The organism is Frigoribacterium sp. ACAM 257 (assembly GCF_007954365.1).
GTDB lineage: Bacteria > Actinomycetota > Actinomycetes > Actinomycetales > Microbacteriaceae > Frigoribacterium.
Map to the genome: position 1 here is coordinate 1,087,811 of NZ_VOLO01000001.1, position 55,443 is coordinate 1,143,253.

Below are 55,443 nucleotides of genomic sequence, written 5' to 3' on the forward strand. Positions count from 1 at the left end.
CATCTCGGCGATGACGCTGCTGCTGGCGTCGACGACGCCCGACCGCCGGGCGCGGTCGATCGGCTTCTACCAGGGCGGGTTCCTCGTCGGCGGCATGGCCGGGCCGGCGCTCGGCGGACTGCTCGCCACGATCTCGCTGACCGCGCCGTTCTTCTTCTACGCGGGCACGCTCGCGGTCGCGGGCGTCGTCGGCATCCTGCTGCTCAGCCCCCCGCGACGAGGCGACGCGGCGGCCGCCGCCGCGGCCGCCGAGCCCGCGCGCCCTCTCGCCGACGTGCTCCGCGACGTGCGGTTCAGGGCCGCGTGCGTGGCGAGCTTCGCGCAGGGCTGGTCGTCCCTCGGCGTCCGCAGTGCGCTGGTGCCGGTGCTGGTCGTCGAGGTGCTGCTGCAGCCCACCTCATGGACAGGCGTCCTCTTCGCGGTCGCCGCCGTGGCGCAGACGATTGCGCTCGCGCCCGCGTCCCGCTTCGTCGACACCGTGGGTCGGCGACCCGCTGTGATCGGCTCGTTCGCAGTGGCCGCGGTCTCGCTCGCCGCCGTCCCGTTCGCCCCAGGGCTCGTGACCCTAGGCGCGCTGCTGGCCGTCTACGGCGTCGCGACGGCCTTCATGGGCACGGCCCCGGCCGCTCTCGTCGGCGACGCGGCGGGTGCCCGGGGCGGTCGTCCGGTGGCGATCTTCTCGATGTGCTCGGACGTCGGCGCGATCGCGGGCCCCCTGGTCGCGGGGCTGCTCGTGGACGTGGCGTCGTTCGAGGTCGCCTTCGGAACGGCGGCGGCACTGCTCGCGCTCAGCGCGATCGTCGCGATCCGGCTGCCGCGCGGCATCCCCGTTCCGCAGCCGTAGCGGGGGCTCGCGGTCGACCCACTGCCTGTCCCATCAGGTCCCACCGTCGTGTCCGACACCTCCCGGATACGGTTCGACAGGCGTTCTCGCCCGCGGGTGGTTCATCGGGACACCTACTGGGGCCCGTCTTGACCGGCTGAGGTCAAGTGGCGCCTGGCCTGCGGATTCGCGTATGCCTGTCCCGCAAAAATGCCCGGTGAAGGGGGTTTGAACGCTACAGTCATCGGATGCTCACCGGATACGCCCGCGTCTCGACCTCAGGACAGGATCTCGCTGCCCAGCGCGACGGTCTCGCAGCACTCGGTGTTGACGATCAACACGTGCATGTTGACCACGGGCTCTCGGGCACGACTCGAGCCCGTCCCGGGCTCCAAGAAGCTCTTGCGGCGTGCCGTGCCGGTGACGTTCTGGTCGTCACGAAGCTCGACCGCCTCGCCCGTTCACTCCGGGACGCGACGGATATTGCGGACGAGCTGACGAAGAAGGGCGTGGCCCTGAACCTCGGGGGAGCGGTCTACGACCCCACCGACCCTGTGGGCCGGCTCCTGTTCAACGTCCTCGGCATGGTGGCCGAGTTCGAGGCCGACCTGATTCGGGCCCGCACCCGGGAGGGCATGGCGATCGCGAAGGCCGCCGGCAAGCTCCGCGGCCGCAAGCCCAAGCTCACCGCCTCGCAGGAAAAGCACCTCGTACAGCTGCACCGCACCGGGGCCCACACCACCAGCGAGATCGCTGAGCTTTTCGGTGTCGCGCGATCGACCGTCTACCGCGCCATTCATCGGGCCGCGTAATGGTCTCTTCAGCGTAAACAATCGGGGGGCACGTCAGCATTTCCCCGGGCATGGGCAACGGTGGTAAGCCCAATGCATCACCATGGGGCCATGGACGAGCAACTTTGGGCCGGTGTGTGGTGGATACCCGGTGAGACCGGCGAGCACACCGGGATACTTCGGCTCCAGCGTGATGGCTCAACGAGCCTCGAGCTTGTGGGCGGCTTTGATCCAATGGACACTTTTCAAAGTGAGACAGGAACTGAGATCGTCGGTTCGAGGCTGTTTCCTCTCATCCACGGCATAGCCGAGGGCAAGAAAATAACTCTTCTCGGTTCCATCCCGGTGATGTCTCGTGGTGGTTTCATGTCCCCGCGATTCCAACGCGTGCAACCTAACCAAGCCTTGGTAGGCGTGCACCTGGAAAGCCGAGAAGAGACGGTTTTCGAATCTGCTTATCTGTGGGTCGAGAACATGACCGCGTGGATGCAGCAGCCCAACCTCATTCGGCCATTCGAGTACCCCTCCACGGATATCTACGCAGCGCAACTGGCGAAGACTGAGCCTCAGTCCATCACCGTCGACGGCTGGACATACGTAGTGGAGATGGTCCGTCGGGACTTCCGGCATAGCCAAACCCGCGGAGGGGAAGCGCTTGAAGGTGGAGTGGAGGCCGTCATCCATGTCACAGCGCCTGAACCGGCCGGCCTCCAAGCTTTCAATTCTGTGACCTTGGAATTCATGGATTTTCTCACTCTTGCCAGCGGGGAAGCGAGTGGCCTGTACAAGGCCGAGTACGTGCTCGCCGAACGAGAAACTTGGACAGATCCTCGTGTCGACCCGCCGGTCGAAAACGAACGCTCTACCTACGTCGAAAACTACGGCCGCCGGGTCTTCTCGGCCCGTCCAGACGAAAAAGCTCCTGACCTGCATTACTACCGCTTCACGGCACGCGACCTTTCCTTCGTCGAGGCCTATCCGGCCTGGCTTCGCATTAGACGTCAGGCTTCAGACGCCTGCAATGTCTACTTCGGACTTGATTACTCACCTCCAGGATTCACCGAGACAAGGCTCTTCAGCGTTGCGACGGTTGTCGAGTCACTCCATGCGTCCCTTTTTGGTGACGCAGGAGCCCCCCATGACAGCACGACAGTGCAGGAGCTCCGCAACAAGGTGAAGGCCGCACTCGCGGACGAGGATGCGGACTTACGCGACCTTGCGCTCCGAGGGTTGAAGCCTGGCCCGACCTACGCCGAGCGGGCAAGGTATCTAGCGTCAAGGCCGGCTAGCGAGGCCCTGGCTCTCCTCATCCCCGACATTTCGACCTGGGCAAAGCGACTAACCCGAGCGAGAAACGGACTTGCTCACGAAGCAGGTAAGGGCATCACAGAAGACGCGTTCGAGCTCGAATGGGACAGCCGAGCCGTTGTAGCTCTCGCCCTCATGGCTGAGCTTGGTCTAGGCGACGGTGTTCAGTTGAAGGCGGCGCAAGACTCGCTAGCTCGCCCCCGGTGATCTTGACATGACGCTCGGCTTGGTCCGTGCTTCAGTAGCCGCCTTAAGTGCACGGAGTTCGCGAGAGCCCCCTGTAGCGTGCGCGGTAGGGGAGCGCTCAGCGGCCAATAGGTCCACCGGGGATCACGCTGGGTAGAGAGCTCATTCTTCAGGGGCCCGCTATGAGGGTGACGAGCACGAAGAGTGCCGGCACGCAGACGAGCCCGAAGAGGGCTGAGCCCACAGCCCACACGCCCTTGCTGTTCACGCCGATCTTTCGGTCGAGAAGTGCTGCGAGTGTGCCCCCGAAAGCCAGGAGGGGAGGGAGGGGCAGGAGGAACAACGCGAGTCGCGCGCCGCCCGAGACGTAGGGACTAGGCAGCAGAGGGAGCAAGACGAGGAGTACGACAGCTGCTGCGAGAAGCACAGCAGCGATGCGAGGTGCCCGCCGCTGCTGAGGGCGAGACTGGGTGCCGTCGTCGTAGGGCATGACCCATCATCTCTCTGACTCGGTGACAGCTAGGTCGCAAGACTTGGCCTGCCCGATTGAGGATCGGTCACCGGTCGAGGCGGCCCAGGCATCATTGGGGCATGAGAGCGGGGACAGTCACCTACAGGCAGACCCTTGCTGGCGTCTTGGCTGTTCTCAGCGATGTCGACCCGTATGGTCTCGAGCCTGGTTCGCCGGAGGGCGCTCCGCCGGATGAGTACGAGATGGAGGCAATCGACCTAGTTCGCATTCTTCTTAAGGCCGGCGCCGTCACGATCCATGATGTCGAGGCGGTTTGGATGCGCTGGTTCTCTGAGTCGCTCGTCCTTCGACTCGGACCGTCCCGAATGGCACAACTGGTCGATCGACTTAACCGACTCGTGGACGGCGCCCGGTAGGGGATCGGCCACCGGCCGCGCCCTGATCTAAACGAACCAGCTCGTGGCGTATAGAACGACTCCGACGGCCAGAGCAATGGCCCCGACCAACAGCACACGACGCTGCTTGCGTCGTGTCAGTTGCTTTCCCTGGCTGTACTTCACGCCGACGTAAGCGAGCATGCTCAGAGCGACGAATAGACAGGGGAAGTACGCGAGTTGGAGCCACTCGGAAGTAGTCATCCTGCATGTTCTCGCGAGGTGGTCATTGCACGGTGGCTCCGCGGCAACGTCGCAATAGCCGATCGGCATTCGGCGCGCAGGAAAAGCCTGTGGCTACTTCTGCATCTTGTGACCTGGGACAGGGTCGAGCACCCTTCTCCGGAACGGGTGACCAGGGGAGGGTGCTCGCTCGAGAAGGGTTTGGTCTACCTCGAGAGTCCCTGAGCATGTGTTCGGGCACACGCCTTACGAACTCTCAAGAACGTACCTCAATCATGAGGAGAAGTCAGTTTGATTGTGGATTTTGAGCCGTTGCGGGCACAGGCGGTGCGCCGCAAGTGCCCGATAGGGGATCGGCTAACGGCCTGCCACCAAGCTGACTCGGCGCAAGCCGCAGCGGTCTACGTGAAAAGCGCCAGGGGAAGCGACACCACGAAACATACGGGCGGCACGATCGCGATGCCACCACAGACGCCGGCCCATCGGCCAGCGCGGCCGCCTAGCGCTCCGGCGATGAGTGCGAGCACAATCGAGGCGACCAGCAGGAATGGCACGGCGAACCAGACCATTGAGGTCCACTCTGCGGCGGAGAACCAGAGCCATGAACCCTCGGCGCAGGCCGTGACGAAGCAGACGATGAGGGTCAGCGGGGCGAGCAGCCGAGCCCGACCGGTCGGCTCGGTCTCGGGGGCGGGGCCGTCGCCCGAACGGGGTGACGGGTCGACGAGCGGGTCGCGGTGGGGCAGTGACGCCACTTCTGCCTCGGCCCGGCGGAGCAGTTCGCGGTCGGCCTCGTTCATGCCCTGACCCTAGCGCCGGCGTGGCCACCAACCGCGTTGGCACCCTTTAACTCGCCTCGCGCCCTCGACGACTCGAGTCCGGAGCGTGTCAGGTAGGCTATCGCTTACAGGCTTGGACTGAGAGTTGGTCGAATGCCTGCTCGATGACGATCTACGGTTTCCACGTCACCCCTCGGAGTCGCGTGTTCGGAAACGAGCCCGGTTAGGCTCTGGCTCACGAACGAGGAGGATGCGTGTCAAAGGCTCCGCAGGCGACGCCATATGAGGAAGCGATCATCGCCATCTGCTTGGGCGTTTTCTTCATCGGCATCGGCCTCGTCATGAAGTTCACGAGTCACGACCTTGGTGAGCCGAGGGGCCGGGTAGGACTTCCGGGCTGGGCTCTTGTCGGACTGCTGTGGATCAGCGGCGCCGGTGCAATCGGAGTGGGCATCATTCGGCTCCTTAGAGGCGCTCGTCCCTGAATCAGGTGCCCGGTAGGGGATCGGGCTACGGACGATCCTCTGCGTCTTTGATGCCTGCTGCCACGGCACGTCGAATCACCTAGTAGAGCGCGTAGAGAATTGCGCTCGTGATTGCAACGAAGAGGGCAGCGCTAGACAACGGGTCCATGACCCAACCGTACGAGGTGTCGTGGGCCGTAGTTCGGGAGTTGATCTCAGGAGCTGTCCCGATAGACGATCGTCGGGTGGGCTATGAGCGATATTGCCGTAACGGCAACCGGAGCAGAAGGGAGTCGCCGTGCACCGCGTCGTGCTCCTTCTCCCCTGTGATGACGAAACCGAGTTTGTCGAGCACGTTGAGTGACGCCGTGTTCCACTCACGGACCGTAGACGCCAAGCTGCCGTAGCCGACTGCTGATGCGCGGTCGACGATGACTCGGGATGCCTCCGTCGCGAAGCCTCGACCCCAGAACTTCCGCAAGAACTCGAACGCAAGCTCCGGCTCCTCCGGATGACCGACACTGTTCTCGACCAGGCCGCAGTATCCCACCGGTCCCGGAATGCCCAGCTGTGCCACGACGAACAAGCCCGGTGCCGGTGTCGGCTCGTATCTGCTCAGCCACCCCTGCATCTCAGCAACGGTGGGGCGACCGTCGGCAGAGAGGCGACGCTGTGCGGGCACCCGCTCGTCACGCTGTTCCCAGAGCTCGTGGTGGAATGCGGCGTCGGCAACCTCCCACGGGCGCAGTCTCAAGCGGTGGGAACGCAACTCGACCGGTTGCGCGTGCGCGTCGTGAAGCTCCATGGGAGCAGTCTGCCGTGCCTGATGGCTCAGCCGGAGACCGTCCCGATGAACCATCGTTCACCGAGATCAGTTTCGGACTGACCTATCGAGACAGCCGGTGCTCCGTAGGCGCGGGGGAGTGGCTAGCATCCGCCGGTGGTCGGTGACCGATCGTCTATCGAACGCCTCCCCAAACGGTGGAAGCACCTGCACGCTCCGGGTGCGAATGGTCAGACAGCAACCAGGGGTGGTGGAGTGGTGGACGACTCGATGATCGCGAATCCGCGACCGCGGAGCCGGCGCCGCTCGTCGGATAAGTAGCCCAGCAGGCGGTCGCGGGTTCCTCGGCTGTGGGAAACAACAAGCGCTACTGCCTTCTCGGAGTCCCTCGATCGGACGGCGGCGATGATCTCGAGATGTTCCGCGCGAGCGTGTGCACGGGACTCGGGAGTGCGCACCTCAAGCCACCGCGTCCGGCTGAGCCGGGTCAACGCACCACTCATCGCGTCGGCAAGGAACTTGTTGCGAGACAACCGGGCGAGAGCCACGTGGAAGTCCCCGCCGTCCCGAAGCCCGCTCTCTTCATCGTCCCCGTCGGGCATGTCGATGAGCGCCCGCAGAGCGGCCAGTTCGTCATCACCTGCACGCTCGACAGCAAGAGCAACAGCTGCGGTCTCAACCGCTTCCCGGTACTCCATCACGGCCCGAACCTCGGCCAGATCGATCGGAGTGACCTGCCACCCTCGACCCGATCGTTGAGTGAGCCCCTCGTTCTCCAACCGCATCAAAGCAGCTCGGATCGGAGTGCGTGACGCCCCGAGCAAGGACTCGAGCCCCCGCTCGCTCAACTTCTCTCCCGGCACCAGATCCAACGACAGGATCGCCGCCCGCAACCCCGGGTACACGCCGCTCTCGCTCGTACTCATCCTGACCCTCCTTCGGTATACCATCCGAGGATACCATTTCGGGTTACCACTTAGGCGAAGCCTGCGAAGTCCCTCACTCTCGGAGCACCCATGACCTCACTCAGATCGGCCTCGGACACGTCAGAGATCTGGCGTCGTAATCTCCTCGTGTGCGCGCTGGGCTCGTTCACGACCATCATCGGCATGACGCTTATCCTGCCGATCCTCCCCCTCTATGTCCGCGACCTCGGCGTCGAGGACCCGGCGGCGGTGACCCTCTGGTCGGGGATCGCCTACGCGGCCACGTTCCTGACCGCGGCCCTGACTGCCCCGTTGTGGGGATACCTCGGCGACCGGTTCGGCCGGAAGCCGATGCTGATCCGGGCGAGCCTTGGAATGGCGGTCGCGATGTCGCTCATCGGCCTGGCTCAAGACGTCACGCAGCTCGTGCTGCTGCGCCTGCTCGTCGGGCTCCTCGGCGGCTACGCCTCCGGATCCACCATCCTCGTCGCAGCGCAGACCCCGAAGGACCGCTCCGCCTGGGCTCTGGGCGTTCTCTCCTCCGCGATCATGGCCGGCACCATCGCGGGCCCTTTGATCGGCGGTACCCTCGCGCAGACCATCGGCGTGCAGGGCGCGTTCCTCGCAACCGGTGGACTGATCTTCCTCGCCTTCCTCGGCACCACCCTGTTCCTCAAAGAGATCCCGCGGCAAGGCTCGAAGTCTGCGAAGTCGAAGCGGTCGGGCTCCTGGGCCGCCGTCCCGCAGAAGCCTGCGGTCCTCGCCCTGCTCAGCCTGTCGACCCTGCTGATGTTCGCGACCATCTCCGTCGAGCCGATCATCGCCGAGCACGTCCGCACCCTCACCGGCACGACCGACAACACCGCCATCTACGCCGCGGTCGTGTTCTCCCTCACCGCGTTCGGCACGATCCTCTCCGGCCCGAACCTCGGCAGACTCGCCGACCGGATCGGACACCTGCAGGTCCTCACCATGAGCCTGATCGCCGCAACCCTCCTCCTCGCCGCCCAGTACTTCGCCGACGACCTGATCACCTTCGCGATCCTCCGCTTCCTCACCGGTATCGCTCTCGGCGGCATCACCCCCACCGTCGTCGCCACCATCCGCAGGCTCCTCCCTGACACGAGCGTCGGCCTGGTCCTCGGCTACAACGTGTCAGCGCAGTACATCGGCCAGGTCGCCGGCCCCATCCTCGCCGGATGGCTCGGCGGCACCACCGGCACCAACGCCGTCTTCCTCGCCACCGCCCTCGTGACCGCGCTGGGACTCATCACCGCAATAGCCATCCGACGCCACTTCACACACCAACTCGCCAAGTAGCCCCAGCCCGGTCCGGTAGCCGATCGGCTAGCGGACCGCCTCGTCGCCTGGAGAGCCCAAGGTCGTAGCGGTGTTCGCGGTCGCGTCACCTGTCCTCCCTCGATCTGCACGGGCCTGCCGACGCTCTCTCGCCTCAGCATCCTGGCGCTTCTGGGTAGGACTGGTTCTGGCAGTCCCGAGGATGGCCATCCCGAGCAGGGCCAGCACGATGATGAGGGCCACTGGGGCGATGACGATCGAGAGCACGGCGCCTCCGAGAAGTAGTGATGTCTGAAGTTAGCGAACTTCGACAGCGTGGTCGAGGCGGAAGGGCGGGGCCCGATAGGGGATCCGGTTGCGGGCATCAGGGCGGCCGCGACGGCGGGGTGTCAGGGCAGCAGCAACGACTCCAGTTCTTCGCGGTTGCCTCTGAAGGCGTTCATATCGATGAACTCTTCGTCGCCGTCGTACCCGTCGAGCTGCTCGCGTGCCGACCACTGCCAAAAGGCCCAGTCGCGGTCGTCGGTGAGATGCGGGGAGGTGGCGACCGAGCGGAACCAGATGGGGTTGTCGGGGTAGCTCCCGGCGAGGTATCGCTCGTACCAGTCGCGGGTCGCATACAGCACGGCCGGTCGGCCGTAGTGCTGTTCGATGGCAAGCAGGAGCGGGTCCAGCGCTTCCTTGACTGTGGCTGCCGGGGGAGGGGTGTCGCAGTACTCGCCGTAGCACTCGACGTCGACCACGACGGGCAGGTCGCCCCGGTTCCGGGAGACGGTGTCTATGACGTTGGCTGCTTGGTCCGTTCCCGGGCTGTCGACGCTGAGGAAGTGGTAAGCGCCGACGAGCAGGTCGGTGTCGTGGGCTTCGGCCCAGTTGTCGGCAAATCGGGGGTCTTGGTAGCTCGAGCCTTCTGTCGCTTTGATCCACGCGAAGTCGATGTCCTGCGACGCCAGGACGTCCCAGTTGATCGTGCCTTGGTACGCGGACACGTCGACGCCCTGCACCGGGTACCGGAGGGCCGTTGTGCGAGTGGGCCAGAGCGTGCCCGTGAAGAGAAGTGCGGCGATGACGAGCAACGTGAGGGCGACTGCGGCGGCCGAGATGGCGACTCGGCGCTGTCGGCGTCGTCGAGGAAGCGCGCCTGCTCGAGCTGAGGCGTCGTCTCTGTTCTCATGTTCGTTCACGTTGGGCTCCACAGGAGACGAGGCTACGAGGGCAGGGCGAGCGGGCACATTCTTGAACCCGCTACCGGTTCCGATAGACGATCCCAGTGCGTGCTGCAGCTCGCGGGGCGCCGAGCGAGTCGGTTTATCTCAGGGGTCGGTGCGCCTCCAGACCGCAACGACGTTCCGGCCGCCGACCTGTCCCTGGCCGTACTGCAGGTAGCCCGTCCTCTCCGAGGAAACGACGATCGAGTCGGCCCCGAGGTCCAGGAGCTCCTGCTCGACCATCGTGGAGTTCCCGGGGCTCTCCGGCAGCTGCTCGATGACCCAGCCGTCGGGCACCTCGACGGCGCCCTCGACGTACTCGATGCCCATGCCCAGCATCGAATGCTCCACGGCCTCCGAGGTGATGACCTCGGCCCCCTCGGGGAAGTCCACCCCTGTCACGGCGCTGATGGTCTCAAGCGGTACGTCGTGGCAGCGCGTGGAGAAGGGGTTGCAGACGCCGTACTCGCCCGGCTCGTTCAGCTTCGTGTTCACCGCGATGATCGGCGCCGCCACGACACCCGCGACGATGAGCACGATGACCAAGAACAAGCCGACGAGCAGAAGCAACTGCTGGCCGAGGCGGGGCGTGGCGTACTCGTCCATCTGCTCATCCTCGGCGACTGCGTCCACGGACGCGTCCGTCTGGCGCCCGAAAGGGGTGCGCCCTGCGGATGAGTGGTCAGCCGGCGGTGTCCCAGGTCAGGAAGACCACCCCGACGAGGACCGGCACCAGGGACAGCAGCGCGATGATGACGCCACCGACGACACTAGCTGCGCGCTTGTCCATCGCCAGCCAGATGCCCCCGACGACGCCGAGGGCGCCGACGATGATCAAGGTCAGGGAGAACGCCAAAGGGGTCCTTTCGAGAGCGTCGATGGCTGGCTACGAGATGGAGATGCCCGCGCCACCGTCACCAGCAGCACCACGGCACCGATCAACAGCGGTACCAGCGATCCGACGATGACCACGACGCCGGCCGCGACGCTGAACTTCGCACTGACGACCTCTCGATTCCGAATGAGGAACACGCCGGCACAAAGACCGATGAGGCCTGCAGTGAGGCACACGAGCGCGAGGGGCACGGTGCAGATCCTGTCATGAGATGGATCGTCGATCGATTCAGGAACTGTCCCAGATGGGGATCGTCCTGCGGCCGCAGCGGAGTGGACCCGCGGGCTCGTTCACGGCCAGGATGAGGCGATGACAGAGCTGCAGGGCGCCGCCGTGGTCTTCGCGCCCCTGTTCGCGATCTTCGGGGTCTGCTTCATCGTGTTCCACCAGCGCATCTCCGACGCCGCTCGCAGGGCCTACGAGGATCAGGGGCGCCGGATCGGCCCCCAGACCCAGTCGCCAGGCCTGATGATCGTCGGTGGGATCGGCATGCTCATCATCTCGACGGTCATCGTGCTCTACGCCTTCACCGACGTGTTCCCGCCGCCTCCTCCGCAGTAGCTTTCGTCGGGAGCGCTGTCCTGGAGACGATCGTTCATCGAGATCGATTCCGGTCTGACCTGTCGACACAGCAGGGGCCCCGTAGCTGCGGGGGAGCGGCCAGCGTCCGCCGGTGGTCGGTGGTCGCTGACCGATCGGGAGTCGAGACATCGAGAACCAGACGACATCCGACAGCCGACGCGGACTAAGGGAGCTGTGGGGGCGCGATCAGTTCGAGGAATCCACCGAGGGCACCTTCGAGGTAGATGATGCGTGTGCCGGCTCGGGCACCACCAGTCATCCGGTGAGGTGTCCCGACTGGTCTCCAGCCGTGTCCGGCGCAGAGCTCGAGCACACGATCGAGGTCTGAGACCGTGAGCGCGATGTGCACCACGCCGACCTGTGCGGGCGAGCTGGCAGACTCGCGCAGTCGGGACGGGTCGTACTGCAGCAGCTCTATCCGATGGGGGCCGAGTGTCACCGTCGCTGCGCGGATCACGGCTCCACGGACGCCGGTGGTCGCCGCCGTGACTTCCTCGTCGAGCGTGAAGGTGCGCTCGAGCACGAACCCGAGACCGGAGCACCACAGCACCAGCGCGTCGTCGAGGTCGGCCACAGTGAGACCGGAGTGAGCGATGTCAGAGATGAGCGGTGATGCCATGACCTCAGTATCGAGCTCCGACACGCCTGTCTGAGGGAAGAAGGGCCCGACACCGATGGTTCACCAGGACGTGACAGGCTGCGGCGATGACTGACTCACCTGTTGTTCGAATGACTCTCTTGGATCAGGATCTCGGCGCCGTGACCAGCGTCTCGCACGTGGAGGTGCGGCGGATCTCGATCGCGCCCGCGACGACCGGCGGTGCCCACGTGCACAACGGGCCGGTCTTCGGCACGATCGAGAGCGGCTCGGTCACTTTTCAGATCGGCACCGGCACCGAGCTCGTCCTGAGGGCTGGTGACGTCTTCTACGAGCCGGCCGGGGTCGTGGTCTCGAAGTTCGACACCACCGATGAACCTGTGGTGTTCCTTGGCTACTTCCTGCTCGACGACGGCGCCGTTCCCGAGATCCGGTTCACCTCGTAGACCTGTCCGGCAGCGATCGAGTCGCTCAGGGTCTCGCCGACCCGAACTCTCCTGGCCGCCGGGTCTAGCGGGGATCGGTCGGGTCGTTACCGTTGAGGGATGCTTGGACATCTGACTGGTTCGCACGTCGCCGTCTTGGTCGGCGTGATCGTCCTCGCCGTCGCCCTGGTCGTTCTCGCTGCGTGGCTCATCGCCGTCATCGTGAGGCGATCGGGGCGACGATGAGAAGTCGAGTCTCGTGGGCGGTGGGAGGGGCATTCCTGTCCTTCGCCTACGTGGCCGTGGTGGGGTTCCTGACGCTCCGCATGATCGGCGTCCGGGGTGGTGCCGTGCTCGGCTTCGACAACTCACTCGTGGCGATCACGACTCCGCGTCCTGGGGTGCTCGAGTCGCTCGGCACGACCGTCGTCAGCTGCGTCGCCCTCCTGGTGCTCATCTTCGCTGCCCGACGACGACCCCTGGCAGACCAGCTCGCGCTTCGACTCAGCTTCGCGGCTCTGACCCTGGTCCAGATCGCCGTCAGTTCGATCGTCCAGATCCGGACGTATTCCCTCGTCCGGGGCCCGGATGACGAGCTCACCTCGTGGTGGGGTGGATGGCTCCTCAAGGTCGGGATCAATCCCGCGGCACACCTCACGCTGGCGGTGTCGATCTTCCTCGTCGTGACGACCACCCTGGTCCTGCGAGCTCAGCGCCACACCGGCGCGGCCGGTCCGTCATCGGACGGGCACGCCCGCTCCGTGTCCTGGAGAACGTGATCGCGGGGTATCTCCGCACTGGTCCCGGCTCGTCGACGGTCGGTCCGGCCTGGAAGCTCGTCGATGGGTGACCGCTGACGGATCGTCCTCGGGTCTCGTGGTCGGGACCGTGGGTCGAGTCCTCCAGGGGCGGGCCCGGAGCGGGCGATCCACCCGCCCGCCCCGGGATGCCGTCAGGGTGTGGGGTCGAGGAGGCGCCCGGTCCAGTCGCGCAGGGCGGCGACGGCCCGGCGCGATAGGGTCGCTCCCGGCACCATGCTCGCCGACCCGTGGAACGCCCCCGGCCAGACGTGCAGCTCCGCCTGCACGCCGGCCGCCCAGAGCGCGCTGGCCCAGGTGACGGTCTCGTCGCGGAACACCTCGGCGCTGCCGCAGTCGACGTACGCCGGCGGAAGGCCCGCGAGGTCGGTCGCGCGGCCGGGAGCGGCGTAGATCGACACGTCGTCGCCGCCGCGACGGTCACCGAGGTAGGCGTCCCAGCCGAACCGGGTCATCTCCCGGTCGGCGACGCCCACCCCGTCGAACTGCCGGGCAGAGACGGTCGCGTCACGGTCGTCGAGCATGGGGCTCACGAGCACCTGCCCGACGACGGCTGGCCCCTGTCGGTCGCGGGCGAGGAGCGCCGTGCCCGCGGCGAGTCCGGCCCCGGCGCTCTGGCCGACCAGGACGATCCGCTCGGTGTCGACGCCGAGCTCGTCGGCGTGCTCGGCGACCCAGACCAGGCCGGCGTAGCAGTCCTCGACCGGGTACGGGTCGGGGTGCTCCGGGGCGAGCCGGTAGTCGGGGCTGACCAGGACGACGTCGTGCACGAACAGCCAATCGTCGTACGAGTCGAGGTTGCCGAGGTGGTGGCCGAACATCATGCCGCCGCCGTGGATCGCGTAGGCGCAGGCTGCCGTCCCGGTGCGGCCGATGCGCTGGACCACCGCAAGGGCGATCGGGTCGCCGAGGTGCCCGGGAACGGTGATGCTGTGCCTCTCGAGACCGCGGGCGCGCAGTCCTTCGTCCAGCTGCGCCTCCGTCATGTCCAGCTGCCGCATGCGCGGCAGCATCTCGGCCTCGAGGCGGAAGCGGCCGCGGGCGTCCATCGCCTCCAGGAAGGACACGAACTCGGGGTCGAACGGCGGGCGGGGCAGGGCGGTGGTGTCAGGCACGAGAGGTCTCCTGGGTGGTGGGGGCGAGAGTGGTCGAGGGGGCAGGTTCAGAGGTGCTGGGGGCCAGGTCGGCGGTTCGTGCCCGGAGCATCCCGACCACGACGAGCACGGCGGCGACGGCGGCGAGGCCGAGTCCGGCGACGGTGAGGGCGTCCTCGAAGTCCGCGAGCCGCGAGGCCGTCCACGGGGTGGTCGTGATGCTGCCGGTGACGAACGCCGCGACGATCGTGCCCGCGGCGGTGACCGCGGCTCCTCCCGCGAGCTCGCTCGAGGTGTCGACGAGGGCCGCGCCGACCGACGTTCGGTCGGTGGGGAGGCCCGTGAGCACGGAGGCTCCGGCCACGACGCCGACGACGCGCATGCTTGCTGCGACGAGCACGAGAGCGACGAGCACCCAGACGTACCCGTGGCGGCTCAGGGCGCCGAAGACGGCGAGGCCGGACACGACCGCGGCCGCGCTGATCCACGCCGCCCGGCCGAGGCCGACCCGCTGCACGAACGGCCCCACGAGGCGGCCCCCGGCCAGGAGCACGACGACCTGCGGCAGCGTGCCCACGGCGGCGAGGGCCGGCGGCCAGCCCCAGGCGAACTGCAGCTGCAGCGTCACCAGGTACGACAGCCCGGCGACGGCGAGGCCCGACGCGGCCTTGAACGCCAGGCCGCTCGACACCAGGGGGCGGGCGAGCAGGTGCAGGTCGACCACCGGGTGCCGCGCCGTCCGCAGGCGCACGACGGACCCGGCGCCGCACGCGACCGTCAGCACGACGGCTGCCCACCCCCACGAGGAGGCGGTGGCCGGTCCGACGAGGACGGTCGGCGTCACGAGCAGTCCCGCCACGGTCGCGGTGCCGAGCAGCGCGCCGCCCACGTCTACGGGGTCTGACCGCAGCCCCACGGCGTCGTCCTGAGCGACGCCGCACCGGATGCCGACGAACGCCAGCACGGCGATCGGCACGTCGGCGAGCAGCAGCACCTGCCACGGGGCGACGGCGAGCACGAACCCCCCGACGGTCGGGCCGACGGCGAGGCCCACGAGCCCCGCGGTCGAGATCACCGTGAGGGCCCGGACGCGGAGGACCTCGTCGTCGAACAGCCGGAAGGCCAACGCCATCGACCCGGGGGTGGTCATCGCTGCGGCGACGCCCGTCAGCACACGGACGGTGACGAGCTGCTCGGTCGTCGTGACCGCCACGGTGGCGAGGCTCGCCACGGCCAGCAGCGCGAGGCCCGCGAGCATGACGCGGCGGCGCCCCACCCGGTCGGCGACGGCGCCGAAGAGCAGCATGAGCCCGCCGAAGGCGACCGCGTAGGCGCCCGACACCCACTGCAGGCCCGTCGTCGAGGAGCCCAGCTCGCGGCCGATCGTCGGCAGGGCGACGTTGAGGACCGAGGTGTCGAGCATCTCGAACAGGAACACCGCGGACAACCCGGCCAGGGCGATCCACGCGTCGGACAGCCGGGGAGGCGCGTCGCCGGCGCGCAGCCGACCGCGGGAGAGAAAGGTACTGGGGGACACGAGATGCACTCCTTCTGGGAAGAAGTGGCGACTCGTTCGATGCCGCGTGCGGGTGCGTCGCAGAGCGCGGCGCCTTTTACCTCAGTGGTGTGCACGATACACCTGCTGCTGCCCGAGAAGAAATGAAGGGCAGAGCCCGGGGCATCTCAGTCTCCGTCTCGAACGGGGATGGTTCGACAGGACGTGACAGGCTGCGGCGATGACCGACTCACCTGTTTCTCGAACGACTCTGGTGTTCCTCGGCTACTTCTTGCTCGACGACGGGGCCGTTCCTGAGATCGAGTTCACCCCGTAGGACTGTCGGTCCAAGTACGGTGCGCGAGCGACTGTGCCAGGCTTCCCGCAGATGACGATCACAAGCTCCCCCTGGGGTCACCCCGAGCCCCGCCGGTCGCGACTCCATCTCGACGTCGTGCCGGAGAGCATCCTCCACGCGTTGGCGGCAGGCGAGTCAGCCTCGCTCCCTCTTCGCCACGTGTCGCCCTATGTCGCAGGGCCCGAGTGCGTCGGTCTGTGGCGCATGAGGAGTGAGCAGATCCGCAGGACCCCCACAGATCTGCCGTGGATCACGCGCCTGATGATCGACCCGCAGGTCACGACGCCGGTGGGTCTGGCCGGCTTTCACGGTGCCCCGGACGAGGCGGGCATGGTGGAGATCGGGTATCGCGTCGATCCTGAGCTGCGCCGTCGGGGCTATGCGAGGAGATCCTTGGAGACGTTGCTCGCTGTCGCGCAGCGCCACCCGGACGTGAGCACGGTCCGCGCCACGGTCAGTCCCGACAACGTGGCTTCACGAGCACTCGTCACGAGCTACGGGTTCGTGGAGACTGGCGAGCAATGGGATGAGGAAGACGGGCTGGAGACCATCTACGAAGTCTCAGCGTCAGCAGCGCCGCCGTCGTGAGCGGTGCCCGATGAGGGATCCGGTACTGGGAGCGGCGCGACGACGGTGTTCCTGCCTGACGGCTGGTCCGTGGTGGCAGTCTGTTGGCTCTGGTCTAGGAGGCGAAGAGACGGAGTGTGTCCTCGCTGAGCGGGCGGTCGGCGAAGAGGAGTCGTACCGCATCCGGATCGGGATTGCCCGCGTCCGGGCCGCGCCACACGAGCTCGAGGCCGGCTCGCCGGGCCGCACGACGCGATCCCTCGTTGTGCTCGAGGAGGGACGCGACCAGCGGCAGGTCGCGCCCTGTCGCGGACGCTGCCTCGCGGGCTGCCGCGACGATCTCCTGCGCGTAGCCCCGTCCCCACGCTGATGGGGCCAGCCGATAGTAGATGTTCCATGCACGGCCCCCGCGAAGGCTGGGGCCTCCCATTCCGACCAACGCACCCGTTGCCGTGTCCCGCGCGACCCAGACATCGACGCCGTTGACCTCCCACCCCGCCAGGTACCGATCGACCAGTTCGCGGGTGTCCGCCAGCTCGGTGTGACGTGCGGACGGGAGGTGCTTCCAGACCTCGGGGTCGGCGTGGAGGGCATGGAGTTCCGGGAGATCTCGCTCGGTCGGGCGGGAAAGCGTCAAGCGCTCCGTCAGCGTCGCCTGGATCGAGTGTGTCATGTCCGCCATCCTCCCGTGCTTTGTGTCTGCGTCGACAGCGGTCGTCCGAGTTGAGCGGTGAAGTCTGGTGCTCGAAGCCTGGTGGAGGCACCCGACAAGGGATCGTTCACCGAGATCAGTTTCGGACTGACCTGTCGAGACAGCCGGAGCCTGGTAGCTGCGGGGCGAGTGGCTAGCCTCCGCCGGTGGCCCCCTCAACTGAGTCCTTACTCACACACTTGGGGGTCACCGAGCTGCAACGCTCTGGAGGTGACCGGCCATGTCTTCTGCAAACGCCTCATTCCCAGAACGGTGGCCCTTACGTGACGAACGCGAACCTTGACGAGATCCTGAGCAGGAGCCGACCGGCTCCGGCAGGAGATCGCAGTCCGTGGCCCTGTTGCTCAGCCGTCGAGCGATGGTGAGGAACTGCGCGCGCTGCTGCTCGAGCTGAGCTACCTCGATCAGGAGATCATCCGGCTCGTGCACTGGGAAGGCTTTTCCCTTGCCGAAGTCGCGACCATCTTGGACAAGAGACCTGGCACGATTCGGAGTCGTTACTCGCGCGCGCGCACTTCCCTTCGTGAAGCCATCGACGATCAAGGCGATGACATCTCATTCCGACCCACAGATCAAGCGGCGAAGCGCCCTGTTGCCGCGCGATGGAGGCTCCTTCAGTGGAGCGATTCTCGCCTCCGGCGCGATGGGGCGCGGTGCGGCGCGGCGCGGCGGGAGAGTGACTTCTGGCGCCTACGACTTCACTGTCACGAGGAAGCACCTGTTGCGCTCGTCAACGAGTTCGCCCGACCACGGTGTCTCAAGGTGTCCGTCGTCCTCGTCGTCGAATCCGCGCAGGGCCACGCCACTGGGAACGCGGAGAACTGGTGTCGAGGAACCATCCTCAGCGAGCACGAGGATGTCCACGACACGACCGCGGACACGAGTTTCGACGGGGGAGTCGTGGTGGGTCTCGATCAACCGCACTCGTCCGTCGGCGTCCCGCCAACGAAGACAGCCCAGGTCGACCACATCGTTGCGTTCGATCGCTGGACCGCAGCATTCGTGCTCCCAATCGCCCACTTCGACTGTGACGTTCAAGGGTGCTCCTTCCGTGGCTCGTGTCTGCACGGTAGCGGAGCCGAAGCTGGTTCCTGTCAGGGGATGGTCTAGCGCCCCGCACGAGCGGAGTACTCGGATCTGAGCGCGTCCACATTGTTCGACGCCAAGGGTGTCTCGGATTCACTGACAGACGACGCTCTGTGGGGCTTCGACAGGGAAATGACGCGCCTGGTGGGTACGCACGACGGGACGGACGTCTTCCTTGCGTCCGCGGAGTCAAGTGCCGGCGCGTGTCTTTTGGCGTGTGCGAGTGACGCTGACCGGGTCAGCGGATGTGTGGGGCAAGAGAAGCATCGGTGAGGTCAGGGGGCTGACCTTCGTCGTCCTTCCCGACGGCGCACCCGTTCCCGACGATGTTGACCGGGTCTCGGACAACGTCTCGTGCGCAAGCAATCCAAATAGGGCATCGATGGCTGGGCTGCTCACACGCGAGGTGACCCAGAGAACGCGTCTGTGAACGTGCCGACCAGGATCAAGACGGAGATGAGACCACCGACTGCGGCCGTGGTGGAGGTGATGACGGGGGACAGGGGTGCCCAGAGGGGCTCTGTCGCGAAGGTGTCGGATGCCTGTCGGGTCGGTGTCGTGGACCACGAGACTGCTCGTTCCTAGTGTGGGGAGCATGAACGAGACACGGATCGTCGATCTCCGGACCCAGATGGGTTGGACCCAGGAACGCCTCGCAGACGAGAGCGGCGTGACCGTCCGCACCGTCCAGAGACTCGAGGCGGGCAACGACGGAAGCCTCGACACGCTGTCGCGAGTGGCGCAGGCATTCGGTGTCCCGGTCCGCGAGCTCTTCGTCACCGTCGCCGAGGACGACTACGGCCGCTCGGTCACCGCCCTCGACGCGCGAGCGAGTCGCCAGAAGGAACGGCGGGGCCGTGTCGAGGAAGGCTTCCGAGCCTTGTACTACGGGGTGGGCGTGCTCTTCACGATCGCCGTGGTCGTCGCAGTCGCCACCGACGTCGTGCCGAACGTCGCGATCTTCTCGATTCCCGCCTACTGGGTCGCCGGGTGGCTGTTGTCGATGTTCCTGTTCCTCGTGGTCCTCAGCCCGCGCCTGGACCGCGCCTATCCCCTCTCCCGTGCCGCCCCGGATGAGGCGACGAGCAGGTAGGCACAGCGTCCCGACAGGGGATCGGCCACCTGGTCGGGACATGGTCTATCGGCGGCGAGACGTTCTTCTCGAGAAGAACGCGACGAGCCAAGCGAAGTGACAGATCGCCGCTCTATTGAGACGGCGGATCTCATCCCCTGAGTACCCGATAAGTTCGCGCCATGATCATCTGGCTGAACGGCACCCACGGAGTCGGAAAGACGACTACTAGTCAGCACGTGCAGGCGCTGCTGCCGAACTCCCGCATACTCGACGCCGAGAAGGTCGGAGAGGTCCTGATGGATGTGAATCCGGGATTGCCGGCCACGGACGACTTCCAGCACTGGGACCCCTGGCGCCCTCTTGTCGTCGAGACTGCACGTCGTGTTCTCGCCTTCACCGGCGGCGTCCTCGTCATGCCGATGACCGTCCTCGTCAAGAGCCACTGGACCGAGATTCGAGCTGGCCTCGCTGAGCACCAGATTCCCTTGCATCACTTCGTCCTACACGCCGACCAGGCCACGCTTCGGGATCGCATCCAGAACGATCCCGTGCTCGGGCCGTCGATGTTCAGATTCTCTCACCTCGCCCCGTACGAGGAGGCCGCGGGGACATGGCTGCACGATGATGCCCACGTCATCGAGACGTCGAAATGCACCCCGCGGGAGGCGGCGGAACACATCGTGGCGGCGGTCCCGACGTTGTGACCGAGGTGTCCGTGAAACGATCGCCCACCGGAATGAATCACTCCGCCTAGCGTGGTGACATGCGAATGCTCATTCTCGGAGGCAGCGGACTTCTGGGCGGTGAGCTGCTGTCACAGGCGCGGGCCATGCATATCGACGCGATCGGCACATCCACGCGTTCCACTACTCCTACGAGTGGAGACCATTGGCGGCAGCTCGACCTCCGCGACCGGCAGGCGACCATCGAGCTGGTCCGAGCCACTGGCGTCGACGTCGTGATCAACGTCGCGTATCGATAGTCCGATTGGTCCTCGACGGCGGATGGTGCGGCCAACGCCGCGATCGCGACGAGCTCGGCGGGCGCGCACCTCGTGTTCGTCTCGAGCGACGCAGTTTTCTCCGGGGCCGATTCACCGTATGCCGAACGGGCCCGGCCTGACCCGCGGACTTCCTACGGCGCCGCCAAGGCAGTGGCAGAGACGGCCGTGCGTGCCGTTGCCCCTGCCTCCACGATCGCGCGTACGTCCCTGATCATCAGCAGCAACGGGTCGTCCGTGCATGAGCGGCTTGCACACGCGGCTGCGCGAGGGGACGGGCGCCTCTTCACCGATGATGTTCGCTGCCCCGTCCACGTCACCGACCTCGCGGGCGCGCTCCTCGAACTGGCCCATACGAGACGGGATGGCATGCATCACCTCGCCGGTCCAGAGGCCATGAGTCGATACGACCTCGGCCGTTTGATCGCACTTCGAGACGGTCTCGATTCCACTCGCATCCGAGCCGCGCAACGTGCGTTCCTCCCCGTGCCAGGGGCCCTGGATGTCCGCCTCGACTCTCAGGCGACGCAACGCGCCATCACCACGAGACTTCGGGGTGCCTCTTCGTTCCTCACCACATCGGGTTAGGTGCGCAGCCTCCTCGCGTGTCCCGATAGACCATCAGCCACTGACCACGTATATCAGTTTGTTGGACAGCAAGCGACTCTCGGGGCATCCCCGTGCGCGAACCGGCGCGCTATGGTCCAGGCATGACGCGTCGTGCCGGCCTGACTTCCCGCCTCGTTCTGGTTGCCGGCTTGGCCGCGTTGGTTCTGGGCGTCGTCGTCCTTGCCATCGCGGCGGCGCAGCCGGTGTCTTTCGGGTGGTTCGCCTATGCCCCCCTGTCGGAAACGACGTTCGCCGCCGAGGGTGTGCGCGTGTTCTCGACCGCGAGCCTCGCGGGCGCGGTCATCACCGTCATCAGCTTGCTGGTACTCGCAGCATGGCTCGGCTACCGACAGGGTGTGCGCCACGCGCCGTGACGGGGCGTCTCGATAGACGATCGCATCACGGACGTCTCTCGGGTGCGGATTCATGTGCCGCGTCCCTGACGTCGGCCGTGACCGCGCGCCGGATCACCCGATCGAGCACGTATAGGAAAGCTCTCAGGAGCACGACAGGAGGGCTGCGCTCGTCAAACGGTCCATGTCTCACCGTAGGAGGCCCAGGCGTTGATCAAGTCTCTGGTCAGTGGTTCGTCTCGATTGGGGGATCGGATGTCGGACATGATCGCCTTCACTTCCCACGTCTAGGGTTTCATGGCCACTTGGCGGTAGGCGCCATAGAGGATGTCGACGTAGTCGGGGCACTCGGCCGAGCTGCCCCGAATTTGACCATCGGGGTTCGCGGTGAGGGTCATGCAAGCTATGAGGGCGCGGGTTTCTGAGCACCTGCTCGGCCTCGCCGTCCTGCGATGGGCAGCACGGCGCGCACGAAGCGAGCGAGGTACGCGCTGGGTCGTGGCCGCCGCTGCCGTTGTTGCCACATCTGCGATCGGTCTTGCGGTGTCGATGCAAATCAACGGTGGGGTCCTCGTCACCCCCGATGTCGGCGGCTACGCCCCGTGACGGCCATCAGTTGCAGGCCGGCTCAGTGCCCGGTTAGAGATCGGTCACTCGACGACTCGAGAATCCCTGAGGTGCTGGACGAGACTGGCTGCATCGTTCGTCATGGCAGCGAAGATCCGGTAGAGGGTCTCAGATCGACCAACTGGCCCCACTGCCCAGCAGATTTTCCCGAGGCCGTAGGCGATCCCGGCCTCGATGTGCGCCGCTGCGCCTGCGGGGAGGACCAGCACGAAGTGGTCGGCGCCGCGAAGTTCGGCCAGATCTTGGTCGAAGAGCTTCTGAATGCCCGGCGCATGAAGGTCCGCGTCGTCCGCGCCTCCCGCAAGGGCGAACTCGGCGGCGTCTTCGGCGTACTCGGCTCGGACAAAGCTGTATGACGATGCCCCCACCTCGTCGAGTGCCTCAACGACGTCGACGATGGCTGCGCGGTTGCGCCAACTACCTGCGACGAAGAAGTGACTCACGAGCCCACGGTACTGGTGCACTCACTCAGGGTGGGGATGCCCGGCAGGCGATCGATCGGGGGCGGCCCGGACCGAGTGCGGGTGATCGTCTCGGCCGCAGCAGCTGCGTGGCGGAGCGTCGTCCGGTCGCGATAGGCGTCCGTGTCCCGACGAGGAATCGCTGGCCGGACGAGCTAGGCCGTCAGGTGTTGTTCGATGCTGCCCCGGCCTGCGATCAGGGCGACGTCGGCGAGGGCGCCGTTGACCAGCGGCATCTGCGGGGGCTGATGGCCTGTGTCGAAGTCGAGGATCACCGGGACATCGAGGTCCCCTAGTGCTCGCCGCACGGCGTCTTCTTGCCTGAGGCCCGCGGTGTCTGGGCCGTTGGAGCGTCCGATGAGGACGCCCTCGGCGTCCTCGAACCATCCAGCCAGCCGGAGCGACCGGAGCATGCGGAAGACACCGATCGAGTCGGAGCTGGAGGCCTCGAGGTACACGAGGGTGCCCTCGGGGGCGTGCTCGCGGGCGAATCGGGGCACGTCTCCGTATCGTGTGCCTGCCAACAGCGACACGGTCTCGAGGCATCCACCGATGAGGCGACCACTCATGGTGACGGCATCTTCGCCGTCGAGCGTGCGCCACCTGGTCGGGGTCTCGTAGGCGCGATCCCGGGCGAGGGGCTCTTCGCTCCAGGCGACCCACGGACGGGAGCGGCGACGCGGTGCGCTGCGTTGCTCGAACGAGCTCCCGGCCGGCATGCTCGCGACGTCTGTCCAACGGCGGAACTCCGTCGGCAGCTCCCACGGCTCGTCCATGAGATTCGCGCCGTGCATCGTGGCCAGCCCGGTGAGGGTGGTCAGCGGCAACAGCAGGGTGGAGATGTCCGACCAGCCGACGAACCAGGTCTGGGCATCCGCAAGGGCTGACCAGTCGATGCCGTCCAGCAGCTCGATGGCCAACTCGCCTCCCCAAGGAGGCAGTACCGCGTCGCCGGAGCGGAACGAGTCGTGGAGGTCCTGGACGCGGTCGGCAGCGGATGCGGGAACGAGGCCGTCGATGGTGGCGTGATCCCTGACGTGCACATCGAGACCCCGGTCGGTCAGCGAAGCCACGGCTGCGCGGAGACGCTCGTGGAGTTCTTCGGGGACACCCATCGACGGAGCGGGCACTTCGATGCGTCCTCCTGCACGGAGCGGTGTCGGGTACGTGATGCCAGCCATCCGTCGACGCTAGCAATGCAGCGTCTGCTCCCGCCTCCTTGTCAGGGCCGACCCGCACTCCCAGTTCGCCGTCCTCGACGTCGCATCAGGGACATCCGCTCCCCTCCGGTCGCTCGAGATGCGACGAGAGTCGATGGCCGACGCGGGCTACGGGAGCTGTGGGGGCGCGATCAGTTCGAGGAATCCACCGAGGGCACCTTCGAGGTAGATGATGCGTGTGCCGGCTCGGGCGCCACCAGTCATCCGGTGAGGTGTCCCGACTGGTCTCCAGCCGTGTCTACCGCAGAGCTCGAGTACACGATCGAGGTCTGAGACCGTGAGCGCGATGTGCACCGTGCCGACCTGCGCGGGCGAGCCGGCAGACTCGAGCGGTCGGGGCGGGTCGTACTGCAGCAGCTCGACCCGGTGGGGGCCGAGTGTCACCGTCGCTCTCGCCGGCGCACGAGCACGACCAGGCCGCCGAGGAGGGCGGCCACGACGAAGGCTGCCGACATGACGGTCAAGACGCTGGCTACCCTCGACCAGAACGTGAACCAGTCGTTGCTGGGCAGTGTCCTGTAGGTCGCTGCCTGGCCTGCCTTGCGATCCTGTGTCCAGGTGATGAGGGCTGCGAGAGCGAGAGCCGAGGAACCCGCCACGAGCAGCGTCGTGAAGATCCGCAACGGTCGTCGGGTTGCCGGTAGGAGCCTGAACTCGGTCACGACCGGCGCGAGCTCCGACTCGAACTCATGGTGCGCGACGAGGTTGTAGTGCGGCTGCAGAGCGACGGGGCGAGCGAAGCCGTTCTCGTCCGCGACGGGCGTCCACTCTTCACGCGGAGCTGCTGCAACACGCCCGTGCTGCCGTTGCTACGGCGCGCAGGCTACCGAGAACTGCCGTACCAAGAGGGGATCCGGTCACGGACGATCCTCTGCGTCCTTGATGCCTGCTGCCACGGCACGTCGAATCACCCAGTAGAGCGCGTAGAGGATCGCGCTCGTGATCACGACGAAGAGGGCGGCGCCAGACAACGGGTCCATGACCCCACCGTACGAGGCGCGCCCCGGTCACCCGGGACGCGCCTCCTGCGCTCTGACGGTCGCGCTATTTCTTCGCGGCGCCGGCCTTCGTCGCGGGCTTCGCCGCGCTCTTCGACTCGGTCGCGGGGTCCGACTTCGGCTGGACGACCGGGGTCACCTTGAGGAACCCGGCACGCGGGTCCTTGAGGCCGACGAGCGGCGTCTGGTCGCGCCCGCCGAAGAAGTTCGTGATCCAGCCGGTGAGGATGCGCCACTTGCGGTTGAGCGTGGGCATCGCGTACAGGTGGTACCCGCGGTGGGCGAGCCAGGCCGGCACGTTCGTGACGGACACGCCCTTGAGCACACCCGCCCCCTTGCCGATGCCGTAGCTCGCGACGGTGCCGAGCGACTCGTGGCGGTACTCGGAGGCCGGGGCGCCCGAGAGAGCCGCGATCACGTTGTCCGCCACCGTGACCGCCTGGCGCACGGCGTTCTGCGCGTTCGGCGGGTAGTAGGCGGGCTGCTTCTCGGCGAGCAGGTTCGGCACCTGCGCGACGTCGCCGAGCGCCCAGACGCCGTCGAGCTTCTCGCCCTGCTCGGTCTCGACCTGCAGGGTGGCGCTCACGTTGACGTGGCCCTTCGGGCCGAGCGGCAGGCCGAGGTCGGCGACCACCGGGTTGGGCTTGACGCCCGCCGTCCAGACGATGGTGCCGGCGGGGATCGTCTCGCCGTCGCTGAGAACGACGTCGCCGTCGACGCACGAGGGCATCGTCGTGCCGAGGCGGACGTCGATGCCGCGGCCGCGGAGGTGGCCCAGGGTCCACTTCGAGAGCTCGGGGCCGACCTCGGGCGCGACGCGGTCGAGCGCCTCGACCAGGACGAAGCGGAGCTCGTCGCGCGACAGGGTCGGGAACTGGTCGACGGCCGCCTTCGCGGCGTCGTCCAGCTCGGCCATGGCCTCGACGCCGGTGTAGCCACCGCCGACGAAGACCACGGTGAGGAGCTTGCGACGCGTCGCGGCGTCGGTGACCGACGCGGCCTCGGAGATGTTGCCGAGGATGCGGTCGCGGACGTACTGCGCCTCCTCCACGCTCTTGAAGCCGACGCCGTTCTCGGCGAGGCCGGGCGTCGGGAACGTGCGCGTGACGGCGCCGAGGGCGACGACGAGCTGGTCGTAGGCCAGCACCTGGTCACGACCGTCGGCCGTGGTGACGGTGACCTTCTTCGCGGCCGAGTCGAGGCCCGTGACCCCGGCCTCGACCACGGACGTCTTGCGGAGCGCCTTCCGGAGCTGCACGGTCACGTCGCGCGGAGCGATGTGCCCGCCCGCGACCTCCGGCAGGAACGGCTGGTACGTGTAGTACGGCGACTGGTCGACCAGCGTGATGCTGGCGCTCTGCGGCGGACGACGCTTCTGGAGCTCGAGTGCGGCGGTGAGCCCGGCGGAACCGCCGCCGAGGATGATGATTCGCTGTGTCATGGATGTGTTCCTCCCTGCGACGACCGTACTCTGCGGGCAGCACGCGGGGCGAGCCGCCGGGCCGGGCTCGGCGATGCCCGGCCGCGACCGCGGCCGGGCACGACGGGGCCCGCGCACACGACGACGCCCCGGCCTGGAGGAGGCGCGGGGCGTCGTGCGGGGGAGCGCGACCAGGCTGCGTCAGCGGTCGGAGGGGACGTCCGAGTCGGTGTACGAGCCGTCGGCCTCGCCGTCGTGGGGGCCGGCCGTCGTGCCGCCGTCCTCCGGGATGTCGCTGTCGACGTACGAACCGTCCGACTCGCTCGACGTCGTGCTGTCGTGCGAGACGTGCGTGTCGCCGTCGACGTGGCCCTCGTGGTGCTCGTGCTTCTCGGTGCTGCTGTGCTCGGTGCTGGTGTGCTCGTCGTGGTCGTGCTGCTCGTCGGTGCCGTGGTGCTCGGTGCCCATGGGGTGCCTCCGTGTTCGTCGTGGCGGTCGGCGTCCTCGCCGCCCGTGCGGCTCACAGTAGACGGACGGGGTGTCCCGTGGGTCAGAACCCGTCAGAACCCCTCGTTCTCCCGGGTGACGTAGGGCGTCTCGAGCCGGTCGAGCTCGTCGTCCGTCAGCCAGAGGTCGGCCGACGCGACGGCGTCGTCGAGGTGCTGCATCTTCGTCGCGCCGACGATCGGCGCCGAGACGGCCTCCTGCTGCCGGACCCACGCGAGGGCGACCTGGGCGCGCGACACGCCCCGCTCCTCCGCCACCTCCGCCACGGCCGCGGCCACACGACGGTCGCCGTCCTCCTGCTGCTTGTAGAGGGTCTGGCCGAAACGGTCCGTCTCGGTCCGCGCCGTGGTGGCGTCCCAGTCGCGGGTGAGCTTGCCGCGGGCCAGCGGCGACCAGGGGACCACGCCGACGCCCTGGTCGAGGCAGAACGGGTGCATCTCCCGCTCCTCCTCCCGCTGCACCAGGCTGTACTGGTCCTGCATCGAGACGAAGCGGGTCCAGCCGCCGAGGTCCGCCGTGTGCTGCGCCTTCGCGAACTGCCACGCCCACATGCTCGACGCACCGATGTACCGCGCCTTGCCCGAGCGGACGACGTCGTGCAGCGCCTCCATCGTCTCCTCGATCGGCGTCTCCGGGTCCCAGCGGTGGATCTGGTAGAGGTCGACGTGGTCGGTGCCGAGCCGGCGCAGGCTGTCGTCGATCGCGCTCATGATGTGCGCCCGCGAGAGACCGGCTCCGTTCGGCCCGTCGTTCATCCGGCCGTTGACCTTGGTCGCGATGACGACCTCGTCGCGTCGTGCGAAGTCGGCGAGCGCGCGGCCGACGATCTCCTCGCTCGTTCCGTCGCTGTAGACGTCGGCAGTGTCGAACGTCGTGATGCCCTGCTCGAGGGCCCGCCGGATGAAGGGGCGCGAGGCCTCCTCGTCGAGGGTCCACTCGTGTGCGCCCCTGCCTGGCACGCCGAAGCTCATGCAGCCGAGGATGACGGTCGAGACCCGCAGGCCGCTCGTGCCGAGTCTGGTGTGCTCCATGGTGTTCGTCCTCTCGTCGACGCCGAGACTATGCCCGGCCGCGCAGCACGCCGGCCATGTGCGCGGTCGCGCGCCGCGCCTCCCTCGTCCAGGGCGCACCGACGAAGACGTGGAACGCCCCGCGGTAGACGCGCAGCTCGCCGGGTGCCCCGACCCGGGCGAGGCGACGGGCCAGCTCCTTCGCGTCGGCGACGAACAGGTCGCGGTCGCCCTGGTAGGTGAAGACGGGCGGGAGCCCCGCGAGGTCGCCGAACAGGGGACTGACCAGCGGGTCGCGCCGGTCGCGGTCACCGGCCCACCACGCGCCGGCGGCGACGAGGCCGTCGCGACCGAGCATGGGGTCGAGGTCGGCGAGCCACGGCACCTCGGGATCGCTCAGGGTCGCATCGAGCCAGGGCGAGACCAGCAGCACCGAGGAGGCGGCGGGCCGGCCCGTGTCGCGGTGCCGCATCGCCTGGGCGAGAGCGAGCGCGCCGCCGGCCGAGTCGCCGCCGAGGTGCACGACGTCGGCCCCTTCAGCACGCAGGCCGTCGTGCACGGCGTCGAGCAGCCGCACCGCGTCGTCGATGTCGTGCTCGGGCGCGAGCCCGTACAGCGGGACGGTGACCGTCACTCCGGAGGCGCGGACCAGCCGGGCGAGGAGGGCCCAGTGGGTGCGGAGGGCCGGGTACACGTAGGCCCCGCCGCACGTCCAGATCAGATGCGCCCCGGTCGCGCCCCTGCGCGGGGTGATGCGGACGACGCGCTGCCCCTCGACGGTCGTCTCCGTCACGACGGCGACGCGGTGCAGCCCGCGGGGGTAGGGCGCCGCAGCCTGGCCGCGCTTCACCATCTCGCGCCGCACGCTCTGCTCGCTGCGCGTCGTGCGGGGGAACAGGTACAGCAGCGAGCGCGTGGCGGCCATGAGGAGCGACATGAGCCGACCCTACGGCGCGTCGGCGGCGGCAAGAAGAAAGGCCCCGCCGAAGCGGGGCCTTTGTTCTGACACTGTCTCAACCAATGTCTCGATCTTGCGATCGGTGTCCGAGGGGGGACTTGAACCCCCACGCCCTATACGGGCACTAGCACCTCAAGCTAGCGCGTCTGCCATTTCCGCCACCCGGACTGGATGGTGCCTGCCGAAGCCGACCACGAAACACTAGCACGGCGTCGGACGCACTTCTGACCACGGGCAGGAGGCGGTCGCCGGGTACCGTGGACGGCATGACGACGAGCGCATCGCAGCCGGCCCCCGACGATCGCGACGAGAGGGTCGACCTCGACGAGACGGCCGTCATCGCCCGCGACCTGATCCGCTTCGACACCTCCAACTACGGCGGCGGCCGGTCCGAGGGCGAGGCCGATGCGGCCGAGTACGTCGCCGAGGCCCTCCGGGCGCTCGACCTCGAGCCGCAGCTGTTCGAGTCCGAGCCGGGCCGCGTCAGCGTGGTCGCCCGGGTCGAGGGCGCCGACCGCGCCAAGCCGGGCCTCGTGGTCCACGGCCACCTCGACGTCGTCCCCGCCGACCCGGCGAACTGGTCGGTCGACCCGTTCGCGGGCGTGGTGAAGGACGACATGCTCTGGGGCCGCGGCGCCGTGGACATGAAGAACATGGACGCGATGATGCTGACGTCGCTCGGCGACATCGTCCGCTCCGGCGAGCGCCCCGCCCGCGACCTGGTCGTCGGCTTCTTCGCCGACGAGGAGGCCGGGGGAGTGCTCGGCTCGCACTTCCTCGTGAAGGAGCACCCCGAGCTCTTCGCCGGGGCGACCGAGGCCATCAGCGAGGTGGGCGGCTACTCGACCTACATCGACGGGCGTCGCTCGTACCTGCTGCAGACGGGCGAGAAGGCCCTCATCTGGATCACGCTCCGCACGCGCGGCACCGCGGGCCACGGCTCGCAGATGATCCGCGCGAACGCGGTGACCCGGCTCGCGGAGGCGGTCGCCGCGCTGGGCCGCCAGGAGTGGCCGATCGCGCTGACGGAGACGACGACTGCCCTGCTCCGCGAGGTGGCCCGCATCCTCGACGTCGACGTGACGCAGACGGCGCCCGACGAGCTCGTGCTGCACACGGGCACGGCCCAGGGCTTCATCCGCGGCTCGCTCCGCACCACGACGAACCCGACGATGCTGACGGCGGGCTACAAGCACAACGTCGTCCCCGACACGGCGGAGGCGCGGGTCGACATCCGCTGCATGCCCGGCCAGGAGGAGGCGGTCCTCGCCCAGGTGCGCGAGCTCGTCGGCGACGACGTCGAGATCGAGACGGTGCACACGGACATCGGGCTGGAGACGCCGTTCTCGGGCGACCTCGTCGAGGCGATCACGGCGACCCTTCAGCAGCACGACCCCGGCGCGCCCGTGCTGCCGTACCTGCTGTCGGGCGGCACCGACAACAAGGCGCTGAGCCTGCTGGGGATCGCCGGCTACGGCTTCGCCCCGCTGCGCCTGGGGGAGGACATGGACTTCCCGGCCATGTTCCACGGGGTCGACGAGCGGGTCCCGCTCGACGCACTAGCCTTTGGCAGTCGCGTCCTCCGGGACCTCCTGGCGACCTACTGACACCCCCACCAGAAGGGCACCCCGCGTGGAGCATCTCCTCCAGGCACTCCTGCTCGGCCTCGTCCAGGGCCTGACGGAGTTCCTCCCCATCTCGTCGAGCGCGCACCTGCGCCTCGTCGGTCTCTTCTTCTCCGATCCCGACGCCGCCGCGGCCTTCGACCCGGGGGCGACGTTCACCGCCATCACGCAGCTCGGCACCGAGCTGGCCGTCGTCATCTACTTCTGGGGCGACATCAAGCGGATCGTCACGCGCTGGTTCCAGGGCGTCACCGGGAAGATCCCCCGCACCGACCCCGACGTCCGGATGGGCTGGCTCGTCATCATCGGCACGGTCCCGATCGTCTTGGTGGGCTACTTCGCGCAGGAGTACATCCGCACCGTCTTCCGCTCGCTCTGGATCGTCGCGATCGTGCTGATCGTCTTCGGCGTGCTGCTCGGCCTCGCCGACCGGCTGGGCAAGAAGACGGCCCGCTTCGACGAGATGACCTACGGCCACGGCATCGCCGTCGGCGTCGCCCAGGTCCTCGCCCTGTTCCCCGGCGTCTCCCGCTCGGGCGCGACGACGACCGCCGCGCTCAGCCTCGGCTACACGCGACCCGCGGCGGCCCGGTTCTCGTTCCTCCTCGCCGTGCCCGCGGTCTTCGGCAGCGGTCTCTTCGAGCTGGTCCAGAGCTTCAGCGAGCCGGGGCCCTACTCGCTCGGCGAGACGCTGGCCGCGACGGTCGTGGCGTTCGTCGTCGGGTTCGTCGTCATCGCCTTCTTCATGAACTACATCTCGAAGCGCAGCTTCCTGCCCTTCGTCGTGTACCGCATCCTGCTCGGCGGCGTCCTGCTGGTCCTGCTCGGGACGGGCGTGGTGGCGGCGTGAGGTCCTGGAACGCCCCCACCGTCCCCGTCCTGCCGGGCGACGCGCCGCTGCCGTCCCTCTGGGACACGGCCACCGCCTCCTTCGTGACGACCCTCCCCGTCGACGGCGCGGCGACGCTGTACGTCTGCGGCATCACGCCCTACGACGCGACGCACCTCGGCCACGCGAGCACCTACCTCGCCTTCGACTCGCTCGTGCGCGTCTGGCGCGACGCGGGCCTCCGGGTGACCTACGCGCAGAACACGACCGACGTCGACGACCCGCTGCTCGAGCGCGCCACGGCGACCGGCGTCGACTGGCGCACCCTCGCGGCCTCGCAGACCGACCTGTTCCGCTCGGACATGGAGCACCTCGCGGTGGTCCCGCCCGAGCACTACGTCGCGGTGACCGACGTCGTGGGCGACGTGGCAGACGCCGTCGCGGGCCTGATCGACTCGGGCGTCGCCTACCGGGTCGAGACCCCGGGCTCCGAGGCCGGCGACGACGTCTACTTCGACGTCCGGGGCGCCGAGCGCGACACCTCCTGGCGCCTCGGCCTCGAGAGCCGCTACGACGCCGCCACGATGGCCCGCTTCTTCGCCGAGCGCGGGGGAGACCCCGACCGCGACGGCAAGCGCGACCCGCTCGACCCGCTGCTCTGGCGTGCCGCCCGTGCCGACGAGCCGTCCTGGCCGTCGTCGGTGGGCGCGGGCCGGCCCGGCTGGCACATCGAGTGCACGGTCATCGCCGAGCAGCACCTCGGCGCCGCCGCCACGGTCGCGGGCGGCGGCAGCGACCTGGTGTTCCCCCACCACGAGATGAGCACGGCGCACGCGACGGCGATCACCGGCGAGCCGTCGGCCCGCCAGTGGGCGCACAGCGGGATGGTCGCCTACCAGGGCGAGAAGATGAGCAAGTCGCTCGGCAACCTCGTCAAGGTCAGCGAGCTCGTCTCCGCGGGTCACGACGCCCGTGCCGTCCGGCTCGCGATCACGGCGCACCACTGGCGGTCCGACTGGGAGTGGCTCGACGACGACCTCGTCGACGCCGAGCGCAGACTCGTCCGCTGGACGACGTGGGCGGACGGGGTCGGAGCACAGGAGGCGGGGGCCGGGACGACACCGCTGCTCGCGCTCCTTCGGGCAGCCCTCGCGGACGACCTCGACACGCCCAGGGCGATCCGGGCGGTGGACGACCACGTGGCCGCCGGGCGCACGGCGACCGCCGTCGACGTCGACGCGGTCGACGCGCTGCTCGGGATCGACCTCCGTCGCTGACCCGTGCCGGGCGGCGCCCTCGTCGACGCCGTCCCTGACGGACCCTCACGACACACGGTCCCTGACATACTGAACGGGATGTCTGCCCCCGACTGCCCCGCCGACGGGGACGAGACCGTCTGGCGGCGCGGCGCCCTGACCCGGCGACAGGCCAGGGGCGACGTCTGGCTGGCGGCAGGCCTCCTCGGCCTGGGTCTCGTCACCGTCTGGCTCGCCTCGGTCGCCGTCGAGGGCTCCGACGTCCAGGCCGCGGCTCCGCCCGAGGCGATGGCCTGGCTGGTCGCTCTCTGCGTCCCGACGGCGCTGCGGCGCCGCGCGCCCGTGACGGTGATGGCGGTCGTGAGCGCGGTCTTCATCCTCAGCCAGCTGCGCGGCTACCCCGACTCCATGGCCCCGTCGATCGTCGAGTTCCTGGTCATCTACACGGCGAACGCGTGGGCGCGGTGGCGGCGGGCGGCACTGGTCGGCAGCGCCGTCGTGACCGCCGCGATGCTCGTCTGGCTCGGCGTCGCCGTCCTCGGCCCGCTGCAGCAGGGCGGCCCGATGCTCAGCTCGACCGTCGCGGGCGTCGTGTACTCGTTCGTCCTCAACCTCCTGTTCTTCGTCTCCGCCGTCTGGTTCGGCCGGTCCTCCCGCGTCTCGGCCGCCCGCCTCCACGCCCTCGAGCGGGCCGGCGTCGACCTGCGTGCCGCCCAGGAGCTGGTGGCCGAGCAGGCCATCGGCGAGGAGCGCACGCGCATCGCCCGCGAGCTGCACGACGTGGTCGCCCACCACGTCGCCGTCATCGCCATCCAGGCCGGCGCGGCGCGGCGCACGCTCGACCGCCCCGAGATCGCAAGCGGCGCGCTCAGCGCCGTCGAGTCGACGGCGCGCACCGCCATCGACGAGCTGGAGCGTCTGCTCACGGTGCTCCGCTCCCAGGACCGCGCCCCGCACGAGGGCCCGACCGGGCTGGCCGCGCTCCCGCAGCTCGTGGCCGACACCCGTCGGCTCGGCCTCGACGTCCGGTTCAGCACCCACGGCGAACGCTTCGAGGTGCCGGAGAGCGTCGGCGTCACGCTGTTCAGGGTCGTCCAGGAGGCGCTGACCAACACCCTGAAGCACGCCTCGGCCGGCGTCGCGGACGTCCGCCTGCGGTTCCGCGACCGCGCGGTCGAGGTCGAGGTGACCGACGACGGAGTGGGCGGGGCGGGCTCCCGGCCGTCGCAGACGTCCGGCCCGGCCGGCTCGGGCCTCGGCCAGCGCGGGATGCGCGAGCGCGTCGACCTCCACGGGGGCGAGCTGCACGTCGGCCCGCACGCCAAGGGCGGCTACCGGGTGCGTGCCGTGCTGCCCGCGGTCCGCACCACCTCCCTCGCCGCCTCAGGACCCGCTGCACGGTCCGAACAGAGAGAAGGACGCACGACATGACCGCCGACGCCCCCGAGCGCCTCGCTCACGTCCCGCAGGCGACGCACCCGGTCCGGGTCCTCCTCGCCGACGACCAGGACCTCGTCCGTGCCGGCTTCCGGATCATCCTCGAGACGACTCCCGACGTCGTCGTCGTGGGCGAGGCCCGCGACGGACTCGAGGCCGTGGCGCTGGCCGCCTCGACGTCGCCGGACGTCGTCGTGATGGACGTCGAGATGCCCGGCATCGACGGCCTCGAGGCGACACGGCGCCTCCTCGAGGCGTCGGCGCCCGGCGGCCCGGCCGTCCTCGTCCTCACGACCTTCGGCCGTGGCGAGTACCTGTTCCGGGCACTCAGGGCCGGCGCGAGCGGCTTCCTGCTCAAGACGTCCAGCCCGGAGGAGCTCATCGAGGCGATCGCCGTCGTGCACCGCGGCGACGCCCTGCTCGCTCCCGAGCTGACCCGTCGGGTCGTCGCGGCCGCCATCGCCGAGGCCGTCCCGCCGGTCATCGTGCCGAGCCCCCGGCTCGCCGCGCTCACCGAGCGTGAGCGCGAGGTGCTCGACCGGATGGCCACCGGGTGCTCGAACGCCGAGATGGCCAGGGACCTCTACCTCGGCGAGGCGACCGTGAAGACGCACGTGTCGAACGTCCTGACGAAGCTCGGTCTCCGCGACCGGACCGCCGCGGTCGTGTTCGCCTACGAGAACGGCGTCGTGGTCCCCGGCGACGCGCCCAGCTGACGCGTCCTCGCCTGCGTCGGCGTCGGCGTCGGGCACCGGCGCCTCCGCCCTGCGGGTGACGACCTGTGGGTCGCGCGCCGGACGCCGGACGTCCGAGTCGCCTCCTACGCTGGGGTCGTCGGCCGAGCTGCGCCGACGCCACGGGGCCGCCCGGCGCTGCCCGGAGGGAGGGCCAGTGCTCCAGCTCGACCACGTCCGACGGTCCTTCGGCGGCCGCACCGCGCTCGACGACGTCTCGTTCGACGTCCCCGACGGACGACTGACCGGCTTCGTCGGGGCGAACGGGGCCGGCAAGACCACGACGATGCGCATCGTGCTGGGCGTGCTCGCGGCCGACTCGGGCGACGTCCGCTGGGATGGCGTCCCGCTCGGCGACGAGGTGCGCCGCAGCTTCGGGTACATGCCGGAGGAACGGGGCCTGTACCCGAAGATGACCGTCGTCGACCAGCTCGTGTACCTCGCCCGTCTGCACGGCGTCGGCCGAGCGGCGGCGAGGCGACGCTCGCTCGAGGTGCTGGACCGGCTCGGCCTGGTCCAGAGGGCGGGGGACAAGCTCGACAGCCTCTCTCTCGGCAACCAGCAACGGGTCCAGATCGCCGCCGCACTCGTCCACGGGCCGCGGATGCTGGTGCTCGACGAGCCCTTCTCCGGCCTCGACCCGATCGCGGTCGACGTGGTCGTCACGGTGCTGCGCGAACAGGCCGCGGCAGGCGTCCCCGTGCTGTTCTCGAGCCACCAGCTCGACGTGGTGGAGCGCCTCTGCGACGACCTCGTCGTGATCGCGGAGGGCAGGGTCCGGGCGGCCGGCCCGAGGGACGAGCTGCAGGCACGGTTCGCCCGGGCGCGCTGGCGCATCGTCGTCGACGACGACGCGGGCTGGCTCCGCGACCAGCCAGGGGTCACCGTCGTGGAGCTCGACGGGCCCGTGGCCCTCGTCGAGCTCGCTCAGGGCGTCGACGACCAGGCCGTCCTCGCGGCGGGGCTGCGGCACGGTCCCGTGCGCTCGTTCCACCCCGTCCTGCCCCGGCTGGCGGAGATCTTCGAGGAGGTCGTCCGATGACGCCCGTCGACCGTGTCGGCGACCGAGCCGCCTTCCGCCCCGGAGGTCACGGCCTCCTCTGGGTCGTCGCCCGCCGCGAGATGGCGGTCAAGCTGCGCGACCGGGCGTTCATCGTGAGCGGCGTCGTGATGCTGGTGCTGATCGCCGCCGCGCTCGTCGTGCCGGCGTTGCTCGCCGGCGGACCCGACCGCGTCGCCGTCCTCGACGCCCCGACCGCGGCCGTCGTCGAGGCGACCGGCGCGGACGCCGTCAGCACCCCGTCCGAGGCCGACGCGACGGAGGCGGTCCGCTCGGGCGACGTCGACGCCGCGGTGCTGCCGGACTCCTCGTCGCCCACCGGGCTCCGCGTCGTGGCCCTCGAGTCGGTCTCGTCCGTGCTGGTGCTCGGCGTCAGCGAGGCCTCGCCCGTCGAGCTGCTGGCGCCCGCCGACGCCGACCCGCTCGTCTCCGTGTTCGCGCCGCTCGCCTTCGGGATCCTCTTCATGACCACGTCGCTGCTCTTCGGGCTCAGCATCGCCCAGAGCGTGGTGGAGGAGAAGCAGACCCGCGTCGTCGAGATCCTGGTCGCCGCCGTGCCGGTGCGGACGCTGCTCGCGGGCAAGGTGCTGGGGGCCGCCATCCTGGCGATCGCGCAGACCGCCGTCCTCGCGGCGGCGGCGCTGGGCGGCCTCTCGCTGACGGGCCGGGCCGACGCGCTGCCTGCCGAGCTCCTGCCCTCCCTCGCGGCGGCGGTCGGCTGGTACGTGCCGTTCTTCGTCGCCGGGTTCTTGCTGCTGGCCGGCCTGTGGGCCGTGGCCGGCGCCCTGGTGTCGCGCATCGAGGACCTCGGCTCGACGACGACTCCCGTGCAGCTGCTGGTGATGCTCCCGTTCTTCGCGACGGTGTTCGTGAACACGCCGGGGCCGGCCCTGACGACGCTGTCGTTCGTCCCGTTCAGCGCGCCGGTCGCGATGCCGGTGCGGATGGTGCTGGAGGGCGGCGTCCCGGTGTGGCAGCCGGTCGTGGCCCTCGCGCTGCTCGTCGGGTGCGCCGCGGCCGTGGTGCTCGTCGCGGCACGCCTCTACGAGGGGTCGCTGCTCCGCACGGGCGGCACGACATCGGTCGGCCAGGCTTGGCGCCGCCGCTAGCCGACGCGCCTAGGGAGCAGGGGGCAGCCGCGGGTCGTCGGGGCTCTTGCCGTCGTTGCGGCGCAGGTACCGCTCGAACTCCTCGGCGATGGCCTCGCCGCTCGCCTCGGGCGAGTCGACCGTGTCGCGCGCCTGCTCGAGCTGCTCGATGTAGCCGGCCATGTCGTCGTCGTCCGAGGCGAGTGCGTCGATGCCCTGCTCCCAGGCGGCCGACTCGGCCTCGAGGTCGCCGCGGGGGATGCTGACGCCCGCGACCTCGTCGAGCTTCTCGATGAGCGCGAGGGTGGCCTTGGGCGACGGCGAGGCGTGCACGTAGTGCGGCACCTGGGCCCAGATCGACAGAGTCGGCACGCCGGCGGACTCGACCGCGTCCCCGAGGACGGAGAGGATCCCGACGGGGCCCTCGTAGGTGCTGCGCTCCAGGCTCAGCTCGCCCCGCACCTCCTCGTTGTCGCTGCTGACGAAGACCGAGATCGGGCGCGTGTGCGGCACGTCGGCGAGCATGGCCCCGAGGAACACCACGGCGGACACGTCGTGCACGTCGATCAGGTCGACGACCTCTGCCGCGAAGCCGCGCCAGCTGCGCGAGGGCTCGGCGCCGAGCAGCACGAGCACGTCGGGGGCGTCGCCCGCGGTGCTGCCGTCGGGCGTCGAGGCCACCTCCGGGGAGGCGTGCAGCTGGATCCGGGGCCACACGAGCGCACGGACCCCGTCGTCGTCGTACCCGACCTGCGGACGGTTGAACTGGTAGTCGATGTACCGCTCTCCGTCGAGCTCGGCGACCGGCTCGAGCGCGAGGGTGTCGACGATGCTGCGGGCGACCCCGCTGGCCGCCTCGCCGGCGTCGTTCCAGCCCTCGAACGCCACGACCAGGAGGCGGCCCGTCGCGAACGACGGCGTGCCGCTCACCGCCGACCCCTCGGTCGCCGTCTCGTCGGGCACTGCATCTTCACCGGGCACGGGATCCTCACCGGCCGGGCACGGTCCCCGGCGTCTAGCCCTCCACGATAGCCGTCCGACACCGTCGAGGAGGCGGCAGCGCGGCGGCCCTGACCGCTCCCGTAGACTCGTGCCCCGTGACCGACTCCCTGCCTGCCGCCGTCCTCTGGGACATGGACGGAACCCTCGTCGACACCGAGCCCTACTGGTTCGACTCCCAGGTCGACCTCGTCGCCTCCTTCGGGGGCACCTGGACGAAGGCCGAGGGCGACACCCTGATCGGCTCGGGCCTCTGGCACTCGGCCGCCGTCCTGCAGCGGCACGGCGTCGACCTGCCCGCGGACGAGATCATCGACCGGCTGACCACAGACGTGCTGACGCGCTGCGCCGAGCACGTGCCGTGGCGGCCGGGGGCACGCGAGCTCCTCGCCGAGCTGCGGGCGGCCGGCGTCCCGACCGCGCTCGTCACGATGTCGATCCGTCGCATGGCGCAGTTCATGGTCGACGCGATCGGCGACGACTCGTTCGACGCCGTCGTGGCCGGCGACGAGGTCGAGCACAGCAAGCCGCACCCCGAGGCGTACCTCCGCGGCGCCGAGCTGCTGGGCGTCGACGTGGCCGACTGCGTCGCGATCGAGGACAGCGTGCCGGGGCTCACCTCCGCCATGGCTGCCGGGGCAGTCGCCCTCGGCGTCGAGCACGCCGCGCCGCTCGCCGACGACTCCGGCTACGTCCGCCGGGACACGCTCGTCGGCGTCGGCCTGGCCGACCTCCGCGAGATGCACGCCGCAGGCCGCCGTGCCCGCGACGCGCGCACCTCCGACTCCTGAGCCCGGCGCCGAGCGCGTCGTCCCCTCCCGCACCGCGGCCCCGACGAGGGCCCGACAGAGAGCAGCACCCACCATGAGCGCCACCCGCCGACAGTCCGGCCCGTTCCTCGAGGGCGACAAGGTCCAGCTCACCGGCCCCAAGGGCAAGATGAACACCGTCGTGCTGACGCCCGGCGCCGTGTTCCACACGCACCGCGGCATGATCGCCCACGACGACCTCGTCGGCCTCCCCGACGGCTCGGTCGTCGCGAGCACGACGGGCGACGAGTACCTGGCCCTCCGCCCCCTGCTGAGCGACTTCGTCATGTCGATGCCCCGCGGCGCGGCCATCGTCTACCCGAAGGACGCCGCCCAGATCGTCGCGTTCGCCGACATCTTCCCCGGCGCCACCGTCGTCGAGGCCGGCGTGGGGTCGGGCGCCCTGTCGCTCTGGCTGCTCCGCGCGATCGGCCCCGAGGGGCGCCTCGCGTCGTTCGAGCGCCGCCAGGAGTTCGCCGACGTCGCGCAGGGCAACGTCGTCAGCTTCTTCGGCGCCGAGCCGCAGAACTGGACCGTGACCGTCGGCGACCTCGTGGAGGAGCTCGCGGCGGTCGTCCCCGAGGGCACCGCCGACCGCGTCGTCCTCGACATGCTCGCGCCGTGGGAGTGCGTCGACGAGACCGCTGCCGCCCTCACGCCCGGCGGGCTGGTGATCTGCTACGTCGCCACAGCGACGCAGCTCTCGCGGGTGGCCGAGGCGCTCCGTGCCTCCGGCCAGTTCACCGAGCCCGACGCGTCCGAGACGCTCGTGCGCGGCTGGCACGTCGAGGGCCTGGCCGTCCGCCCCGACCACCGGATGATCGGGCACACCGGCTTCCTGATCACGGCGCGGCGCCTGGCACCGGGCGCCGTGCTGCCCCAGCTCAAGCGCCGCCCGTCGAAGTCGGACTTCTCGGACGAGGACGTCGAGCTGTGGACCCCCGGCGCCCTGGGGGAGCGGTCGGCCAGCGACAAGAAGCTGCGGAAGACCGCGCGCCAGGCGCGCTCGGCGGCCGACAGCGCCGTCGCCGCGACCGAGAGCCTGACCGCCGACGGCGAGGACGACGACCGCGCCGACCGCGACGGCCCGGCCGACGGGTCGCACTAAGCTGTCCTCCGCATCACCAGCGACCCGCCAGTCGCGGCCCCCGGCCGCAGCCCAGGAAAGAGCCTCCGTGCGCAAGATCCCCGCCCTCGTCGTGACCGTCGGCCTGCTCGCCTCGCTGACCGCGTGTGCGACGACCCCCGCGCCGGGCTCCGCCGGGTGCCCGCCCACGGGCGACGCCGCCTCCGTCGTCACCGCCACCGGCGCCTTCGGCGAGAAGCCGGACGCCCAGGTCCCGAGCCCGATCGTCACGACCGAGACCCAGGTCTCGACACTCATCGACGGAACCGGCGACCGCATCCTCGAGGGCACCCCGGTCATCATCGACTACACCCTCTACGACGGCACCACGGGCGCCGAGGTCGAGGACTCGGGCTACGACGGCAGCCTCAGCGCGCCCATCACCGTCGGCGGGACCGCCCTCGCCCCGCTCGCGTCCGCGCTCGAGTGCTCGCGGGTGGGATCGCGCGTCGCGGTCGCCATCAAGGCCTCAGAGCTTTCGGCCTCGGTGAACGGCGGCGCGGGTGCCACGGACGACGCCCCCGACGCTGCCTACGTCGCGATCGTCGACATCCGCCAGTCGTTCCTCGCCAAGGCGAACGGCCGTCCCGTGCTCGCCGCCCAGGGCATGCCCGCCGTGGTCCGGGCCCCCGACGGCGCGCCCGGCGTCACCGTCCCCGCGGCGGCGGCGCCCACCTCGCCCGAGTCGCACCTCGTCCTGGACGGCTCCGGCCGTGAGCTCGAGGCCGACGACACCGCCGTCGTGCAGTTCACCGCCGTCACCTGGGCCTCGCCCTCGACCGTCGCCACCTCGTCGTGGACGAACGGTGGCTCCGCGACGTCGCTGCCGCTGGCGGACGAGCAGATCCCCGCGTCGATCCGAGACGCGCTCGTCGGCACGGCGATCGGCTCGCAGGTCATGGTGGTCGTGCCCGCCGACGAGGCCGGGGCCGTTCCTCAGCCGCTCGTCTACGTCTTCGACGTCCTGGGTGCCCTCTGAGCCGCCGCGACGGCGTGTCCTAGGATCAACCCGTGGCAGCCGTCCGCGCTCCGCGCATCCCCGTCGAGGAACGCCTCTTCAGCCTCGTCCTCGCCCTCCTCGCGACCGACGCCGGCCTGACGAAGACCGAAGTCCTCTCGACCGTCCAGGGCTACCGGCAGAAGTACCTCCCCGGCGGCGACAACGCGGCCCTCGAGCGACAGTTCGAGCGCGACAAAGACGACATCCGCGAGCTCGGGGTGCCGCTCGAGACCGTCGACGACCCCTCCGCTGCCGGTGACAACCACCTCCTGCGCTATCGCATCCTCCGCGGCGACTACGAGCTCCCGCTCGACATCTCGTTCTCGCCGGAGGAGACGGCGCTACTCACGCTCGCCGGCATGGTCTGGCGCGAGGGCACGCTCTCGGCCGAGTCTCGCCGCGCGCTGCTCAAGCTGCGGTCCCTGGGAGGCGCGACGAACGTCCCCGAGCTCGCCTACGCCCCGCGCGTGCGCAGCCGCGACGCCGCGTTCGAGCCCCTGCGGACCGCACTCGACCGCGGCGTGGTGGTCCGCTTCGACTACCTGAAACCGGGCGAGGCGGCGCCCCGTCGACGCGAGGTCGCGCCGTTCGCCCTCGTCCAGCACCAGGGCCGCTGGATGGTGTCCGTCGTCGAGCCCGAGACGTCGTCCCGCAAGAACTTCCTCCTGTCCCGCATCGTCGGCCCGGTGACGGTCACCGCGAAGACGTTCCCGCGGCCCGCCGACGCCACCGCCGACTCGACGCTCGAGGGCCTCGACCGGCTCTGGGAGCAGAACACGGCCACCGTCCGCGCCGCCCCCGACTCGGACGCCCGCACGCGCCTGAGCGCGCGACGCGGCACCGTCGCGGGCGACGACGACCTGCTGCTGGTGCACTACAGCGACCGTCAGGTCCTGGCCGAGGAGCTCACCTCGTTCGGGCCCGAGGTGGTCGTCCAGGCACCCGCCGAGCTGCGCGACCTGGTGGCCTCGCGCCTCCGTGACCTCGCCGCCGACCACGCCGCCACCGCAGGGGGAGCAGTCTCGTGACCGACCGACGACCCGCCCTGCACGCGACCGACAAGCTCGCGTTCCTGCTGTCGCTCGTGCCCTGGCTGATCGACCACGAGCGGGTCAGCGTCGCGGAGGCCGCCTCCCACTTCGGCGTCGGCGTGGCCGACATCCGCCGCGCGGTCGAGCTGATCGCGGTCTCGGGCATCCCGGGCGACACGGCGCAGTACCAGCACGCCGACCTGTTCGACATCGCGTGGGACGACTTCGAGCAGAACGACGTCATCGTGCTCACGAACCTCGTCGCCATCGACGACACGCCCCGTTTCTCGGCACGCGAGGCCGCCGCCCTGATCGCGGGCCTCCAGTACCTCTCGGCGCTGCCCGAGAACGCCGACAGGGGCGCCGTCGCCTCGCTCATGTCGAAGCTGTCGCGAGGCGCGTCGGGAGAGCCCAGCCAGGTCGCCGTGGCGCAGCAGGGGACGAGCGAGGTGCTGGCCCTCGTCCGTGACGCCGTCGAGCGCGGGGTGCAGCTCGAGTTCGACTACGCGGGGGTGCGCGGCCTCGTCGAGCGCCGCCGTGTCGACCCCCTCAGGGTCGAGTCCCTCGACGCCGACTGGTACCTGCGCGGCTGGGACCACCTGAGGGAGGCGCTCCGCACCTTCCGCCTCGACCGCATCGCCTCGCCTGCCCTCACCGACGCCCGCATCACGCACCGCGCCTCCGACCTCTCGCTGCCCGACACGCTCTTCGAGGGCTCTCCGGACGACCTCGACGTCGTCGTCGAGATCGACGAGGCCGCGGCGCCGCTGCTGGACGACTACCGGCCGGCCGACGTCGAGGACGCGGGGGAGGGTCGCACCCGCCTCACCCTCCGGGTAGGCCACGTGGGGACGGTCGCCCGTCTCGTCAGCGGGCTCCCCGGCCGCGCCCGCGTCGTCGCGCCGGACGAGGCACGTCGCGCCGTCGCCAGCTGGGCCGCCGAGGCCGCCGCCCGCTACGACGTCTGAGAGGCCCGCCTGCAGCAGCCGCTCGGGTCGCTCGACATCGGTCCGGTCGCCAGGTCGCGTCACAGGCAGCGGGTTACACTGGGGACTCCCCTTCCCGCTAGGAGACACCCCTCATGCTCGGAAACCTCACCGGCTGGCACCTGATCATCATCCTGGCGATCATCCTGCTGCTGTTCGGCGCCCCCAAGCTGCCCGCACTCGCGAAGAGCATCGCCCAGTCGATGCGCATCTTCAAGAACGAGATCGGCGACGACAAGAAGACCGGCGACGACGACGTCACCCGCAGCTCGACGACCGACGGCACCCGTCGCCGCGACGCCGACGTCCCGACCGTCCGCCCCACCAGCGGCGACGACCACCTGAAGAACTGACGCGTGGCCACGACGACGACTCGTGGCACCGACGAGGGCGACCAGGCACCCCGAGGCTCGCGGAAGCGCTCGGCCGACGGGCGCATGTCCCTGGGCGCGCACCTCGTCGAGCTGCGCAAGCGCCTCTTCCGCTCCGCCCTGGCACTGATCCTCGCCAGTGTCGCGGGCTGGTTCGTCTCCCAGTTCGTCCTCGACTTCCTGCGGCAGCCGGTCCTCGTGCTGGCGGGCGGCAACGCGAGCGAGGCCGTCCTCAACTACGGCCAGATCACGAGCAGCTTCGACCTGCGGATGCAGATCGCCGTCACCGTCGGCGTCATCCTCAGCAGCCCGGTCTGGCTGTACCAGGTCTGGGCGTTCATCGTCCCGGCCCTGGTCCGTCGAGAGAAGCTCTACGCCGTCGGCTTCATCGGCTCGGCCATCCCGCTCTTCCTGCTCGGCTGCCTGAGCGGCGTCTACGTCCTGCCGAACATCGTGAGGGTGCTCACGGGCTTCGTCTCGGAACAGGACGCGGCGATCATCGACGCCAAGCAGTACTTCGACTTCGTGCTCAAGCTCGTCCTCGCCTGCGGGATCGCGTTCGTGCTGCCCGTGTTCCTCGTCCTCCTCAACTTCGTCGGCGTGATCAGCGCGAAGGCCATCATCAAGGGCTGGCGCGTCGCCATCCTGCTGATCGCGGTCTTCACCGCCATCGCGACGCCCGCGGCCGACGTCTTCTCGATGTTCCTGCTCGCGGTGCCCATGGTGTTCCTCTACTTCGTCGCCGCCGGCGTCGCCTGGATCCACGACCGGGGCGTCGCCAAGCGCGCCGCGGCACTCGACGCCGAACTCGCCGGAGGGTGACCCCATGACCAGCAGCGACCTCAGCCCGGCCGCCCGCTTCGCCGCGTCGAAGAACCGCGTCCGCACGCCGCAGCTGCAGTCGTTCCGGTCACGTCTCGGCTTCTCACTCGACCCGTTCCAGGAGGCGGCCTGCGCCTCCGTCGAAGAAGGCTCGAGCGTCCTCGTCGCCGCGCCCACGGGTGCGGGCAAGACGCTGGTCGCCGAGTTCGCCATCCACCTCGCGATGCAGCACCCCCGCGACAAGGTCTTCTACACCGCGCCCATGAAGGCGCTGAGCAACCAGAAGTTCCAAGAGCTCGTGGCCGAGTACGGGGCGTCCGAGGTCGGTCTCCTCACCGGCGACACCAACGTCAACTCGCGCGCCCGCATCGTCGTGATGACGACCGAGGTGCTCCGCAACATGATCTACGCCGGCTCCGAGATGCTCGACGACCTCCGCTACGTCGTCCTCGACGAGGTGCACTTCCTGGCCGACCGCTTCCGGGGCGCCGTCTGGGAAGAAGTGATCATCCACCTCCCGCTCGACGTCCGGCTCATCTCGCTCAGCGCCACCGTGTCGAACGCCGAGGAGTTCGGCGACTGGCTGCAGACCGTGCGCGGCGGCACCGACGTGATCGTCTCCGAAGATCGCCCGGTGCCCCTCGACCAGCACGTCCTCGTCGGGGGCAAGTTCCTCGACCTGTTCGACTCGAGCGGGCAGGCGGCGACCAACCGCGTCAACCCCGAGCTGCTGCGGGCCACGTCGCTGTCGAGACGAGGAGGCGGCAGCCGGCGCGAGCGCGGCGGTCGCGACGGTTTCTCGGGCCGCGGCCCGCGCGGACACGTCGTGCCGCCGACGCAGCACGCCCAGGGTCGCCTCGACCGCTGGAAGATCGTCGAGATGCTCGACGACCAGAACCTGCTCCCGGCCATCTTCTTCGTCTTCAGCCGGGTCGGCTGCGACCAGGCCGTGAAGCAGGTGCTGCGCTCGGGCATCCGCCTCACCACCGCCGACCAGCGCCAGGAGATCCGCGAGATCGTCGAGGCCCGGTGCCGCACCCTGCGCGACGAAGACCTCGCGGTGCTCGGGTACTGGCAGTGGCTCGACGGGCTCGAGCGCGGGGTCGCGGCGCACCACGCCGGCCTGCTGCCCGCCTTCAAGGAGGTGGTGGAGGAGCTGTTCCAGAAGAAGCTCGTCAAGGTCGTCTTCGCCACCGAGACCCTGGCGCTCGGCATCAACATGCCAGCGCGCACGGTCGTGCTCGAGAAGCTCGAGAAGTTCAACGGCGAGGCCCGTGTGCCGATCACGCCGGGGGAGTACACGCAGCTGACCGGCCGCGCCGGCCGCCGGGGCATCGACGTCGAGGGCCACTCGCTGATCCAGTGGCAGCAGGGCCTCGACCCGCAGGCGGTCGCGAGCCTCGCCTCCCGACGCACCTACCCGATGAACTCCAGCTTCCGCCCGACCTACAACATGGCGGTCAACCTGATCGAGCAGTTCGGCCGGTCACGCACCCGCGAGGTGCTCGAGACGTCGTTCGCCCAGTTCCAGGCCGACCGCGCCGTCGTCGACCTCGCCCGCAAGGTCCGGACGCAGCAGGAGAGCCTCGACGGCTACGCCCGCAGCATGCAGTGCCACCTGGGCGACTTCGGCGAGTACACCACGATCCGTCGCGAGCTCGGCGACCTCGAGAAGCAGGGCGCGGCGAGAGCGGACGCGCAGTCGCGGGCCGAGCACGACAAGCGCCAGCGGCACCTCGCCGACCTTCGTCGTCGCCTGCGGCAGCACCCCTGCCACGCCTGCCCCGAGCGCGAGCAGCACGCCCGCTGGTCCGAGCGCTGGTGGAAGCTCAAGAAGCAGACCGACCAGCTCTCCGCCCAGATCCGCGGCCGCACCGGCGCCGTCGCCAAGGTCTTCGACCGCGTCACCGACGTCCTCCTCGACCGCGGATACCTCGAGCCGTCCGTGCCCCGTTCCTCCACGTCCGGAGCGGCAGCGCCCGGCTCCTCGCGACGAGGCGGCGACCGCACGGCCGAGGTCGCCGTGACGGCGACCGGACGCACCCTCCGGCGCATCTACGGCGACCGGGACCTGCTCGTCGCCGAGAGCCTGCGACTCGGGCTCTGGGACGAGCTCGACGTGCCGTCGATGGCAGCCATGGCCGCCACGCTCGTCTACGAGCCCCGCCGCGACGAAGGGCAGCTCAGCGAGCGGTTCCTGCCCCGTGGCGCCTACCGCGAGGCGCTCGACGAGACGCAGAAGCTGTGGGCCGAGCTCGACGACCTCGAACAGGAGCACCGGCTGCCGGGCAGCAACCCGCCGGCCCCCGGACTCGCACTGGCCATGCACCGCTGGGCCAGGGGAGCAGATCTCGACTCGGTCCTCGAGGACGCAGAGCTCGCGGCGGGCGACTTCGTCCGCTGGACCAAGCAGACCATCGACCTGCTCGACCAGTTGTCCGTCGTCGCCGACCTGCCTGTCGGTCCGGTCGCGCGCAGGGCCCTCGACGCCGTACGGCGCGGGATCGTCTCCTACTCGGCGGTCTGAGGCGGCGCTCGACAGGGCCGAACACACCCGCAGGAGGCGCGTCCCGCCTCCCAGCCTGACCCCCGTAGGATCACACGGTGCCCCTCCGCGTGACCGACTTCCGCCTGCCGCTCTGGGTGGCCGTCCTCGTGGCGGCCGGGGCCGGGGTCGTCCTCGACGCGGGCTTCCCCGACGGCGACGTCTGGCCTCTCGCGTTCGTCGGGATCGCCCTCGTGCTCGTGTCGCTCCGCGGCCGTCGAGCCGGGGGAGCGTTCCTCGTGGGCCTCGTCGCCGGGCTGTCCTTCTACCTCGTCCACATCTTCTGGGCGACGCTCTACCTCGGCCTGCTCCCCTGGATCGCGCTCTCGACCCTCGAGGCGCTCTTCTTCGGCGGGGGAGCGGTGCTCATCACCCTCGCCTACCGCTGGGTGCCCCGTGTCTGGCCCGGACTCGTGGGCCAGGCCGTCGCCGTCCCGGTCGTCGTCGCCGGCCTCTGGACGCTCCGCGAGTTCGTCGCGGGCAACTGGCCCTACGGCGGCTTCGCCTGGGGCCGCATGGCCTTGAGCCAGTCGCAGAGCCCGTTCGCCGGGCTCGTCGCCTGGGTCGGCATCTCGGGCCTGACCTTCCTGATGGTCGCGCTCGTGGCGGCCCTCGTCCAGCTCGCGCTGATGGTGACGCTGCCCCGCGCGACGCGGCTGCTCGCGGCCGCGATCGCCGTGGTGGCCGTCCTCGCCGTCCCCGCCTGGCCGACGTCGTCGAGCGGCACCGCCCGGATCGCCGGCGTGCAGGGCAACGGGCCGGCCGGCTACTTCGACGAGCGCGAGCAGGGCGACCTGCTCAACTCGCAAGTGCTCGCGATGAGCGGCCTCCAGCCCGGCGACGACCTCGACCTCGTCGTCTGGCCTGAGGGCGGCAGCGACCGCGATCCCACCCGTGATGCCTACGGCCGCTACGTCTTCGACGCGATCACCACCGGCTACGACGCGCCGCTCCTCTCCGGCGTCATCACGCAGAGCGACGACGGCGAGACCGTCTGGAACTCCTCGATCCTCTGGGACGACGGCGAGGTGCAGGGCCAGTACGACAAGAAGCACCCGATCCCGTTCGGCGAGTACGTGCCCGATCGCTCCTTCTGGCGCCCGTTCGCGCCCGACCTCATTGACCTCATCGCCCGCGACTACACGCCGGGCACGCGACCCGAGGCGATGACGATCGGCGACTTCACCGCCGGCATCTCGATCTGCTTCGACATCGTCGACGACCAGCTCGTCACGAACATGATGCGTGACGGCGCCCAGGTGATCATCGCGCAGACCAACAACGCCGACTTCGGCGACACCGACGAGAACGCCCAGCAGCTCGCGATCGCCCGGCTGCGGGCCATCGAGACGGCGCGCCCGGTCGTCAACGTCTCGACCATCGCCTCCAGCCGGGTCATCGACGCTCGCGGAGAGATCGTCGCGGGCGTCCAGGACTTCACGGCCGGCACCATGGTGCACACGGTCGATCTCGGCACCGGGACGACGCCCGCGGTCGTCGACAGCCGGGCGATCGAGCTGTTCGTCTCGTTCCTCGGGCTCGCCCTGCTGGTCCTCTCTCGCGTGCTGATCGGCGGTCGTCGGAGCCGACGCCGCCGCCTCCTCACCTCGGCTCCGTGGGCCGAGCTCACCACGCCCCTGCTGGCCGCCGAGAAGCCCGTGGCCCTCGAGGACGAGCTGGACGACCCCGATCAGTTCGACTCGGTGCGGCGTGGCCGCCGCCGCTGACGAAGCCCCGCGGGACGCACGGCGCCACGACCGGCAGGCTGCCACGGCGGTCACCCGGACGCACATCGGCCCCGGCGTCGTGACGACGACCGGGGCCGATGGTGGGGGAGCGGGCCAGAACTCGTGGGGCGAGCCTCAGGCTCCGATGGCCTGCTTGCCGCGACGCGCGCGGAGGAACGTCAGACGTTCCTCGAGGAGCTCCTCGAGCTCCTCACGGCTGCGTCGCTCGAGCAGCATGTCCCAGTGGCTCCTGGGCACCTTCACGTCTCCGGCCTCGATCTCGACGGGTTTGCCGTCCGCGGCGAGCAGACGACCTTCCTGGCCGCTCTTCGGCGACTGCCAGATGTCGGGGATCTCCGCGTCGGCCGCGAAGACCATGTCGAACTCCGTGCCGTCCGCCGTCTGGTACACGGCGCGCTTCCGGGGTGAGAACTCCACGCCCTCTTCGCTCTGCAGGCTCTGACTGCCGAGCCGCATGCCACGCAAACTGCGATCTGCCATTGTGTGGTCTCCTCTCGCGTTGCAATCTCCCGTTGTAACGTCAGGTCGGGTCCGCCTGTTTCATCCGAGACGGATTCACAGTCCGCTCACAGTGCCCTGGCAGTGGCCGCCCGCACCTCCGCGAGGGCGAGATCGGCCCTGTCGGACACGAGTCCGTGCACGCCGAGGGCGAGCAGACGGCGCATGGCGACGGGGTCGTTGACGGTCCAGACGTGGGTCTCGACGCCGATCGCCTCGAGGTCGCGGACCCGGCGACGGGTGACGACGCGGAGCGGGCCCTGCTGCTCGGGCACCTGGACGGCCCCGCAGCCACGGAGCGCGCGGGCCATCAGCCGTCGCCTGATCGGCGTGACGGGCACGGCGCCGAGGGCGACGACGGCGATCACGCCCCAGGAGGACGCCGAGGTGACGACACCGGGCAGCCCCGCCAGCACGCGTCGTCGGATGCGCTGGTCGAACGAGGTGAGCAGGACGCGGTGCTCGGCCCGTGCCCGCCGCACCGCGTCGATCGTCGGGCCGACGGCCTCGGCGACCTTGACGTCGATGTTGAAGCGGGTCTCGGGGAACGCTGCCAGAGCCTCCTCGAGGGTGGGCATCTCGTAGCCGCCGTCGAGCTGGACCAGTCGGACCTCGGCGATCGTCAGGTCGCGGACGGACACGTCACGACCCGCGACCCGCGAGAGGTCAGGGTCATGGCTCACCACGGCCACGCCGTCGCTCGTCGCGTGCACGTCGGTCTCGACGTAGAGCGAGCCCGCGGCGATCGCCTGGAGGAACGCCGCCGTCGTGTTCTCCGGCACCCCGATCGCGAGACCCCGGTGCGCGAGCACGCGCGGCGTCGGCCCCTCGAACCAGACGGAGGCGCGGGCCCGGCCCACTAGGGAGCTGCCGGGGGAGCGGTGGGCGGCACGTCCGTGCTGCCGTCCGACGACGTCGTGTCGGCGGCCCCCTGCGCGCCTGCCCCCGGGAGGTCGCCGGCTCCGGGGCGCGTGACCGTGGGAAAGCCGAGGTCGGGCTCGCTGCCGAGGTCGACCGTGGTCGCGAGGTCGGGCGTCTGCTCGGTCTCGGACACCTTCGTCGTGCCGCGATCGACCCAGCCGGGCGCCGACGGGTCCTTCGGGGCGAAGAACCCCGAGCCGATGCCCTTGAGCGCCTCGGTGAGCTCGCTCGGGATGATCCAGAGCTTGTTCGCCGAGCCCTCGGCCAGCTTCGGCAGGGTCTGGAGGTACTGGTAGGCGAGCAGCTTGGGGTCGGGGTCGCCCAGGTGGATCGCGTTGAAGACGGTGTCGATGGCCTCGGCCTCGCCCTGCGCACGCAGGACCTGGGCCCGAGCCTCGCCCTCGGCGCGGAGGATGGCGGACTGGCGCGACCCCTCGGCCTCCAGGATCTGCGACTGCTTCGTGCCCTCGGCGGTGAGGATCGCGGCACGACGGTTGCGCTCGGCACGCATCTGCTGCTCCATCGAGTCCTGGATGGAGAGGGGCGGGTCGATGGCCTTGAGCTCGACTCGCCCGACGCGGATGCCCCACTTGCCGGTGGCCTCGTCGAGGACGATGCGGAGCTGGCCGTTGATGTTGTCGCGGCTCGTCAGGGCCTCTTCGAGGTTGAGCCCGCCGACGACGTTGCGGAGGGTCGTCGTGGTCAGCTGCTCGACCGCACCGAGGTAGTTGGCGATCTCGTAGGTGGCCGCACGGGCGTCCGTCACCTGGAAGTAGACGACCGTGTCGATCGACACCACCAGGTTGTCCTCCGTGATGACCGGCTGCGGCGGGAACGAGACGACCTGCTCGCGCATGTCGATCAGCGGTCGGACCCGATCGATGAACGGGACGAGCAGGTTGAGCCCCGGCAGGAGGGTCTTGTGGTACTTGCCGAGCCGCTCGACGACGCCGGCGCTGGCCTGCGGGATGATCCGCACGGCTCGGAACAGCACGACGAGCACGAAGACGACGACGACTGCGACGACGACGACGGTCACGATGGTGGTGGGGTCCATGGTCAGTCCCTTCAGGCGGGGACGACCAGGGCGGTCGACCCCTCGATGGCGGTGACGACGACCGGCGCACCGGTGTCGAGGACGATCCCGGCCGACGCCGGGGGAGAGGGGAGGAGGCGGGCGGTCCACGTCTCGCCGTTGGCGAGCTTCACCTGGCCCCCGTCCACCCCGATCGGCACGACGACGGTGCCGCGGATGCCCATGAGGGCCGCGAGGTTGCTCGGCGTGGGATCGCCGCCCTTGCCGAGGGCGCGCAACAAGGGGGGACGGACGGTGAAGAGCAACAGCACGGCGATGAGCCCCGCGACGATCACCTGGAGCCACCACGGCGCCCCGAAGAGGCCGGCGAGCAGGCCGCCCACGCTGCCGATGGCGAGCATGAGGAACGTGAGCTCGAGCGTCGTCACCTCGATCACGACGAAGACGAGGAGCAGCCCGATCCAGATCAGCCACGCCCACTGGGTGACGACGTCCACGTCGGCCTCCTTCGCCTCGTGTGCAGCCGACCCGCTTCGTGGTCGATGCACCGTGTCCTCGACGGTATCAGGGGCGACCGACAGCCGGACGGGGACCGATAGTCTCGAGGCGGTCCACCGCGACCCGCCGCACGCCACCACGACAGTCTGGAGCCCACCGTGTCCAACCCCCTCGCCGCAGGATCCCTCGCCGGCAAGCGCGCCCTCGTCACCGGCTCGTCCCGGGGCATCGGCGCCGACACGGTCGGCTACCTCGCCGAGGCCGGTGCCCGGGTGGTCGTCAACTACCGCAACAAGGAGAAGCGCGCGCTCCAGCTGGTCGGCAAGATCGAGGCCGCGGGCGGCGGGGCGATCGCCGTCGGCGCCGACCTCACCGACGCCGAGAGCCTGGACGCCATGTTCGCGCAGGTGCGCGACGCGTTCGGCGGCCTCGACGTGCTGGTCATGAACGCCTCGGGCGGCATGGAGACCGGCATGGCCGAGGACTACGCGCTCACGCTGAACCGCGACGCGCAGGTCGCCCTGCTCACGGCCGCCCTGCCGCTGATGGCGCCCGGCTCCCGCGTCGTGTTCGTCACGAGCCACCAGGCGCACTTCATCCGCACCACGGAGACCATGCCCGAGTACCTGCCCGTCGCCCTGAGCAAGCGCGCGGGGGAGGACGCCCTGCGCGAGATGCTGCCGCAGCTCGAGGCAGCGGGCGTCGAGTTCGTCGTCGTGTCGGGCGACATGATCGAGGGCACGATCACCGCGACGCTGCTCGAGCGCTCGAACCCGGGTGCGATCTCGTCGCGCAAGGAGAGCGCCGGCAAGCTCTACAACGTCGCCGAGTTCGCCGCCGAGGTCGCCTCGGCCGTGGTCGACCCGATCCCGGCCGACCACACGCGCTACGTCGGCGACACGAGCGACTTCGCCCCGCTGGTCTGAGACGCGGGCACCTCGTGACCGAGCGCGTCGTCCGTCCGACCTCCCGCCTCCTCGTGCTCGACGAGGCGGACCGCCTGCTGCTGATGATGACGACGGCGCCCGACACGAGCGGGCACTCCCGCTGGATCACGCCCGGCGGGGGAGTCGATCCGGGCGAGGACCACCCGCAGGCCGCGGTCCGAGAGCTGCTCGAGGAGACCGGGCAGGTGGTCGCCGACGTCGGCCCCGTCGTCCGCGTCGACGACTTCGAGGTGCCGTGGGACGACGCCGACCACACGCACGGCCACGCCGAGTTCTTCGTGGTGCGCCTGCCTCACTTCGACGTCGTCGAGGACGGCTGGACCGACGACGAGCGCGTCGACATCCTCGAGTCGCGCTGGTGGACGCTGGCCGAGCTGGAGGCGACGACCGAGCCGGTCGAGCCGGTCGACCTGACGACGCTGCTGCGGAACGTGCTCGCACACAGCTGATCGGCCCCTCTCGAGCAGCCCGACTCGGCGCTGATAATGCACATTATGTCAGGTTTCTTGTCCGTACCCCCTCCTCCCGGGCGTCCGACAGGCCACCGGTGTTCAGTCGGCGCATGACCGACCACGAGACACCGGACGACGCCCACCTGCGCCCCGAGGGCGTCGACGACGCGACCGTCGCCGCACTGGGCAAGCTCTCCGAGGCGCTCGAGGTCGTCGAGCACGCCCGCGGCCTGCTCTACGGCTTCCACAGGCTCACGGGCAAGGCCGACCTCGCCCTCGGCGAGGCGGTCGAGCTGCTTCGCGAGGCAGGCCACGACGAGCACGCCGACGCGCTCGAGCGGGACCTGGTCGGTCGCAACGTCGTCGAGGGCCGCTGGACGTTCCAGCTCGTCGAGGACTACGACGACACGTACTGGTCGGAGTTCCGGCGCAGCGAGAAGACCGTCCGCGACGCACTCGCCGGCGGCAGGCGGCACGTCTTCGAGTCCGAGATGAAGGAGGAGCGGCGCAGCCCAGGTCGACGACACCACGAGGCGCGCCCCGCCGAGCAGCACGGCTCCCCCGGCGACGACTCCCGCTGACATCCCCCAGGCCTCCTGAGAACTGCCTCCGGCGGGCCGAGGCCGGACGGGCCACCTGGCAGGATGGCACGATGACCCCGCCCCCCGTCGACCGCCCTCGCATCGAGGCGGCGGTCGCCGAGATCCTCGCGGCCATCGGCGAGGACGGCACCCGCGAGGGCCTCCTGTCGACGCCACGACGCGTCGCCGAGGCGTACGCCGAGTTCTTCGCCGGCCTCGAGGTCGACGCCGCCGAGCTCGTCCGCTCCTCGGCCGTCGCCTCCGATCCCGAGAAGCTCGGCGAGCTGGTGGTGGTCCGCGGCATCGCGCTCCGGTCGGTCTGCGAGCACCACCTCCTGCCCTTCGTCGGCCAGGCCCACGTCGCCTACGTGCCTGGTGAGCGGATCGTCGGCCTCGGCACCGTCCCCCGGGTCGTCGACGCGCTGGCGTCGCGGCCCCAGCTGCAGGAGCGCCTCGGCGAGGAGATCGCCGACGCCTTCGTCGAGGGCCTCTCCCCCACGGGCGTGCTCGTCGTCCTCGAGGCGGTGCACGGCTGCGTCACGACGCGCGGCCCGCGACAGGTCGACAGCTCGACGATCACCGTCGCGAGTCGTGGTGCACTGGCCGAGCCTGCCGCCAGGGCCGAGGCGATCGCCCTGATCACCGCGGGAGACGGCCGTGGCTGAGCCGGGCCGTCCGCAGGCCGATCCCGCAGCCGCTGCCGCTGCCGCGACACCGTCCGTCCCGGTCTTCATCGCTCCCCCGCTGCGGATCCCCGTGCGCTCCGTCGGCCGCCGCACGTACGACTTCTCCCGGCAGGTGGCCGTGATGGCCGTCGTCAACCGCACCCCCGACTCCTTCTTCGACCAGGGCCGCACGTTCGCGCTCGACGCGGCCGTGCAGGCGGCCGTCGACGCGGCCGAGGCCGGCGCGGACTGGGTCGACATCGGCGGCGTCCCCTTCGCGCCGGGCCCCGAGCTGTCGGCCGCCGACGAGCTCGACCGGGTGCTGCCGGTCGTCCAGGCACTCGCTGCCGTGTCGGACGTCGTCATCTCGGTCGACACCTTCAGGCCCGAGGTCGCCGCCGCGGTGATCGAGGCCGGAGCAGGCGTCGTCAACGACACGACCGGGCTGCACGACCCGCGGCTCGCCGACGTCGTGGCCGACAGCGGTGCGACCCTCGTCGTGACGCACAGCCTCGCCGCCCCCCGCCGTCCGCACCCGCGGCCGCACTACGACGACGTCGCCCGCGAGGTGGTCGAGCTGCTCGCCCGGCGCGTCGACGTCGCGCTCGCCCACGGCGTCCGAGAGGAACAGATCATCGTCGACCCCGGCCACGACCTCAACAAGACGACCGTGCACACCCTCGAGCTGACCCGCCGTCTCGGCGAGGTGGCCGCGCTCGGGCACCCCGTGCTCGCGGCCGTCTCGAACAAGGACTTCGTGGGCGAGTCCCTCGACCGCGAGAAGCCCGACCGCCTCGCCGGCTCGCTGGCGGCCGCCGTCGCCAGCGTGTTCCTCGGCGCCCGCATCGTCCGGATGCACGACGCCCCCGCGGCCGTCGACGCCGCCCGCATGGTCGAGGCCATCCTCGGCTGGCGACGACCCGTGCACGCCGTGCACAACGTCTCGTGACCGGCTCGCGCGTGGTCCGAGTGGTCCCCGGAGGCCACGAGGAGGCGCCCCTCACCGACGCGGACCTGCTGGCGACGCTCTCCCCCCACGACCGCAGCCGCCCGTGCCTCAGGGTCAACTTCGTGACCACCCTGGACGGCGCCTCGACCTCTGTCGGCGTCTCCGGCTCGCTCGGCGGTCCGGCCGACGGCCGGGTCTTCGACCTGCTGAGGCGCGTGACCGACGTGGTCGTCGTCGGTGCAGGCACCGTCCGCGACGAGGGCTACGGCGCGATGCGGCTCGGCGACGACGCGGCGACCTGGCGAGAACAGGCCGGTCTCGCCCCCCAGCCCGCCTTCGCGCTCGTGTCCGGGTCCCTCCGGCTCGACCCCGAGTCGACCGTGTTCACCGAGGCGCCGGTGCGGCCGCTCGTCCTGACTACCGACCGAGCCGACCCGGGAGCGCGTCGGGCGCTCGAGCGCGTCGCCGACGTCGTGGCCTGCGGCGACGAGCGGGTCGACCCGCACCTCCTGCGCGACGCCCTGATCGAGCGCGGCCTCACGCAGATGCACTGCGAGGGCGGACCCCGCCTCTTCGGCGACCTGGTGCGGGCCGACGCCGTCGACGAGCTGTTCCTCACCCTCGCGCCGATGCTCGAGGGCGGCCACGGGCTGCGCGTCAGCCAGGGGGCCGAGGGCGACGACTCGAGCCCGCTGAGGCGCATGCGCCTCGCCCACGTCCTGCAGGACGCGGACGAGCTGCTCACCTGGTACGTGCGCGACCGCTAGCCGGCAGCCCCCTCGCCGAACCCGCCCTCGATCAGCTCGACGAGGTCGTCGACGGCCTGCTGGGCGTCCGGTCCGGTGGCCATCAGCGACACGGTCGACCCGATGCCGAGCCCGAGCCCCATGATGCGGAGGAGGCTC

At 69.9% G+C, this 55,443-nt stretch carries 62 protein-coding genes, 1 tRNA gene and 2 pseudogenes (2 of these 65 only partly in view); 36 read left to right on the forward strand and 29 right to left on the reverse strand.

Translation table 11 applies throughout. The features are described from left to right. The 3 genes from ES689_RS05020 to ES689_RS05030 all read left to right on the forward strand — a co-directional run. On the forward strand, positions 1–844 hold the 3' portion of the coding sequence (locus tag ES689_RS05020) for an MFS transporter (protein WP_223269385.1). 380 nt of this gene lie to the left of the window's left edge; the window shows 844 of its 1,224 coding nt (coding positions 381–1,224); its start codon lies off the left edge, out of view; it ends in the stop codon at positions 842–844. A gap of 227 nt (positions 845–1,071) precedes the next feature. After that, a complete protein-coding gene (locus ES689_RS05025) occupies positions 1,072–1,635 on the forward strand; it encodes a recombinase family protein (RefSeq protein WP_146900970.1) in 564 nt (187 codons plus the stop codon). 90 nt (positions 1,636–1,725) lie between these two features. Next, positions 1,726–3,129 (forward strand): HEPN domain-containing protein, encoded by a 1,404-nt coding sequence (locus tag ES689_RS05030; RefSeq protein WP_146900973.1) that lies wholly within the window; start codon positions 1,726–1,728, stop codon positions 3,127–3,129. Positions 3,130–3,277: 148 nt separating this feature from the next. Here the strand turns inward: ES689_RS05030 and ES689_RS05035 are convergent, their stop codons facing one another. The 4 genes from ES689_RS05035 to ES689_RS05050 form a co-directional block, all read right to left on the reverse strand. Next, entirely contained in the window at positions 3,278–3,598 is a 321-nt protein-coding gene (locus ES689_RS05035; RefSeq protein ID WP_146900977.1) for a hypothetical protein, read from the reverse strand. Positions 3,599–4,598: 1,000 nt separating this feature from the next. Then, a complete protein-coding gene (locus ES689_RS05040; protein ID WP_146900980.1) occupies positions 4,599–4,997 on the reverse strand; it encodes a hypothetical protein in 399 nt (132 codons plus the stop codon). A 693-nt stretch (positions 4,998–5,690) separates the two neighbouring features. Further along, positions 5,691–6,245, reverse strand: coding sequence for a GNAT family N-acetyltransferase (locus tag ES689_RS05045; RefSeq protein WP_146900983.1), 555 nt, complete (start codon positions 6,243–6,245; stop codon positions 5,691–5,693). Positions 6,246–6,454: 209 nt separating this feature from the next. Then, positions 6,455–7,150 (reverse strand): GntR family transcriptional regulator, encoded by a 696-nt coding sequence (locus ES689_RS05050; RefSeq protein ID WP_056260688.1) that lies wholly within the window; start codon positions 7,148–7,150, stop codon positions 6,455–6,457. 90 nt (positions 7,151–7,240) lie between these two features. On the opposite strand from ES689_RS05050, the gene ES689_RS05055 reads away from it, so the two are divergent. Then, positions 7,241–8,470, forward strand: coding sequence for an MFS transporter (locus tag ES689_RS05055; protein WP_146900986.1), 1,230 nt, complete (start codon positions 7,241–7,243; stop codon positions 8,468–8,470). A gap of 368 nt (positions 8,471–8,838) precedes the next feature. Here ES689_RS05055 and ES689_RS05060 read toward each other — a convergent pair whose 3' ends face one another. The 4 genes from ES689_RS05060 to ES689_RS05070 all read right to left on the reverse strand — a co-directional run bounded on the left by ES689_RS05060 (position 8,839) and on the right by ES689_RS05070 (position 10,743). After that, positions 8,839–9,645: a GH25 family lysozyme gene (locus ES689_RS05060; protein ID WP_223269386.1), complete on the reverse strand. Its 807-nt coding sequence runs from the start codon at positions 9,643–9,645 to the stop codon at positions 8,839–8,841. A 117-nt stretch (positions 9,646–9,762) separates the two neighbouring features. Continuing rightward, a complete protein-coding gene (locus ES689_RS05065) occupies positions 9,763–10,263 on the reverse strand; it encodes a hypothetical protein (RefSeq protein ID WP_146900989.1) in 501 nt (166 codons plus the stop codon). Between the two features lie 76 nt (positions 10,264–10,339). Beyond that, positions 10,340–10,513 (reverse strand): hypothetical protein, encoded by a 174-nt coding sequence (locus ES689_RS15535; RefSeq protein ID WP_191330181.1) that lies wholly within the window; start codon positions 10,511–10,513, stop codon positions 10,340–10,342. After that, complete coding sequence (locus ES689_RS05070; RefSeq protein ID WP_146900992.1) at positions 10,498–10,743, reverse strand: hypothetical protein; 246 nt, start codon at positions 10,741–10,743, stop codon at positions 10,498–10,500. Before ES689_RS05070 ends, ES689_RS15535 begins: the two co-directional genes overlap by 16 nt. A gap of 118 nt (positions 10,744–10,861) precedes the next feature. On the opposite strand from ES689_RS05070, the gene ES689_RS05075 reads away from it, so the two are divergent. After that, complete coding sequence (locus ES689_RS05075) at positions 10,862–11,113, forward strand: hypothetical protein (RefSeq protein WP_146900995.1); 252 nt, start codon at positions 10,862–10,864, stop codon at positions 11,111–11,113. Between the two features lie 184 nt (positions 11,114–11,297). On the opposite strand, the gene ES689_RS05080 is transcribed toward ES689_RS05075, so the two are convergent. Further along, a complete protein-coding gene (locus tag ES689_RS05080; protein WP_146900998.1) occupies positions 11,298–11,753 on the reverse strand; it encodes a VOC family protein in 456 nt (151 codons plus the stop codon). A gap of 119 nt (positions 11,754–11,872) precedes the next feature. On the opposite strand from ES689_RS05080, the gene ES689_RS05085 reads away from it, so the two are divergent. The 3 genes from ES689_RS05085 to ES689_RS05090 all read left to right on the forward strand — a co-directional run bounded on the left by ES689_RS05085 (position 11,873) and on the right by ES689_RS05090 (position 12,936). Continuing rightward, positions 11,873–12,178, forward strand: coding sequence for a cupin domain-containing protein (locus tag ES689_RS05085; protein ID WP_191330183.1), 306 nt, complete (start codon positions 11,873–11,875; stop codon positions 12,176–12,178). A gap of 99 nt (positions 12,179–12,277) precedes the next feature. Next, positions 12,278–12,403: a hypothetical protein gene (locus tag ES689_RS15990; protein WP_255515942.1), complete on the forward strand. Its 126-nt coding sequence runs from the start codon at positions 12,278–12,280 to the stop codon at positions 12,401–12,403. A 20-nt stretch (positions 12,404–12,423) separates the two neighbouring features. Further along, on the forward strand, positions 12,424–12,936 hold the full coding sequence (locus ES689_RS05090) for a hypothetical protein (RefSeq protein WP_146901004.1): 513 nt from the start codon (positions 12,424–12,426) through the stop codon (positions 12,934–12,936). Positions 12,937–13,109: 173 nt separating this feature from the next. Here the strand turns inward: ES689_RS05090 and ES689_RS05095 are convergent, their stop codons facing one another. After that, a complete protein-coding gene (locus ES689_RS05095; RefSeq protein WP_146901007.1) occupies positions 13,110–14,090 on the reverse strand; it encodes an alpha/beta hydrolase in 981 nt (326 codons plus the stop codon). After that, positions 14,083–15,606: an MFS transporter gene (locus tag ES689_RS05100; protein ID WP_370512328.1), complete on the reverse strand. Its 1,524-nt coding sequence runs from the start codon at positions 15,604–15,606 to the stop codon at positions 14,083–14,085. The genes ES689_RS05095 and ES689_RS05100 overlap by 8 nt, the downstream gene beginning before the upstream one ends. A 520-nt stretch (positions 15,607–16,126) precedes the next feature. Here ES689_RS05100 and ES689_RS05105 point away from each other — a divergent pair. After that, complete coding sequence (locus ES689_RS05105; RefSeq protein WP_223269440.1) at positions 16,127–16,510, forward strand: GNAT family N-acetyltransferase; 384 nt, start codon at positions 16,127–16,129, stop codon at positions 16,508–16,510. A 94-nt stretch (positions 16,511–16,604) separates the two neighbouring features. On the opposite strand, the gene ES689_RS05110 is transcribed toward ES689_RS05105, so the two are convergent. Continuing rightward, entirely contained in the window at positions 16,605–17,162 is a 558-nt protein-coding gene (locus ES689_RS05110) for a GNAT family N-acetyltransferase (protein ID WP_146901013.1), read from the reverse strand. Between the two features lie 408 nt (positions 17,163–17,570). Here ES689_RS05110 and ES689_RS16080 point away from each other — a divergent pair. After that, positions 17,571–17,717: pseudogene (locus tag ES689_RS16080) on the forward strand (RNA polymerase sigma factor); the annotation flags it as partial. A gap of 174 nt (positions 17,718–17,891) precedes the next feature. Here ES689_RS16080 and ES689_RS05120 read toward each other — a convergent pair. Then, entirely contained in the window at positions 17,892–18,239 is a 348-nt protein-coding gene (locus ES689_RS05120; protein ID WP_146901016.1) for a hypothetical protein, read from the reverse strand. Positions 18,240–18,882: 643 nt separating this feature from the next. On the opposite strand from ES689_RS05120, the gene ES689_RS05125 reads away from it, so the two are divergent. From ES689_RS05125 to ES689_RS05140, 4 genes and pseudogenes are all read left to right on the forward strand, one after another. After that, complete coding sequence (locus ES689_RS05125) at positions 18,883–19,380, forward strand: helix-turn-helix transcriptional regulator (protein WP_146901019.1); 498 nt, start codon at positions 18,883–18,885, stop codon at positions 19,378–19,380. Between the two features lie 161 nt (positions 19,381–19,541). Beyond that, positions 19,542–20,066 (forward strand): AAA family ATPase, encoded by a 525-nt coding sequence (locus ES689_RS05130; protein ID WP_146901022.1) that lies wholly within the window; start codon positions 19,542–19,544, stop codon positions 20,064–20,066. Between the two features lie 65 nt (positions 20,067–20,131). Beyond that, positions 20,132–20,950 (forward strand): annotated as a pseudogene (locus tag ES689_RS05135) (NAD(P)-dependent oxidoreductase). Between the two features lie 122 nt (positions 20,951–21,072). After that, positions 21,073–21,345 (forward strand): hypothetical protein, encoded by a 273-nt coding sequence (locus ES689_RS05140; RefSeq protein ID WP_146901025.1) that lies wholly within the window; start codon positions 21,073–21,075, stop codon positions 21,343–21,345. Positions 21,346–21,974: 629 nt separating this feature from the next. Here ES689_RS05140 and ES689_RS05145 read toward each other — a convergent pair. The 10 genes from ES689_RS05145 to ES689_RS05180 form a co-directional block, all read right to left on the reverse strand. Next, positions 21,975–22,394: a hypothetical protein gene (locus ES689_RS05145; protein ID WP_146901028.1), complete on the reverse strand. Its 420-nt coding sequence runs from the start codon at positions 22,392–22,394 to the stop codon at positions 21,975–21,977. A gap of 173 nt (positions 22,395–22,567) precedes the next feature. Next, positions 22,568–23,593, reverse strand: coding sequence for a S66 peptidase family protein (locus tag ES689_RS05150; protein ID WP_146901031.1), 1,026 nt, complete (start codon positions 23,591–23,593; stop codon positions 22,568–22,570). A 147-nt stretch (positions 23,594–23,740) separates the two neighbouring features. Next, the gene (locus ES689_RS16085; protein WP_370512329.1) at positions 23,741–24,016 is read right to left on the reverse strand and encodes a VOC family protein; all 276 of its coding nucleotides are present in this window, start codon (positions 24,014–24,016) and stop codon (positions 23,741–23,743) included. Beyond that, the gene (locus tag ES689_RS05155) at positions 24,013–24,255 is read right to left on the reverse strand and encodes a hypothetical protein (RefSeq protein ID WP_146901034.1); all 243 of its coding nucleotides are present in this window, start codon (positions 24,253–24,255) and stop codon (positions 24,013–24,015) included. Before ES689_RS05155 ends, ES689_RS16085 begins: the two co-directional genes overlap by 4 nt. 234 nt (positions 24,256–24,489) lie before the next feature. Then, entirely contained in the window at positions 24,490–24,612 is a 123-nt protein-coding gene (locus ES689_RS15995; protein WP_255515943.1) for a hypothetical protein, read from the reverse strand. Between the two features lie 64 nt (positions 24,613–24,676). Next, positions 24,677–26,071 carry an NAD(P)/FAD-dependent oxidoreductase gene (locus ES689_RS05160; RefSeq protein ID WP_146901036.1) on the reverse strand — a complete coding sequence of 465 codons (1,395 nt, stop codon included), beginning with the start codon at positions 26,069–26,071 and terminating at the stop codon, positions 24,677–24,679. Positions 26,072–26,251: 180 nt separating this feature from the next. Further along, positions 26,252–26,518, reverse strand: coding sequence for a hypothetical protein (locus ES689_RS05165; RefSeq protein WP_146901039.1), 267 nt, complete (start codon positions 26,516–26,518; stop codon positions 26,252–26,254). A 92-nt stretch (positions 26,519–26,610) separates the two neighbouring features. Continuing rightward, entirely contained in the window at positions 26,611–27,588 is a 978-nt protein-coding gene (locus tag ES689_RS05170; protein ID WP_146901042.1) for an aldo/keto reductase, read from the reverse strand. A 28-nt stretch (positions 27,589–27,616) separates the two neighbouring features. Next, positions 27,617–28,504 carry an alpha/beta hydrolase fold domain-containing protein gene (locus ES689_RS05175; protein WP_146901045.1) on the reverse strand — a complete coding sequence of 296 codons (888 nt, stop codon included), beginning with the start codon at positions 28,502–28,504 and terminating at the stop codon, positions 27,617–27,619. 104 nt (positions 28,505–28,608) lie between these two features. Next, positions 28,609–28,693, reverse strand: a tRNA-Leu gene (locus tag ES689_RS05180). Positions 28,694–28,791: 98 nt separating this feature from the next. On the opposite strand from ES689_RS05180, the gene ES689_RS05185 reads away from it, so the two are divergent. The 7 genes from ES689_RS05185 (at position 28,792) to ES689_RS05215 (ending at position 36,575) form a co-directional block, all read left to right on the forward strand. Further along, positions 28,792–30,132 (forward strand): M20/M25/M40 family metallo-hydrolase, encoded by a 1,341-nt coding sequence (locus ES689_RS05185; RefSeq protein ID WP_146901048.1) that lies wholly within the window; start codon positions 28,792–28,794, stop codon positions 30,130–30,132. 25 nt (positions 30,133–30,157) lie between these two features. Next, complete coding sequence (locus tag ES689_RS05190; protein WP_146901050.1) at positions 30,158–31,000, forward strand: undecaprenyl-diphosphate phosphatase; 843 nt, start codon at positions 30,158–30,160, stop codon at positions 30,998–31,000. Then, a complete protein-coding gene (gene mshC, locus ES689_RS05195; protein ID WP_146901053.1) occupies positions 30,997–32,256 on the forward strand; it encodes a cysteine--1-D-myo-inosityl 2-amino-2-deoxy-alpha-D-glucopyranoside ligase in 1,260 nt (419 codons plus the stop codon). The genes ES689_RS05190 and mshC overlap by 4 nt, the downstream gene beginning before the upstream one ends. A gap of 78 nt (positions 32,257–32,334) precedes the next feature. After that, positions 32,335–33,666: a sensor histidine kinase gene (locus ES689_RS05200; RefSeq protein ID WP_146901056.1), complete on the forward strand. Its 1,332-nt coding sequence runs from the start codon at positions 32,335–32,337 to the stop codon at positions 33,664–33,666. Then, entirely contained in the window at positions 33,663–34,388 is a 726-nt protein-coding gene (locus ES689_RS05205) for a response regulator transcription factor (protein ID WP_146901059.1), read from the forward strand. Before ES689_RS05200 ends, ES689_RS05205 begins: the two co-directional genes overlap by 4 nt. A 175-nt stretch (positions 34,389–34,563) precedes the next feature. Further along, a complete protein-coding gene (locus ES689_RS05210; RefSeq protein WP_146901062.1) occupies positions 34,564–35,448 on the forward strand; it encodes an ABC transporter ATP-binding protein in 885 nt (294 codons plus the stop codon). Beyond that, positions 35,445–36,575, forward strand: coding sequence for an ABC transporter permease (locus tag ES689_RS05215; protein WP_146901065.1), 1,131 nt, complete (start codon positions 35,445–35,447; stop codon positions 36,573–36,575). Before ES689_RS05210 ends, ES689_RS05215 begins: the two co-directional genes overlap by 4 nt. Positions 36,576–36,584: 9 nt before the next feature. Here the strand turns inward: ES689_RS05215 and ES689_RS05220 are convergent, their stop codons facing one another. Next, complete coding sequence (locus ES689_RS05220; protein WP_146901879.1) at positions 36,585–37,484, reverse strand: proteasome assembly chaperone family protein; 900 nt, start codon at positions 37,482–37,484, stop codon at positions 36,585–36,587. A 167-nt stretch (positions 37,485–37,651) separates the two neighbouring features. Here ES689_RS05220 and ES689_RS05225 point away from each other — a divergent pair, with 167 nt between their 5' ends. The 9 genes from ES689_RS05225 to lnt all read left to right on the forward strand — a co-directional run bounded on the left by ES689_RS05225 (position 37,652) and on the right by lnt (position 47,970). Next, a complete protein-coding gene (locus tag ES689_RS05225; RefSeq protein WP_146901067.1) occupies positions 37,652–38,344 on the forward strand; it encodes an HAD family phosphatase in 693 nt (230 codons plus the stop codon). A 73-nt stretch (positions 38,345–38,417) separates the two neighbouring features. After that, on the forward strand, positions 38,418–39,470 hold the full coding sequence (locus ES689_RS05230; protein ID WP_146901072.1) for a tRNA (adenine-N1)-methyltransferase: 1,053 nt from the start codon (positions 38,418–38,420) through the stop codon (positions 39,468–39,470). A 67-nt stretch (positions 39,471–39,537) separates the two neighbouring features. Next, positions 39,538–40,467 carry an FKBP-type peptidyl-prolyl cis-trans isomerase gene (locus ES689_RS05235; protein ID WP_146901075.1) on the forward strand — a complete coding sequence of 310 codons (930 nt, stop codon included), beginning with the start codon at positions 39,538–39,540 and terminating at the stop codon, positions 40,465–40,467. Positions 40,468–40,499: 32 nt separating this feature from the next. Continuing rightward, positions 40,500–41,516, forward strand: a complete 1,017-nt coding sequence (locus ES689_RS05240; RefSeq protein ID WP_223269388.1) for a YafY family protein — start codon at positions 40,500–40,502, stop codon at positions 41,514–41,516. Then, positions 41,513–42,487 carry a YafY family protein gene (locus ES689_RS05245; RefSeq protein WP_146901077.1) on the forward strand — a complete coding sequence of 325 codons (975 nt, stop codon included), beginning with the start codon at positions 41,513–41,515 and terminating at the stop codon, positions 42,485–42,487. The genes ES689_RS05240 and ES689_RS05245 overlap by 4 nt, the downstream gene beginning before the upstream one ends. A gap of 113 nt (positions 42,488–42,600) precedes the next feature. Then, on the forward strand, positions 42,601–42,858 hold the full coding sequence (gene tatA / locus ES689_RS05250; RefSeq protein ID WP_146901080.1) for a twin-arginine translocase TatA/TatE family subunit: 258 nt from the start codon (positions 42,601–42,603) through the stop codon (positions 42,856–42,858). 3 nt (positions 42,859–42,861) lie between these two features. Beyond that, entirely contained in the window at positions 42,862–43,698 is an 837-nt protein-coding gene (gene tatC / locus ES689_RS05255) for a twin-arginine translocase subunit TatC (protein ID WP_370512330.1), read from the forward strand. 4 nt (positions 43,699–43,702) lie between these two features. Next, positions 43,703–46,225, forward strand: coding sequence for an RNA helicase (locus ES689_RS05260; RefSeq protein ID WP_146901083.1), 2,523 nt, complete (start codon positions 43,703–43,705; stop codon positions 46,223–46,225). 77 nt (positions 46,226–46,302) lie between these two features. Beyond that, complete coding sequence (lnt, locus tag ES689_RS05265) at positions 46,303–47,970, forward strand: apolipoprotein N-acyltransferase (RefSeq protein WP_223269389.1); 1,668 nt, start codon at positions 46,303–46,305, stop codon at positions 47,968–47,970. Between the two features lie 135 nt (positions 47,971–48,105). Here the strand turns inward: lnt and ES689_RS05270 are convergent, their stop codons facing one another. The 4 genes from ES689_RS05270 to ES689_RS05285 form a co-directional block, all read right to left on the reverse strand. Next, complete coding sequence (locus ES689_RS05270) at positions 48,106–48,471, reverse strand: RNA polymerase-binding protein RbpA (protein ID WP_123545626.1); 366 nt, start codon at positions 48,469–48,471, stop codon at positions 48,106–48,108. Positions 48,472–48,557: 86 nt separating this feature from the next. Next, the gene (locus ES689_RS05275) at positions 48,558–49,349 is read right to left on the reverse strand and encodes a glycerophosphodiester phosphodiesterase family protein (protein ID WP_146901086.1); all 792 of its coding nucleotides are present in this window, start codon (positions 49,347–49,349) and stop codon (positions 48,558–48,560) included. Then, positions 49,349–50,467 carry an SPFH domain-containing protein gene (locus ES689_RS05280; RefSeq protein ID WP_223269390.1) on the reverse strand — a complete coding sequence of 373 codons (1,119 nt, stop codon included), beginning with the start codon at positions 50,465–50,467 and terminating at the stop codon, positions 49,349–49,351. The genes ES689_RS05275 and ES689_RS05280 overlap by 1 nt, the downstream gene beginning before the upstream one ends. 11 nt (positions 50,468–50,478) lie before the next feature. Continuing rightward, positions 50,479–50,943 carry an NfeD family protein gene (locus ES689_RS05285; RefSeq protein WP_146901089.1) on the reverse strand — a complete coding sequence of 155 codons (465 nt, stop codon included), beginning with the start codon at positions 50,941–50,943 and terminating at the stop codon, positions 50,479–50,481. Positions 50,944–51,102: 159 nt separating this feature from the next. Between ES689_RS05285 and ES689_RS05290 the strand changes: the two genes are divergently transcribed. The 6 genes from ES689_RS05290 (at position 51,103) to ES689_RS05315 (ending at position 55,305) form a co-directional block, all read left to right on the forward strand. Continuing rightward, positions 51,103–51,870, forward strand: a complete 768-nt coding sequence (locus ES689_RS05290; protein WP_146901092.1) for an SDR family oxidoreductase — start codon at positions 51,103–51,105, stop codon at positions 51,868–51,870. Positions 51,871–51,884: 14 nt separating this feature from the next. Beyond that, positions 51,885–52,340: an NUDIX hydrolase gene (locus ES689_RS05295; RefSeq protein ID WP_223269391.1), complete on the forward strand. Its 456-nt coding sequence runs from the start codon at positions 51,885–51,887 to the stop codon at positions 52,338–52,340. A 113-nt stretch (positions 52,341–52,453) separates the two neighbouring features. Continuing rightward, complete coding sequence (locus tag ES689_RS05300) at positions 52,454–52,924, forward strand: hypothetical protein (RefSeq protein WP_146901095.1); 471 nt, start codon at positions 52,454–52,456, stop codon at positions 52,922–52,924. A gap of 71 nt (positions 52,925–52,995) precedes the next feature. Further along, the gene (folE, locus tag ES689_RS05305) at positions 52,996–53,589 is read left to right on the forward strand and encodes a GTP cyclohydrolase I (protein ID WP_146901098.1); all 594 of its coding nucleotides are present in this window, start codon (positions 52,996–52,998) and stop codon (positions 53,587–53,589) included. 67 nt (positions 53,590–53,656) lie between these two features. Further along, the gene (gene folP / locus ES689_RS05310; protein WP_370512338.1) at positions 53,657–54,538 is read left to right on the forward strand and encodes a dihydropteroate synthase; all 882 of its coding nucleotides are present in this window, start codon (positions 53,657–53,659) and stop codon (positions 54,536–54,538) included. Next, on the forward strand, positions 54,535–55,305 hold the full coding sequence (locus ES689_RS05315; RefSeq protein ID WP_223269393.1) for a pyrimidine reductase family protein: 771 nt from the start codon (positions 54,535–54,537) through the stop codon (positions 55,303–55,305). The genes folP and ES689_RS05315 overlap by 4 nt, the downstream gene beginning before the upstream one ends. On the opposite strand, the gene dhaM is transcribed toward ES689_RS05315, so the two are convergent. Further along, on the reverse strand, positions 55,302–55,443 hold the final stretch of the coding sequence (dhaM, locus tag ES689_RS05320; RefSeq protein WP_146901101.1) for a dihydroxyacetone kinase phosphoryl donor subunit DhaM. The gene runs 548 nt beyond the window's last position; the window shows 142 of its 690 coding nt (coding positions 549–690); its start codon lies beyond the right edge, outside the window; the stop codon is at positions 55,302–55,304. The genes ES689_RS05315 and dhaM overlap by 4 nt on opposite strands.

Excerpts from the sequence above, each read along its gene's own strand:
- ES689_RS05110 (WP_146901013.1), bottom strand. The coding sequence starts at position 17,162 with ATGACACACTCGATCCAGGCGACGCTGACGGAGCGCTTGACGCTTTCC.
- ES689_RS05160 (WP_146901036.1), bottom strand. The coding sequence starts at position 26,071 with ATGACACAGCGAATCATCATCCTCGGCGGCGGTTCCGCCGGGCTCACC.
- ES689_RS15995 (WP_255515943.1), bottom strand. The coding sequence starts at position 24,612 with ATGGACCCGTTGTCTGGCGCCGCCCTCTTCGTCGTGATCACGAGCGCG.
- ES689_RS05185 (WP_146901048.1), top strand. The coding sequence starts at position 28,792 with ATGACGACGAGCGCATCGCAGCCGGCCCCCGACGATCGCGACGAGAGG.
- ES689_RS05205 (WP_146901059.1), top strand. The coding sequence starts at position 33,663 with ATGACCGCCGACGCCCCCGAGCGCCTCGCTCACGTCCCGCAGGCGACG.
- ES689_RS05050 (WP_056260688.1), bottom strand. The coding sequence starts at position 7,150 with ATGAGTACGAGCGAGAGCGGCGTGTACCCGGGGTTGCGGGCGGCGATC.
- ES689_RS05165 (WP_146901039.1), bottom strand. The coding sequence starts at position 26,518 with ATGGGCACCGAGCACCACGGCACCGACGAGCAGCACGACCACGACGAG.
- ES689_RS05140 (WP_146901025.1), top strand. The coding sequence starts at position 21,073 with ATGACGCGTCGTGCCGGCCTGACTTCCCGCCTCGTTCTGGTTGCCGGC.
- ES689_RS05130 (WP_146901022.1), top strand. The coding sequence starts at position 19,542 with ATGATCATCTGGCTGAACGGCACCCACGGAGTCGGAAAGACGACTACT.
- ES689_RS05105 (WP_223269440.1), top strand. The coding sequence starts at position 16,127 with ATGAGGAGTGAGCAGATCCGCAGGACCCCCACAGATCTGCCGTGGATC.
- ES689_RS05055 (WP_146900986.1), top strand. The coding sequence starts at position 7,241 with ATGACCTCACTCAGATCGGCCTCGGACACGTCAGAGATCTGGCGTCGT.
- ES689_RS05030 (WP_146900973.1), top strand. The coding sequence starts at position 1,726 with ATGGACGAGCAACTTTGGGCCGGTGTGTGGTGGATACCCGGTGAGACC.
- ES689_RS05065 (WP_146900989.1), bottom strand. The coding sequence starts at position 10,263 with ATGGACGAGTACGCCACGCCCCGCCTCGGCCAGCAGTTGCTTCTGCTC.
- ES689_RS05035 (WP_146900977.1), bottom strand. The coding sequence starts at position 3,598 with ATGCCCTACGACGACGGCACCCAGTCTCGCCCTCAGCAGCGGCGGGCA.
- ES689_RS05200 (WP_146901056.1), top strand. The coding sequence starts at position 32,335 with ATGTCTGCCCCCGACTGCCCCGCCGACGGGGACGAGACCGTCTGGCGG.
- ES689_RS05270 (WP_123545626.1), bottom strand. The coding sequence starts at position 48,471 with ATGGCAGATCGCAGTTTGCGTGGCATGCGGCTCGGCAGTCAGAGCCTG.
- ES689_RS05125 (WP_146901019.1), top strand. The coding sequence starts at position 18,883 with ATGAACGAGACACGGATCGTCGATCTCCGGACCCAGATGGGTTGGACC.
- ES689_RS05300 (WP_146901095.1), top strand. The coding sequence starts at position 52,454 with ATGACCGACCACGAGACACCGGACGACGCCCACCTGCGCCCCGAGGGC.
- ES689_RS05045 (WP_146900983.1), bottom strand. The coding sequence starts at position 6,245 with ATGGAGCTTCACGACGCGCACGCGCAACCGGTCGAGTTGCGTTCCCAC.
- ES689_RS05215 (WP_146901065.1), top strand. The coding sequence starts at position 35,445 with ATGACGCCCGTCGACCGTGTCGGCGACCGAGCCGCCTTCCGCCCCGGA.
- ES689_RS05280 (WP_223269390.1), bottom strand. The coding sequence starts at position 50,467 with ATGGACCCCACCACCATCGTGACCGTCGTCGTCGTCGCAGTCGTCGTC.
- ES689_RS05080 (WP_146900998.1), bottom strand. The coding sequence starts at position 11,753 with ATGGCATCACCGCTCATCTCTGACATCGCTCACTCCGGTCTCACTGTG.
- ES689_RS05150 (WP_146901031.1), bottom strand. The coding sequence starts at position 23,593 with ATGGCTGGCATCACGTACCCGACACCGCTCCGTGCAGGAGGACGCATC.
- tatA (WP_146901080.1), top strand. The coding sequence starts at position 42,601 with ATGCTCGGAAACCTCACCGGCTGGCACCTGATCATCATCCTGGCGATC.
- ES689_RS05040 (WP_146900980.1), bottom strand. The coding sequence starts at position 4,997 with ATGAACGAGGCCGACCGCGAACTGCTCCGCCGGGCCGAGGCAGAAGTG.
- ES689_RS05170 (WP_146901042.1), bottom strand. The coding sequence starts at position 27,588 with ATGGAGCACACCAGACTCGGCACGAGCGGCCTGCGGGTCTCGACCGTC.
- ES689_RS05025 (WP_146900970.1), top strand. The coding sequence starts at position 1,072 with ATGCTCACCGGATACGCCCGCGTCTCGACCTCAGGACAGGATCTCGCT.
- ES689_RS05260 (WP_146901083.1), top strand. The coding sequence starts at position 43,703 with ATGACCAGCAGCGACCTCAGCCCGGCCGCCCGCTTCGCCGCGTCGAAG.
- ES689_RS15990 (WP_255515942.1), top strand. The coding sequence starts at position 12,278 with ATGCTTGGACATCTGACTGGTTCGCACGTCGCCGTCTTGGTCGGCGTG.
- ES689_RS05075 (WP_146900995.1), top strand. The coding sequence starts at position 10,862 with ATGACAGAGCTGCAGGGCGCCGCCGTGGTCTTCGCGCCCCTGTTCGCG.
- ES689_RS05230 (WP_146901072.1), top strand. The coding sequence starts at position 38,418 with ATGAGCGCCACCCGCCGACAGTCCGGCCCGTTCCTCGAGGGCGACAAG.
- ES689_RS05175 (WP_146901045.1), bottom strand. The coding sequence starts at position 28,504 with ATGTCGCTCCTCATGGCCGCCACGCGCTCGCTGCTGTACCTGTTCCCC.
- folE (WP_146901098.1), top strand. The coding sequence starts at position 52,996 with ATGACCCCGCCCCCCGTCGACCGCCCTCGCATCGAGGCGGCGGTCGCC.